Here is a 55,365-nt window from a genome sequence, read left to right on the forward strand (position 1 = left end):
CCCATACGCGAAGCTCCCATCGGCTCAGCGGCCACACCACCACCCAACCCTCCTCCATCGAGGAGGAGGGCTTTCATTGATCAGCCGGTCGGCGCCTCTTCGAAAATAACCCCACTCAGAATTTGCCTTACGGCCGCTTCCGTGTTCCCGTTACGTTCATGTCCGCCGACGCCTCAGCCCAGGACCGCCATTCGGCCATGCTGGCCGAACTCGCGGCCATGAGCCTGACGCTGGCGCGCGACCTGCAGACCCGCGCCCTGGAGGCGGAGACCCCCGAGGAGGCGGCGAAGCTCGCCGCCGCCTTCCACCGCGTCTCCCGCGGCCTGCGCCAGACCCTGGCGCTGGAGCTGAAGGTCATCCGCTACCGGGACGAGGCCGCCCGCGAGGCGGGCGCCGCCCCGCCGCAAGGCCTGCCCGACCAGCCCGCCGGTCCGACCGCGCCCGATCCCGCGGTCGCCCGCCGGCTCGCCGCCGTGCGCCGCCGGATCCGGGACGCCTGGTCCGAGCACGAGGCCGCCGACTGGCTCCCCGACGACGCAGAGGACGCGCCGAAGCGCCCCCCGCGGCCGCCGCTGTCCGACCCGCTCTGGGGCAGGCTCGACGCCTTCCTCGACGCGGCCGCGCAGCGCCCCGACCTGCTCGACGCCGACTTCGACATCCTGGTCATCGAGGCCTGCGACGCCATCGGCCTCGACGCCGGCCTCCTCTACGACATCCGCGACCCCGCCACCCCCGAGCCGGCCCCCGCCGACTCCTCCTGACCACCCCGTTCCCCCACACAACGATCGTCATGGCCGGGCTTGTCCCGGCCATCCATGAACACCGCGCGCCGCCGCATGACTCCCCGCCCGGGGATCATGGATCCCCGGGACAAGCCCGGGGATGACGGGTCCAGGCGGCGTCCGCAGGCGCGCTGGCGCGCGGAATGGAACCACGGAATACACGGATCACACGGAAGGCGGGCCCCACCCGAGGCCGCGCCCGCTTCACCCTGCGCGCCTCCGCCGCGCGATTTCACGCCCCCCCACGCCACCCGTCCCGCACGTTCAGCGCCGCGCCCGTCCGTGTGATCCGTGTAATCCGTGGTTCCTTCCCTTCCTTCCCTTCCTTCCTTCCTTCCTTCCTTCCTTCCTTCCCCTGCCGGCCCCGCGCCGGGCAGGGCGCCGTTCCCCCTCCAAGCGCCCGCAGAATTTCTCCGGCGCGCAATCCACGCGATGTGCGCTTACGCTGTAACCTCAAGGGCAGCGGAGCACGGTCATGGCGGACAGGGCGGCCATCGTCATCGGAGCCGGCGACGCGCTGGGCGGCGCCATCGCCCGCCGCTTCGCCCGCGAGGCCTATGCGGCGGTGATCGCGCGCCGCCACGCCGACCAGCTGGAGGACCTCGCCGCCGCCATCCGCGACGCGGGCGGCGAGGCGCACCCGTTCGGGCTCGACGCCCGCCAGGAGGACCAGGTCACGGCCCTGTTCGACCGGGTGGAGGCCGAGATCGCCCCCGTCGAGGTCTGCGTCTTCAACATCGGCGCGAACGTCCGCTTCCCGATCGCCGAGACGACCGCGCGGGTCTACTTCAAGGTCTGGGAGATGGCCGCCTTCGCGGGCTTCCTGGCCGGGCGCGAGGCTGCCCGCCGGATGACGCCGCGCGGGAAGGGCACCATCCTCTTCACCGGAGCCACCGCGTCCGTCCGCGGCCGCGAGGGCTTCGCCGCCTTCTCCGGCGCCAAGCACGCGCTCCGCGCGCTGGCCCAGAGCATGGCCCGCGAGCTCGGCCCCAAGGGCATCCACGTCGCCCACACCATCATCGACGGGGCCATCGACACCGCCTGGATCGCCGAGAATTTCCCCGAGCGCTATGCCCTGAAGGACCAGGACGGCATTCTGAACCCCGACCACATCGCCGAGGCCTACTGGATGCTGCACGCCCAGCCGCGCGACGCCTGGACCCACGAGCTGGACCTGCGACCCTGGACGGAGTCCTTCTGATGCCCAAGACCCCAAGTCCGAAGAAGCTCGAGTTCCTGTTCGATTTCGGCAGCCCGGCCAGCTACCTGGCCTACAAGGCGCTGCCCGGCCTCGTGGCCCGGACGGGGGCGGAGGTGGAATACGTCCCGGTCCTGCTGGGCGGCGTCTTCAAGGCCACCGGCAACGCCTCGCCCGCCACCATCCCGGCCAAGGGCGCCTGGATGAACGCCGACCTGGCCCGCTGGGCGAAGCGCCACGGCGCGGTGTTCAACCGCAACCCGCACTTCCCGATCAACACCCTGCACCTGATGCGCGGCGCCGCCGGCCTGCAGGGCGACCCGCGCTTCCCCGCCTATGTGGAGGCGGTGTTCGACGCCATGTGGGCCGAGCCCCGCAATCTCGGCGACCCCGCCGAGATGGGCCCGGTCCTGGCCCGCGCCGGGGTGTCGGGCGACGAGTTCCTGGCCTTCCAGCAGGACGAGGCGGTGAAGGCCCGGCTCAAGGACGCCACCGAGGCCGCCGTCGCCCGCGGCATGTTCGGCGCGCCCACCTTCTTCGTGGGCGGCGAGATGTTCTTCGGCCAGGACCGCCTCGACTTCGTGGAGGAGGCGCTGCGCGCCTGATGCACCCCGAGCACGCCCGCCTGCTGGCCGACCTGGAGCGGCTCGCCCCGCCTGTGGAGCGCCGCCCGCCGCCGGGATACCTGGGGCAGGGGAGCCATCCCCTGCTCGGCGTGTCCGTGCCCGCCAGGCGCGATCTGGCGAAGGCCTGGGCCGGAGCGCGCAAGGCCGCGCCGCCCGCCGAGGTGCTCGCCGTGGTCGAGAGCCTGTTCGCCGGCGCGTCCTACGACGAGAAGACGCTCGCCCCGCTCATCCTCGCCGCCCACCGGCCGGCCCGGCTGGCGGTGCGGCCGGCCGACGTCCGCCGGTGGCTCGGCGGGCTCGTCGGCTGGGCCGAGGTCGACCACCTCTGCCAGAGCCTCTTCCCCGCCGACCAGCTGCTGGCCGACTGGCCCGCCTGGGGCGGCCTGATCGCGGGCCTCGCCGCCGACCCGGCGATCAGCCGCCGCCGCGCCGCGCTGGTCCTCCTCACCGGCCCGGTGAAGGCCTCGGCCGACCCCCGCCTGCGCGACCTCGCCTTCGCCAACCTGGAAGCCCTGCAGGGCGAGCGCGACGTCCTGATCACCAAGGCCGTGTCGTGGCTCCTGCGCTCGCTTGTGGCGCGCCATCCGGCCGCCGTGGCCGCCTATATCGAGGCCCACGGCGCGGCGCTGCCGGCCATCGCGCTGCGCGAGGCCCGCGCCAAGCTCGCCACCGGCCGCAAGGCCGCCAGGACGCCGGCTTGATGGAGGGCAGGGCGCTTCCTATCTGAACGACGTTAAGTGAGGCATGGCCTTGCGCGAACGGCCCGGCTTTGTCCGGTCAAGCTAACCTGTGGATAGCGATGAGGCCGAGTGTCGCGCACGGATGTTGCTCCGCTTGCGCGGGCTGGGAAACGGTCCACATAAAACAGTAACAGGCCGCCGCGGTCACGGCGGACGGGTCGTCCGACTCAGGCGCATCGTCTGAGTGACCACGATCCGGCGAGCCTAGCCCGGCGCCAATCGGGCAGGCCAGGAGTTGAAGCATCATGTCCGAGATTAAGATTCTCCCGATCCTGCCGCTGCGGGACATCGTGGTCTTCCCGCACCAGCCGGTCCCGCTCTTCGTGGGTCGGGAAAAGTCCGTGCGCGCGCTCGAGGAGGCGATGCGCAACGAGGGCAAGCAGATCCTGCTCGCCACCCAGAAGGACAAGGACGACGACGATCCCTCGCCCGAGGCGATCTATGACGTCGGCGTGGTCGCCACCGTCCTGCAGCTCCTGAAGCTGCCCGACGGCACCGTGAAGGTGCTGGTGGAAGGCCGCGCGCGGGCGGGCGTCGCCAAGTTCACCGACCAGGCCGACTACTACGAGGCCGAGGTGGCCTATGTCGCCGAGGACGGCGCGGGCACGGCCGAGGCCGAGGCGCTGAGCCGCGCGGTCGTCGAGCAGTTCGAGAACTATGTGAAGCTGAACAAGAAGGTGCCGCCCGAGGCGCTGGCTGCGATCCCGCAGATCGAGAACCCGGGCGAGCTGGCGGACCGCATCGCCTCGCACCTGTCGGTCAAGATCAGCGAGAAGCAGCAGCTGCTCGAGGTCTTCAACGTCGTGAAGCGTCTGGAGAAGGTCTACGCCCTGATGGAGGGCGAGATCTCCGTGATGCAGACGGAGAAGAAGATCCGTAACCGCGTGAAGCGTCAGATGGAGAAGACGCAGCGCGAGTACTATCTGAACGAGCAGATGAAGGCGATCCAGCGGGAGCTGGGCGAACAGGACGACCAGCGCGACGAGCTCATGGAGCTCGAGAAGCGCATCAAGAAGACCAAGCTCAGCAAGGAAGCTCGCCAGAAGGCCGATGCGGAGCTGAAGAAGCTGCGCAACATGAGCCCGATGTCGGCCGAGAGCACCGTCGTGCGCAACTACCTCGACTGGCTGCTGTCGATCCCCTGGGGCAAGGCCAAGCAGAAGCCCATCGACCTGCAGAAGGCCGAGGACATCCTCAACGAGGACCACTACGGCCTCGACAAGGTCAAGGAACGGATCCTGGAGTACCTGGCGGTGCAGAGCCGCGTGGGCACCCTGAAGGGCCCGATCCTGTGCCTCGTGGGTCCCCCCGGCGTCGGCAAGACCTCGCTGGGCAAGTCGATCTCCAAGGCCACCGGCCGTGAGTTCGTCCGGGTGTCCCTGGGCGGCGTGCGCGACGAGGCCGAGATCCGCGGCCACCGGCGGACCTACATCGGCTCGATGCCCGGCAAGATCATCCAGTCGATGAAGAAGGCCAAGTCGACCAACGCCTTCTTCCTCCTCGACGAGATCGACAAGATGGGCTCGGACTGGCGCGGCGACCCGTCGTCGGCCCTGCTCGAGGTGCTGGACCCGGCGCAGAACTCCACCTTCGCCGACCACTACCTGGAGGTGGACTACGACCTGTCGCCGGTGATGTTCGTCACCACCGCCAACAGCCTGAACATGCCCCAGCCGCTGCTGGACCGCATGGAGATCATCCGCATCCCCGGCTACACCGAGGACGAGAAGGTGGAGATCGCCAAGCGCCACGTCCTGCCGAAGCTGACCAAGGACCACGGCCTGAAGCCGGAAGAGTTCGTGGTGCCCGAGAAGGCCATCCGCGACCTGATCCGCTACTACACCCGTGAGGCCGGCGTCCGCTCGCTCGAGCGGGAGCTGGGCAACCTGGCCCGCAAGACGGTTCGTGACCTGGTCCGCGAGAAGGTGCTGTCGATCACCATCGACGACGAGCGGCTGGCCAAGTACGCCGGCGTCCGCAAGTACCGCTACGGCGAGACCGACGCGGAGGACCAGGTCGGGATCATCACGGGCCTGGCCTACACCGAGTTCGGCGGCGACATCCTGACCATCGAAGCGGTCAAGATGCCGGGCAAGGGCCGCATGTCCATCACGGGCAACCTGAAGGACGTGATGAAGGAGTCGATCTCGGCCGCGAACAGCTACGTCCGCAGCCGCGCGACCCGCTTCGGCGTCGAGCCGCCGTCGTTCGAGAAGACCGACGTGCACATCCACGTGCCCGACGGGGCCACGCCGAAGGACGGCCCGTCCGCCGGCGCGGCCATGGCCACGGCCATCGTCTCGGTGCTCACCGGCATCCCGATCCGCAAGGAGATCGCCATGACCGGCGAGGTGACCCTGCGCGGCCGGGTGACGGCGATCGGCGGCCTGAAGGAGAAGCTGCTCGCGGCCCTGCGCTCCGGCGTGAAGACCGTCCTGATCCCGACCGAGAACGAGAAGGATCTGGCGGACATCCCGGACAATGTGAAGAACGAGCTCGAGATCATCCCCGTCTCCACCATGGACGAGGTGCTCGCCCACGCGCTGACCCGCCAGCCGACCCCGATCGAGTGGTCGGAAGCCGACGCCCCGCCGGTCTCGGTCGTCGAGGACAGCGACGTCGAGAGCGTGATCACCCACTAGGGCTGATCAAATCTTCTGAAACAGGGCGGCGCGGGAGGAATCCCGCGCCGCCTTCGTTTGACGGCTAAGGTTCCACGGGCCTTTAATCGCCCGGAGGCGCGGAAGGGGGCGACGCCTGCGAGCCCTTCGACCTGCCCAACAAGAATGATGATGGGAGAAGACGCACATGACGAAGGCCGAACTCGTCTCGGCGATCGCCGACAAGGCCGGGTTGAACAAGGCTCAGGCCAAGGAGGCGCTGGACGCCTTCATCGCCTCCGTCTCCACGTCCCTCAAGGCCGGCAAGGAAGTCCGCCTGGTGGGTTTCGGCAGCTTCGTGCCGGTCGAGCGCGCGGCGGGCGCCGCCCGCAATCCCAAGACTGGCGAGACCGTCAAGCGTCCCGCCTCACGCACCTGCCGCTTCCGCGTCGGCGAGAGCCTGAAGGGCGTGCTCAACGGCTGAGCCGGTCCGGCCGGCTCGACAAAGGGCGGTCGCTGGGGGAGCGGCCGCCTTTTTCGTTGCCTGAGCGGCGCATTGGCCGCTATGAGAGCCGCCTCTTCGGGGAGTAGCCGTTCGCTCCAGCGAATTCCGCGTCAACACACTTGCCTCACGGCATGGCGCGGACGGCGGGCCTGCAAGGCCCGGATTGGCGAGACCGACGATGCGCGCGGGGCCTCAAGGGCCGGCCCGGCGCCGCGTCGTCGTGCGTCCGCCGGCCCCGGAGCGTCCAGTTGGAACCCCTTCTCATCTCCACCGGCGTCGTCGCCATCGCCGAGATCGGCGACAAGACCCAGCTCCTCGCCATGGTGCTGGCCGCCCGCTACCGCCGCCCGGTCCCGATCGTCCTGGGCATCCTGGTGGCGACCGTCCTGAACCACGCCCTGGCCGCCGGCCTCGGCGTCCTCGTCGCCCAGTGGCTCGAGGGCCGAATGTTCCAGGCCGCGGTGGGCCTCGCCTTCGTGATCATGGCCGGCTGGGCCCTGATCCCCGACAAGGAGGACGAGGACGCCGCCAGCCACACCCACGGCGGCGTCTTCCTGACCACGCTCGTGGCCTTCTTCCTGGTCGAGATCGGCGACAAGACCCAGATCGCCACCTCGCTCCTGGCGGCGCGCTTCGAGAACCTTACCCTCGTCACCGCCGGCACCACGCTCGGCATGATGCTGGCCAACGTCCCAGCCGTGTACCTCGGCGAGGCGGCCACCAAGGTGGTGCCGCTGAAGGTGGTGCGTATTGTCGCGGCGGTGATCTTCGCCCTCATCGGCCTGTGGGTGCTAGCCTCGGCCTTCCTTCCGCTGGGCTTCCGCGTCTAGGGTCCCGCCGGGCTTGGAGATTCCGATGACGACCACGAACGCCGCCGTCGCCGCCAAGGACGGCGACCGCGCCTTCCTGGGCCACCCGAAGGGCCTGGGGTTCCTCGCGTTCTCCGAAGCGTGGGAGCGGTTCTCCTACTACGGCATGCAGTCGCTGCTGGTCCTCTACATGACCAAGACCCTGCTGCTTTCGCCGCACGTGGAGCAGATCGCGGGCTTCGAAGCCTTCCGGTCCGTCCTGGGGGCCGTCTACCGGCTGCCAGGCGACGCCTCGACCCAACAGGTCGCCTCGACCATCTTCGGCCTCTACACCAGCCTCGTGTACCTAACGCCGATCTTCGGCGGCCTGCTGGCGGACCAGTTGCTGGGCAAGACCCGGACCATCATCGCGGGCGCGCTACTGATGGCCGCGGGCCACTTCCTCATGGCGTTCGACGCCTCGTTCCTGCTGGCGCTGCTCTGCCTGATCCTCGGCACCGGCTGCTTCAAGGGCAACATCGCCGCCCAGGTCGGGGGCCTCTATTCGGAAGGGGACCTGCGGCGGGCCGACGCCTTCCAGATCTTCTACCTGGGCATCAATGCGGGGGTGATCGCCGCCCCGCTGGTTGCCGGCACGCTCGGCGAGACGGTGGGTTGGCACTATGGCTTCGGTGCGGCCGGGGTCGGCATGCTGATCGCCCTGGTGATCTACCTGGCCGGCCGCCGCCATCTGCCGCCCGACCCTCCGCTTCGGGCGAAGGCGTCGTCCGCCCGCCCCAGGATGCGCCCCCACGACTGGCGCACCCTGGCGGTGCTGGTCGCCCTGCTGCCGGTGCTCACCGCATCGGTCCTCTGCAACCAGCAGATCTTCAACGCCTACCTCGTCTGGGCCGACACGGGCGTTGACCTGACCTTCTTCGGGTCGAAGGTGCCGACCACCTGGCTGATCACCCTCGACAGCGTGGTCTCGGTCTCCTTCCTCTTCCTCATGGTGGTCTTCTGGCGGGTCTGGGCCAAGCGGTTCAGGGAACCTGACGAGATCGGCAAGCTGACCATCGGCGCCTTCGTCTCCGTGCTCGGCGTCCTCTGCCTGGCGGCCGGCGCAGCCCTGGCCGCGGCCACCGGGACCAAGGTCAGCATCTGGTGGTGCGTGGCCTTCCACGTGCTGAACAGCATCGCCTTCGCCAACATGCTGCCCGTCTCGCTGGCGCTCTATGCGCGCGCGGCCCCCGTGGCGCTCGGCGGCTTCGTCATCGGCCTCTACTATCTGCACCTCGTCGCCGGGAACCAGACCGTCGGAATCCTGGGGACGCTGCTGGAGAAGATGCCCGCGGCCCAGTTCTGGCTGATGCACGCCGCAATCGCGGCGGCGGCGGCCGTGGTCTTCCTCGTCGTCGGGCGGTTCTTCGCGACCCTGCTCAGCCATGAGAGCCTCAAGGGGGCCGCGCCGCCGGCCCATGCCTAGGCGAGGGGCCTCCACTTGTCCTATGAGGGGCCGCGCGGGCGGCTAGCTCAGCTGGTTAGAGCACCTCGTTTACACCGAGGGGGTCGGGGGTTCGAATCCCTCGCCGCCCACCATCCCGGAGAGACGCGTGCGGCCATGGGGGATCCTCGGCGCAATGCTGATGGCGGCGGGCGTGGCTGAAGCCGAGCCGGCGCCGCTCGCGGCCTATATGGAGCAGGCCCGGGTCCAGCCCGACGCCACGGTGCGCTACGGCGCCGAGCCGTCGCAGGTGGTGGAGGTCTTCCTCCCGAAGGGGAGGGGCCCGCACCCCGTCGTCGTCCTGCTGCACGGCGGCTGCTACCGCAAGCAGTTCGAGGGCCTGCCGCAGACCAGCGGGATCGCCGCCGACCTCGCCCGGCGCGGCCTGGCGGTCTGGAACGTCGAGTACCGGCGTCTTGGCGAACCGGGCGCCGGCTATCCCGGGACCTTCCAGGACGTGGCCGCCGCCGTGGACCTCATCCGCGTCGAGGCCCCGCGCCATGGCCTCGACCCGAGCCGGGTGGTCACACTCGGCCATTCGGCCGGGGGGCACCTGGCGCTGTGGGCCGCCGCCCGCCACCGGCTGCCGGCGGACAGCCCGCTCCACCGTCCCGATCCCGTCCGGATCCGTGCGGTCGTCAGCCTGGCCGGCATCGGCGACCTGGACGGGCAGGGCGACGTCTTCTCCCGCGCCTGCGGCGCCGACACCTTCCCGCAGGTGCTGGGCGATCCCCGCCGGCTCGCCGACACCTCGCCCTCGGAACTCCTGCCCACCGGCGCGCGCGTCGTGATGGTCCACGGCGCCTATGACCATGTCATGCCGCCGTTCACCGGCCTGGAGTACGCCCGCAAGGCCCGAGCCGCCGGCGACGCCGCGGAGGTGGTGACGCTCCCGGACGCCGGCCACTTCGACGTGGTCGTCCCGACCACCGCCGCCTGGCGCGAGGTCGCCGCGATCGTCGAGCGGGCGGCGAAGGCGGACCCCTAGGCGGTCATCGGCGGGCCGAGCAGGGTGATCCGCCGCCGCTCCGCCGCCTCGGCCAGGGCCGCGATCATCTGCGGCGTCGGCTCGGCGGGTTCCGGGAGCCCGGGGTGCTCCGGTGGGCGGCCCACGTCGCGGGCCAGCCCCTCGAAGTCGCCGCAGGGCGTCATGACCAGCATCCGCGCGCCCTCGGGACTCTCCACCCGGAAGGTGTGCGGCACGCCCTTCGGCGCCACCAGGCTCTCGCCGGGCCCGGCCACCGTCTCGGCCTCGCCCACGCGGAAGCGGATGACACCCTCCAGGACGTGGAAGATCTCGTCCTCGCGATGGTGCACGTGGAGGGGCGGGGAGTCGCCGAACGGCAGGCGGTGCTCGGTCACCGACATGCCGTCGACCGAGGCGGACGACGGGCGGCTCAGGGTGACGTGGCTGTTGATGAACCAGACGGACTCAGGCTTGGCGGTCATGGCGCGCTCCCAGGTGATCGAGCGCTCTCCACTAGAAAGCTGCGCCGCGCAGTTGAAATGGAAGCTTTGTATGGGTCCCATTCGCGGGATGAATTTCGGGGCCTTCGACCTCAACCTCCTGCGCGTGTTCGACGCCCTGATGCGCGAGCGCTCGGTGACGCGCGCCGGCGAGCAGATCGGCCTCTCGCAACCGGCCGTCAGCCAGGCGCTGAACCGCCTGCGCGGGGTCCTGGACGACCAGCTCTTCGTGCGCCGGGGACCCGAGATGCTGCCCACGCCGCGGGCCGACGAGCTCGGGCCGGTGATCCGCAATGCGCTCGCCGAGGTGGAGCGGGCGCTGACCGGCGACCGGCGCTTCGATCCGGCCACCGCCCAGCGCAGCTACACCCTCATCGGGGCCGACTTCGTCTCGCTGCTGGTGATGCCGCCGCTGTTCGCCCGGGTGTCGCAGGCCGCGCCCGGCGTGCGCATCCGGCTGGTGGACACCGCCCGGGGCGACGTCGAGCGCCTGCTGCAGGAGGACGCCATCGACCTCGCCATCGAGCCGGCGCTGGCCGTGCCGGAGTGGGTCTCGCGCGAGCGGCTGTTCGACTCGCCCTTCCTGGTGATCGCCGCGCGAGAGAACCCGGAGCTCGCGGCCGCGGGCGTCGCGCCCGACGAGGCGATCCCGCTCGACCTCTTCTGCCGCCTGCCGCACGCGATCCGCACCGTCGACGGCACCCTCTCGGGCTGGCTGGACGAGGCGCTGGCTCAGGCGGGGCGGGAGCGCCGCGTGGTGCTGGGCCTGCCGCATTTCGCGGGCGTGGCGCTCGCGGTCGCCCAGAGCGGCCTCATCGCCGCCCTGCCGGCGCAGTTCGCCCGGGCGGCCGCCGAGCCGCTGGGCCTGGCCATCTATCGCGCGCCGGTGGCCGCCGGCGTTCCGGAGATCTCCATGTATTGGCACGGCCGCCACGACCGGAATCCGGCGCACCAGTGGCTGCGCGGCCTGGTCCGCGACGTCGTGGCCGGCTTCTGATGCTCTACCGACCCCTGGGCCGCACCGGCCTCACGGTCTCCGAGATCGGCTACGGCTGCGCCAGCTGGTGGGGCAAGCCGGCCTTTCCGGAGGCCATGGCCGTGGGGCTGGTGCACGCCGCCATCGACCTCGGCGTCACCTTCCTCGACACCGGCGCCAGCTATTCGGCGGGCGAGGCCGAGCCCAGGCTCGGGCGGGCGCTGAAGGGCCGCGACGTCTCCGGCCTGGTGGTGGCCACCAAGGCCGGCACCTTCCACGCCGGCGGAGGACGGATCGGCCGCGACTTCTCGCCCGCGGCGGTCACGGCGAGCGCCGAGCGTTCGCTGCGCAACCTCGGCCTCGACGTCCTGCCACTGCTCCAGCTCCACGGGCCCGCCGCGTCCGAGCTCACCGACGACCTGCTCGCGGCGCTCGACGACCTGAAGGCGAAGGGCCTGGTGCGGGCGCTGGGCGTCAACAGCTTCGACCCCGCCGTGATCGAGCACGTCGTGGGCCTGCCGCAGTTCGACGCGGTGATGGTCGACTACAATGTGCTGCGCCCGGAGCGCGAGCCGCTGATCTCCCGGGCGGCCGCTGCCGGGAAAGGCGTGCTGGCCGGCATGGCCCTGGCCATGGGCCACACCGGCCTGAAGGTGGCGAAGATCCGGGGGGCCCAGGACCTCTGGTACGCCGCCCGGGGCCTGGTGCGGCACCGTGAGGAGGTGAGGCGGGGCGCCCGGTTCGGCTTCCTGCACCGCCAGCCCGGCATGACCGGCTCGCAGGCCGCGCTCGCCTATGTGCTGGCCAACCCCGATGTCTCCTGCGCCGTCATCGGAACGACCCGGCCGGCGCACCTGCACGAGAACGCCGCCGCCTCGGGCATGGCGCTGCCGCCGGCGCTGATGGCGCGGATCCGGGCGGCTCAGGAGGTCTAGGGCCTACTGGTAGGCGACGGTGACGTCGTACTGGCCCTTGTAGACGCCGCTCTTGGCGTCGCTGGCCACGGGGAGGGAGCCGCTGACGCCCACCTTGGCGGTCGACGGCTGGCCGGCCGGGCCCGCGAAGGCCCCCACGGTCTGGCTGGGGACGATCTTCAGCCGGATCTCCTCCGTCCCGCCGTGGCGGGTGAGGACGACGGTTTCGGGGGCGGAAACCGCGAAAGCCTCGCCGCCGAGCCCGGTGAGCGTATAGCTGCCGGCCTGGGCCTTCGCCGTCTTGGCGCCCTTCGCGGGACGGGACACGGCCGGCACCGCAAGGTCGGCGTCGTGCCGCACCTGGGCCGGGTCGATCACCGTCACCGAGCCCTGGGTGGGCACGGCGACCCGCGACTGCGCGCCGGCGCTGCCGGCCGCGAAGGCGGCGGCCGCAACGGTCATGATCAGGATCGTTCGCATCGACGTCATCCCCGCCAGCCTAGGCGTTTCACGTTAACGGGACAATGACGCCGCGACGTGGCCTGACGTCACGGCGCCCTTTCGCTCCGAGCGGACGGGAGTCATGCTGCCGGCAAGAACAACGATAACCTGGGAGGAGATTAGGATGGCGGAGGCTGCCCTGCTGGACCAGGCGCTCCAGGAAGCGCACCTGCCGGCCCTGATCGCGGCCCTGGCGCAGGTCACCGGCGACCCCGACTGGCTGCGCCCAGAATGGACGCCCGCCTACGTCCCGCTGTCCCGCAACGACATCGGAGTCTCCGAAGCCGAGCAGGCGAAGATCCGCGAGAAGGCCAAGGCGGCGATCCAGGCCCTGCTGGCCGGCGGCGAGGTGAAGGCGGCGCCGCCCGAGCCGGCCCTCCTGCGGCGGCTGATGGACTTCGTGGCCGGCGCGCCGATCCCCGAAGGCTACGCCGACTTCCTCGCCGACGAGCTGGCGATTTCCGGCAAGAGCACCAAGGACCCGCAGTTCGAGCAGCCGCGCCTGAAGGAGGCCGCCCGCCGCCTGAACGTGCTGGTGATCGGGGCCGGCATGTCGGGCCTGCTGACCGGCATCCGCCTGGCGCAGGCCGGCGTGCCCTTCCAGATCGTCGACAAGAACCCCGACGTCGGCGGCACCTGGTTCGAGAACACCTATCCGGGCTGCCGGGTGGACAACGCGAACCACATGTACAGCTACTCCTTCGAGCCCAACCACTTGTGGCCGCAGCACTTCTCGACCCAGCCGGTCCTTCTGAGCTACTTCCGCGGCATCGCCGAGAAGTACGACCTGCGGAAGCACATCCGCTTCGAGACCCTGGTCGAGAGCCTGACCTGGGACGAGGGCAAGGCGGTCTGGCGCGCCGTGTTGAAGGGCGCGGACGGGCGGACCGAGACCATCGAGGCCAAGGCCGTGGTCAGCGCCGTGGGCCAGCTCAACCGTCCCCGCTATCCGGACATCGAGGGCCTCGAGACCTTCGAGGGGCCCGCCTTCCACTCCGCGGAATGGCGCCACGACGTGGACCTGGCCGGCAAGCGGGTGGCGGTGATCGGCACCGGCGCCTCGGCCTACCAGTTCGTGCCGGAGATCGCGCCGAAGGTGGCGCAGCTGAAGGTGTTCCAGCGCACGCCGCCGTGGGGCCTGCCGGTGCCGCACTACCACGAGGACGTGGGCGAGGGCATGAAGTGGCTCCTCGAGCACGTGCCCTTCTACGACAAGTGGTACCGCTTCTACCTGTTCTGGACGACCACCGAGGGCTTCCTGCCGATGGTGAAGTCTGACCCGAGCTGGAACGGCGGACCCGGCGCGGTCGGGCCGGAGAACGCCATGCTGCGCGAGATGGCCGCCCAGGCGATCGCCGCCCAGGTCGCCGACCGGCCGGACCTCGCCGAGAAGGTGATCCCGCAGTACCCGGTGGGCGGCAAGCGCGCCGTGCTCGACAACGGGGTGTGGCTGGCGGCGCTGAAGCGCCCCAACGTCGAGCTGATCACCGACCGGATCGAGAAGGTGACGCCGAAGGGCGTGGTCACCGCCGACGGGACAGAACACGCGGCCGACGTGCTGATCTACGGCACGGGCTTCCAGGCCTCGAACTTCCTGTCGTTCCTGAAGGTGAAGGGCCGGGGCGGCCGCGAACTGCACGAGGCCTGGGGCGGCGACGCCCGGGCCTACCTGGGCATCACCACCCCCGGCTTCCCCAACTTCTTCATGATCTACGGCCCGAACACCAACATCGTCGTCAACGGCTCGATCATCTTCTTCTCGGAGTGCGCCGTCCGCTACATCGTGGGCTGCCTGCGGCTGCTGGCCGAGACCGGCGCCCGGGCCATCGAGGTCCGGAAGGACGTGCACGACGCCTTCAACGCCCGGGTCGATGAGGCCAACCAGGGCTGGGCCTGGGGCTCGCCGCACGTGTCCAGCTGGTACAAGAACAAGTTCGGCCGGGTGAGCCAGAACTGGCCGTTCGGCCTCATCGACTACTGGCGCGCGACGCTGGCGCCGAACCCCGAGGACTACACCCTGGAGAAGCAGCCGGAGGCGGTGGCCTGACCGCCGGGGCGTCCGCTCCTATCCTCCTGGCGGCCAGCGTCGCGCTGGCCGGCTGCAGCACGGTGCTCCATCCGCACCAGCCGGCCGCCGTCCTCCACTGCGAGAACGGCGAGACGGTGGAGGCCTCCTACGCCGACGACATCGCCATCGTCCGCTACAAGAACCGCAAGCACGTCATGCGCAGCGCAATCTCCGGCAGCGGGGCGCGCTACGTGGGCGACGGCATGCAGTGGTGGACCAGGGGATTCGAGGAAGGGACCATCGCGCCGATCCGGCCCGGCGAGGACGTCGCCAGCGCGGAGCCGGTCACCTGCCGCGCAGGCCCGCCGCCGTAACGGGGGCTGGGCCGCCGCCGCATCGGGAGGATCTATCTGGAGCCCTGAGGGGTATCGCCCTTCCCGAGGGGAAGTGGCGCGAGTGACGGGACTCGAACCCGCGACCTCCGGCGTGACAGGCCGGCGCTCTAACCAACTGAGCTACACCCGCGTGGGCCGTTGGGCCGTGCGAAGGCGCGTCTGATAGGTGCGGACCGGAATCGTGTCAACGGCAGAGTGTCGCCCGGCACAATTTGGGCCCCGCAGCGCCGTTCCGCCGCAGGCTTTCGGCGGTGCGAAAGCCCCGTTTGAAACCGCCCCATGGGTGGTCTAGAAGGGCGCGCGACTCCCCCGAGGACTCCATGAACGCGTTCCTTCTGCAGTACCTGCCCATCGTGATCTTCCTGGGGATCGCGGCGGGCCTGGGCCTGGTCTTCATCCTGGGCGCCTACGTCCTGGCGCCGAAGGCCCCGGACCCCGAGAAGCTGTCCTCCTACGAGTGCGGCTTCAACGCCTTCGACGATGCGCGGATGAAGTTCGACGTCCGGTTCTACCTGGTCTCGATCCTCTTCATCATCTTCGACCTTGAAGTGGCCTTCCTGTTCCCGTGGGCGGTGACGCTGATGAAGCTCCCGACCGACGTGGCGCAGTTCGCCTTCTGGTCGATGATGACCTTCCTTGGCGTGCTGACGGTGGGCTTCATCTACGAATGGAAGAAGGGGGCCCTGGAATGGGAGTGATCGTTCCCGCCGGTGAGGCCGGCCGCACGACGGTCGAGGGCTACGACCCGAAGAAGCACGACCCGTTCTTCGACGGCGTGTCCCAGAACCTGGCCGACAAGGGCTTCGTCACCGCCGGTCTCGACGACCTGATCACCTGGGCGCGCACCGGCTCGCTCATGTGGATGACCTTCGGCCTGGCGTGCTGCGCGGTCGAGATGATGCAGGCGTCGATGCCGCGCTACGACCTGGAGCGCTACGGCTTCGCGCCGCGCGCCAGCCCGCGCCAGTCGGACGTGATGATCGTCGCGGGCACGCTCTGCAACAAGATGGCTCCGGCGCTGCGCAAGGTCTACGACCAGATGCCGGAGCCCCGCTACGTCATCTCCATGGGCTCGTGCGCCAACGGCGGCGGCTACTACTACTTCAGCTATTCCGTGGTCCGCGGCTGCGACCGCGTCGTGCCGGTTGACGTCTATGTGCCCGGCTGCCCGCCGACCGCCGAGGCGCTGGTCTACGGGGTGCTGCAGCTGCAGAAGAAGATCCGCCGCACCGGGACCATCGTCCGATGAGCTGGCCGATGACGAGAGACGCGCTCGAGGCGCTGGGCCAGGAGATCGTCGCCAACGGGGCAGGGGCCTTCACCGGCTACGAGGTGGCCTTCGGCGACCTGAGCCTGACCGCCCAGCTGCCGCAGATCGTGGCGGCGCTCACCTACCTGCGCGACGCCCAGGGCTTCCACCAGCTGATCGACATCTGCGGCGTGGACTATCCGGAGCGCGAGCGGCGCTTCGACGTGGTCTATCACCTGCTGTCGATGACCCGGAACCGCCGGATCCGGATCAAGGTGCAGACCGACGAGGACACCGCGGTTCCGTCGGCGACGCCGGTCTTCCCGAACGCCGACTGGTACGAGCGGGAAGCCTTCGACATGTACGGCATCTTCTTCGAGGGGCATCCGGACCTGCGCCGGATCCTCACCGACTACGGCTTCCACGGCCATCCGCTGCGGAAGGACTTCCCGATGACCGGCTACGTCGAGGTCCGCTACGACGACGAGCTGAAGCGGGTGGTCTACGAGCCGGTGAAGGCCGTGGAATGGCGCAACTGGGACTTCCTCTCGCCGTGGGAAGGCATGGAGCGCGGCTACGCCCCGTTGCCCGGCGACGAAAAGAGCGAGCCGAAAGCATGACCGGCCAGAACGCGCCCGCGGAGGCGAACCACGCCGAGGTCGGCCACACGCCCGAGACCCCGGTCCGCAAGTTCAACATCAACTTCGGCCCGCAGCACCCGGCGGCGCACGGCGTGCTGCGCCTGGTGCTGGAGCTGGACGGCGAGGTCGTGGAGCGGGTCGATCCGCACATCGGCCTCCTGCACCGCGGCACCGAGAAGCTGATGGAGGCCAGGCCCTACGCCCAGACGATCCCCTACTTCGATCGCCTGGACTATGTGGCCCCCATGAACCAGGAGCACGCCTACTGCGTCGCGCTCGAGCGGTTCATGGACGTCGAAGTCCCGATCCGCGGGCAGCTGATCCGCGTGCTCTATTCCGAGATCGGCCGGATCCTGAACCACCTGCTCAACGTCACCACCCAGGCGATGGACGTGGGCGCGCTCACGCCGCCCCTGTGGGGCTTCGAAGAGCGCGAGAAGCTGATGGTGTTCTACGAGCGCGCGTCCGGCGCGCGCCTGCACGCCAACTACTTCCGGGTCGGCGGCGTCCGCCAGGACCTGCCGCCGGAGCTGGTGCAGGACATCTCCGACTGGTGCGACGCCTTCCCGGGCGTGCTCGACGACATCGAAGGCCTGATCACCGACAACCGCATCTTCAAGCAGCGCAACGTCGACATCGGCGTGGTGACCAAGGAAGAGGCCATCGCCTGGGGCTTCTCCGGCGTCATGGTGCGCGGCTCGGGCATCGCCTGGGACCTGCGCCGCTCGCAGCCCTACGAGTGCTACAACGACCTCGAGTTCGACATCCCGCTCGGCGTCAACGGCGACTGCTACGACCGCTACCTCTGCCGGATGCAGGAGATGCGGGAGTCCACGAAGATCATGAAGCAGTGCTGCGAGCGCCTGCTGAAGACCTCCGGGCCGGTGATCTCCGAGGATAACAAGATCGCGCCGCCGAAGCGGGGCGAGATGAAGCGCTCGATGGAAGCGCTGATCCACCACTTCAAGCTGTTCACCGAGGGCTACCGTCCGCCGCCCGGCGAGATCTACGCCGCGGTCGAGGCGCCGAAGGGCGAGTTCGGCGTCTACCTGGTCTCCGACGGCACCAACCGGCCGTACCGCTGCAAGATCCGCGCGCCGGGCTATCCGCACCTGCAGGCGATGGACTGGATGAACCGCGGCCACATGCTGGCCGACGTGTCCGCCATCCTGGGCTCGCTCGACATCGTGTTCGGGGAGATCGACCGGTGACCGCGGGCGCGCAACTCAGCCCCGTCGACCTGGCCCAGGGTCAGCTCGACGCCTACAACGCCCAGGACCTGGACGCCCACTGCGCCTTCTTCGCCGACGACGTGGTGGTGGCCGACCTGAACGGCGACGTCACGATCCGCGGCATGGACGCCTACCGCGCCAAGTACACGCAGGTGTTCGCCGACTTCCCGAAGAACCGGGCCGAACTCGCCAACCGCATCGTGGTCGGCGACACGGTGATCGACCACGAGCGCGTCTATCGCGACGGGGTCACCGAGGCTTTCCAGGTCATCGCCATCTACACCATCGCCGGCGGCAAGATCGCCCGCGTGGATTTCCGTAAGTGAGGCCCGCGTGAGCGTCCGTCGCCTTTCGCCCAACCAGCCCGAGAGCTTCGCCTTCAAGCCCGAGGTGCTGAAGGAAGCTCAGCGCTGGATGGCCAACTATCCGGCCGGCAAGCAGCAGTCGGCGGTGATCCCGATCCTGTGGCTGGTCCAGAAGCAGGAAGGCTGGGTGTCCGAGCCCGCCATTCGCGCCGTGGCCGAGCTGCTCGGCATGCCGGTCATCCGGGTGCTCGAGATCGCCACCTTCTACACCATGTTCATGCTGGAGCCGGTCGGCACCCACGCGCTCGTGCAGGTCTGCGGCACCACGCCCTGCATGGTCCGCGGCGCGGGCGAGCTGATGGACGTGTGCAAGCGCCGGATCGGCCCGCACGACCACCGCTCGGCCGACGGCAAGTTCTACTGGCAGGAAGTGGAGTGCATGGGCGCCTGCTCGAACGCGCCCATGGCGGCCATCAACGACTACTACTACGAGGATCTCGACGCGGCTTCCTTCGAGAAGCTGCTCGACCAGTTCGCGGCCGGCGAGACCCCGGCCCCCGGCTCGGCGATCGGCCGCCAGGGCGCGTCACCGGAGGGCGGCCCGCTGACGCTCACCGACGCCAGCCTCTACGACGGCAGCCGCGCCAAGAAGATCAAGATCCCCAACCTGCCCAGCAAGTCCTCGAAGGAGACCGCCTGATGCCCGGCCTGCTTCAGGACAAGGACCGCATCTTCACCAACCTCTACGGCCTCCACGACTGGGGCCTGGACGGGGCGAAGAAGCGCGGCTGCTGGAACGGCACGGCCGACATCATCGCCCAGACGCCGGAGTGGATCTGCGACCAGATCAAGGCCTCGGGCCTGCGCGGCCGGGGCGGGGCGGGGTTCCCCACTGGGCTGAAGTGGACCTTCATGCCCAAGCAGGAGAGCGAGCGGCCGCACTACCTGGTGGTCAACGCCGACGAGTCGGAGCCCGGCGCCTGCAAGGACCGCGAGATCCTGCGCAACGACCCGCATCTCCTGATCGAGGGCTGCCTGATCGCCTGCCGCGCGATCCGCGCGCACACCGCCTACATCTACATCCGCGGCGAATACGTCTTCGAGCGCGAGCGCCTGACGGCCGCGATCAAGCAGGCCTATGACGCCAAGCTGATCGGCCCGGGCAACATCCACGGTTGGGACTGCGACGTGCGCGTCACCCACGGCGGCGGCGCCTACATCTGCGGCGACGAGACCGCCCTGATGGAGAGCCTGGAGGGCAAGAAGGGCCAGCCGCGGCTGAAGCCGCCGTTCCCGGCGGGGGCCGGCATCTACGGCGCGCCCACCACCATCAACAACGTCGAGTCGATCTCGGTCGTCGGCACCATCCTGCGCCGCGGCGCCGAGTGGTTCGCGGGCTTCGGCACCGAGAAGTCCACCGGCACCAAGCTGTTCGCGGGCTCGGGCCACCTCAACAAGCCCTGCGTCGTCGAGGATGCCGTCGGCATCCCGCTGCGCCAGCTCATCGAGGAGCACATGGGCGGCGTGCGCGGCGGCTGGGGCAACCTGAAGGCCGTCATCCCGGGCGGCATCTCGGTGCGGATGATCCCGGCCGAGGAGGCCGAGGTCGCGGTGATGACCTACGAGGACCTGCAGGCCCGCGGCTCGGGCCTCGGCACCGGCACCATGATCGTGTTCGACAAGGACGCCGACCTGGTGAAGGCCATCGCCCGGGCGTCCTACTTCTACAAGCACGAGAGCTGCGGCCAGTGCACGCCGTGCCGCGAAGGCACCGGCTGGATGTGGCGGGTGATGGAGCGGATGGTCACCGGCGAGGCCGAGATGAGCGAGATCGACTTGCTCCTCGACGTGGCCAGCCAGGTCGAAGGCCACACCATCTGCGGCCTGGGCGATGCGGCCGCCTGGCCGATCCAGGGCCTCTTCCGCCACTTCCGCCACGAGGTGGAGGAACGGATCAACGCTTACCGCGCGCGCAAGGGCTCCTACGCCGGCGCATCGATCGCGGCGGAGTAATCGAGATGCCTATCGCCAAGGTCGACGGGGTCGAGGTCGAGTTCGAACCCGGCATGAACGTGCTCCAGGTGGCGGAGCTGGCGGGGAAGGAGATCCCCCGCTTCTGCTACCACGAGCGCCTTTCCATCGCCGGCAACTGCCGGATGTGCCTCGTCGAGGTGAAGCCCGGCCCGCCGAAGCCGCAGGCCTCCTGCGCGCTGCCGGCGGCCGAGAACATGGAGATCTTCACCGACACGCCGATGGTGAAGAAGGCCCGCCACGGGGTGATGGAGTTCCTGCTCATCAACCACCCGCTGGACTGCCCGATCTGCGACCAGGGCGGCGAGTGCGACCTGCAGGACCAGGCCATGGGCTATGGCCGCGACGACAGCCGCTATGCGGAGAACAAGCGCGCGGTCGAAGAGAAGTTCATGGGGCCGCTGATCAAGACGGTCATGACCCGCTGCATCCAGTGCACGCGCTGCGTCCGCTTCATCACCGAAGTGGCCGGCGTGCCGGAGATCGGCCTCATCTCCCGCGGCGAAGACGTTGAAATCACGACCTATCTCGACAAGGCCGTGACCTCCGAGCTGTCGGCCAACGTGATCGATCTTTGCCCGGTGGGCGCGCTGACCCACAAGCCGTGGGCCTTCAACTACCGCCCCTGGGAGCTGAAGAAGACCGAGAGCGTCGACGTGATGGACGCCCTGGGCTCGGCGATCCGCGTCGACAGCCGCGGCCCCGCCGTGCTGCGCGTGCTGCCGCGCATCAACGAGGACATCAACGAGGAGTGGATCTCCGACAAGACCCGCTACGTGGTGGACGGCCTCGCCCGCCAGCGGCTCGACCGGCCCTACATCCGCGAGAACGGCCGGCTGCGCGTGGCCACCTGGAGCGAGGCGCTGGACACCGTCGCCGCCCAGCTCAGCGCCGCCAGGCCCGACCGGGTGGGCGTGATCGCCGGCGACCTGCAGGACGCGGAGTCGATGAAGGCCGCGCTCGACCTGTTCCGCGGCCTGGGCGTGCAGTCCACCGACTGCCGGCAGGACGGCATGGCCCTGGGCGAGGGCGCCCGCGAGAGCTGGCTGTTCAACTCCACCCTGGCCGGCATCGAGGAGGCCGACGTGGTCCTGCTGGTCGGGACCAATCCGCGCCTCGAGGCGCCGGTGTTCAACGCCCGCCTGCGCAAGCGCTGGCTGAACGGCGCGCTCCGCGTCGGCGTGGTCGGCGAGCAGGCCGACCTGACCTACAGCTACGACTACCTGGGCGCCGGCCCGCAGACGCTGTCGGGCCTGTCGCGCCAGCGCAGCGACTTCGTCAAGGCGCTGAAGGAAGCCAAGAACCCGGCGATCATCGTCGGCGCCGGCGCGCTCGCCCGCGCCGATGGCGCCGCCGTGCTGAAGGCCGCCGCAGGCGTCGCCAAGAGCTTCGGCATGACCTGGAACGTGCTGCACACGGCCGCGAGCCGCGTGGGCGGCCTCGACCTGGGCTTCGTCCCCGGTCCCGGCGGCCGGACGGCGCGCGAGCTGGTCGCCCCTGGCGGCGCGGACGTGCTGTTCCTGATGGGCGCGGACGAGATCGAGCTGTCCGCCTCCGACGCCTTCGTCGTCTACATGGGCACCCATGGCGACGCCGGCGCGCACAAGGCGGACGTGATCCTGCCGGGCGCCGCCTACACCGAGAAGAACGGCCTCTACGTGAACACCGAGGGCCGCGTGCAGCTCGGCGTCCGCTCGGTCTTCCCGAAGGGCGAGGCCCGCGAGGACTGGGCGATCCTGCGCGCGCTCTCCGAGCGGCTCGGCAAGACCCTGCCGTACGACACCCTCGACCAGCTGCGGGCGAAGCTGTTCGCCGACCACCCGACCTTCGGCCGCATCGACTACGTGGCCGGGCCCGAGGGCGCGAAGGGCCTGGACCTCGGCGCCCTGGGCGGGGCCGGTGACCTGCGCGACGAGCCGTTCGCCAGCCCCATCAAGAGCTTCTATCTGACCAACCCCATCGCCCGCGCCAGCGTGACGATGGCCGAGTGCGCGGCCCTGGCTTCGGGCGCCACGAAGATCGCGGCGGAGTAGCCATGGAACCTGTCGCCACTCAAAGCTTCTGGGCCACGCCGGGCGGCTGGACGGTGCTCGCCGTCGGCCAGATCCTGGCCGTGATGGTCTGGATCCTCCTGTCGCTGGCCTTCCTGCTGCTGGCCGACCGGAAGATCTGGGCGGGCGTGCAGATGCGCAAAGGGCCCAACGTGGTGGGCCCGTTCGGCCTGCTGCAGTCCTTCGCGGACTTCGGCAAGTTCCTGCTGAAGGAGATCGTCATCCCGGCGGGCGCCGACAAGGCGGTCTTCCTGCTGGCCCCGCTGATCTCCTTCACCCTGGCCTTCGCCGCCTGGGCGGTGATCCCGCTGGCGCCCGGCTGGGTGGTGTCCAACGTCAACGTGGGCATCCTCTACCTGTTCGCGATCAGCTCGCTCGGCGTCTACGGCATCATCATGGGCGGCTGGGCGTCGAACTCGAAGTACCCCTTCCTGGGCAGCCTCCGGTCGGCGGCGCAGATGGTCTCCTACGAGGTCTCCATCGGCTTCATCATCGTGGCGGTGATCGTGCTCGCCGGCTCGATGAACCTGCAGCAGATCGTCGCCACCCAGCAGGGCGGCCTCTGGAACTGGTACGTCTTCGGCGGCCCCGGCGGGCTGGAGAAGCTGCCGCTCCTGCTGTTCACCATCCCGCTGGCGGTGATCTTCTTCATCTCCGGCCTGGCCGAGACCAACCGCCCGCCGTTCGACCTGCCGGAAGCGGAGTCGGAGCTCGTGGCGGGCTATCAGGTGGAATACTCGTCCACGCCCTACCTGCTCTTCATGATCGGCGAGTACGCCAACATCGTGCTGATCTGCGCGATGACCACGATCCTGTTCTTCGGGGGGTGGACCGCGCCGTTCCCGACGCCGTTCACGGACGCCTGGCATCCGACGGCGGCGAGCTTCTTCTACTTCATGTGGTTCTTCCTGAAGGTCATTTTCTTCTTCTTCCTCGTGTCGATGGCGAAGGCGATCGTGCCCCGCTACCGCTACGACCAGCTGATGCGGCTGGGGTGGAAGGTGTTCCTGCCGTTCTCGCTGGTCGCGATCTTCGCGATCTCCGGCTGGGCGCTCTTCGTGCTCCGGCCGGCGGCGGGCGCATGAGGACGGTCCTGGCGTCGCTGCTGGCCCTGGGCGTCGCCGCCTGCGCCACGGCCATGCCGACCGGCGGGATCGCCACCTACGACGACCTGAGGCGGGCGCAGGCCGACTGCGCCGCCAAGGGCGGAAAACTGATGCTGAAGCGGGGCGGGGACTCCCAGTACCTGGAAGACTACGCCTGCGAGAGGAACTGAGATGATCAACCGGATCGGACAGGCGGTGAAGGGGGCGGCGCTCCTGGACTTCGCCGGGGCCTTCGGCCTGGCCATGAAGCACATGGTGCGTCCCAAGAAGACCGTGCAGTACCCGCACGAGCGCAACCCGCAGAGCCCGCGGTTCCGCGGCGAGCACGCGCTGCGCCGCTATCCCAACGGCGAAGAGCGCTGCATCGCCTGCAAGCTCTGCGAGGCCGTGTGCCCGGCCCAGGCGATCACCATCGAGGCGGAACCGCGCGCCGACGGCTCGCGCCGGACGACCCGCTACGACATCGACATGGTCAAGTGCATCTACTGCGGCCTGTGCCAGGAGGCCTGCCCGGTGGACGCCATCGTGGAAGGCCCGAACCTGGAGTTCGCCGTCGAGACCCGGGAGGAGCTCTACTACGACAAGGAGCGCCTGCTGGATAACGGCGACCGCTGGGAACGGGAAATCGCGAAGAATCTGGAACTGGACGCGCCCTATCGCTAAGACAGCCGCGCGATTCCGCGGCCGCCTGGCATAGGCGCAGAACTCAGGTATTTGAGGGGAGCTCGAACCCGCCGATGGCCCTCCAGGCGATCGCATTCTACTTGCTGGCGGCGGTGACCGTCCTCGCGGGTTTCTCCGTCGTTTCGGCGCGGAACCCCGTCCACTCCGTGCTGTGGCTGATCCTGGCCTTCTTCTCGGCCGCGGGGCTCTTCGTCCTGATGGGCGCGGAGTTCCTCGCGATGCTGCTGATCGTGGTCTACGTGGGCGCCGTCGCGGTGCTCTTCCTGTTCGTGGTCATGATGCTGGACGTGGACTTCGTGGCGCTCCGCCAGGGCTTTGCGCGCTATCTGCCGCTGGGCCTGGTGATCGCCGGCATCCTGGCCATCGAGATGGTCATGGTCTCCACCACGGTGGCGACCCGCGGCGCGGCCGCGGCCAATTCGGCGCCGAACGCGGCCGGCCGTGACGTGCCCGCCGACGTGACCAACGCCGAGGCGATCGGCCGGGTGCTCTACACCGACTACGTCTACTTCTTCCAGGCGGCGGGCCTGGTGCTGCTGGTGGCCATGATCGGCGCCATCGTCCTGACGCTCCGCCACAAGCCCGGCGTCCGGCGCCAGCTCGTCGCCGACCAGGTGCTGCGCACGCCCAAGACCGGCATGCGCATCGTCAGCCTCAAGCCCGGCGAAGGGGTCGGCGAATGACCATCGGCCTTTCCCACTACCTGGCGGTCGCCGCCATCCTGTTCACGATCGGCGTCTTCGGCATCTTCGTGAACCGGAAGAACATCATCGTCATCCTGATGTCGGTCGAGCTGATCCTGCTCGCGGTGAACATCAACCTGGTGGCCTTCTCGGTCTACCTGCACAACGTGGTGGGGCAGATCTTCGCCATGTTCGTGCTCACCGTGGCCGCGGCGGAAGCCGCCGTGGGCCTGGCCATCCTCGTCACCTTCTTCCGCAACCGCGGCGACATCTCGGTGGATGACGCCTCGATGATGAAGGGCTGAGCGCACCCGCATGTCCGCTGAAACCCTCGTCACCATCATCCTCTTCGGGCCCCTCGTGGGCGCGATCACGGCCGGCCTGTTCGGCCGCCGGATCGGCAATGTGGCCTCCCAGGCCGTCACCACCGGCTTTCTGATGCTCTCGGCGGTCCTGTCCTGGACCGTCTTCAGCCAGTGGACCTGGGGCGGTCTCGAGCCCTTCACCGTCACCTACGCGCCCTTCATCCACGTGGGCGAGTTCGTCTCGAACTGGGCCTTCCGGCTGGACGGCCTGTCGGCGGTGATGCTGGTGGTCGTGACCACCGTCTCCTCGCTCGTGCACCTCTATTCGTGGGGCTACATGGCCGAGGACCCGGACAAGCCGCGGTTCTTCGCCTACCTGTCGCTCTTCACCTTCGCCATGCTGGCGCTGATCAGCGCCGCCGACTTCATGCAGCTGTTCTTCGGCTGGGAAGGCGTGGGCCTGGCGAGCTACCTGCTGATCGGCTTCTGGTTCAAGAAGCCCACCGCCAACGCGGCGTCCATCAAGGCCTTCGTCGTCAACCGGGTGGGCGACTTCGGCTTCGCCCTCGGCATCATGACCGTGTTCTGGGCCTTCGGGACCATCCAGTTCGCCGAGCTGTTCCCGGCCGTCGCGGCCAACGCCGACCGCGCCTGGGAGTTCGCCGGCCAGTCCTGGCGGCTGATGGACCTCGCCTGCGCGCTGCTGTTCGTCGGCGCCATGGGCAAGTCCGCCCAGTTCTTCCTGCACACCTGGCTGCCCGACGCCATGGAGGGCCCGACGCCCGTCTCGGCCCTGATCCACGCGGCCACCATGGTGACCGCAGGGGTCTACATGGTCTGCCTGCTGTCGCCGATGTTCGAGTACGCCCCGGTGGCCAAGAACATCGTGACCGTGGTCGGCGCGGTGACGGCGCTGTTCGCCGCGACCGTCGGCCTGACCCAGAACGACATCAAGCGGGTCATCGCCTACTCGACCTGCTCGCAGCTCGGCTACATGTTCTTCGCCGCGGGGGTCGGCGCTTACCAGGCGGCCATGTTCCACCTGTTCACCCACGCCTTCTTCAAGGCCCTGCTGTTCCTGGGCGCGGGCTCGGTGATCCACGGCATGGCCCACGAGCAGGACATGCGCCGCTACGGCGGGCTCGCGAAGTACCTGCCGGTCACCTATGCGGTGATGACCATCGGCACCATCGCCATCACCGGCCTGGGCATCCCGGGCGTTGAGCTGGGCTTCGCCGGCTTCTACTCCAAGGACGCCATCATCCACGCCGCCTACGAGGCGGGCGGGGCGGGCGAGCCGTTCGGCTACTTCGCCTTCGTGATCGGCGTCTTCGTGGCCGGCCTGACCGCCTTCTACTCCTGGCGCCTGGCCTTCTTCACCTTCAACGGCCACGCCCGCTGGACCAGCGAAGACCTGGAGCACCACTGGCACAACCGCGACCATGCCCATGGCCACGCGGACGACCACGCCACCCACGCCCAGATCGAAACCCACGACGAACCTCTGGCCGGCGACGACCACCACGCCCACGCCGGGCATGGCCACGGCGGCCATGACCACAAGCCGCACGAGAGCCCCTGGACCATGCGCCTGCCGCTGATCCTGCTGGCGATCGGGGCGATCGGCGCGGGCTTCGCCTTCCACCACCAGTTCATCGGCGAGCACAAGGCCGAGTTCTGGCGCGGCGCCATCTACAACGCGCCGGTCCATCACGCTCCGGCCCATGCCGAAGCGACGGGCCCGGCCGCCCACGAGGGGACCGCGGTCGCCGCGGCGCCCGCTGCCGAAGGCGCGGCGAGTCACGCGGCCCAGACCGCCGCCGGCCCGGCGCCGGGGACGGACGCCTCCACGGCGGAAGCGCACCACGCGCCGACCTGGGTGATCTGGGCCCCGCTCGTGGCGTCGGTGCTTGGCCTGCTGGTGGCGGCCTACGTCTACCTGCTGCGGGAAGGGCTGGGCGCACGCCTCGCCGCCCGGGGCGGGCCGCTCTACGTCTTCTTCTACAACAAGTGGTTCTTCGACGAGCTCTACGACGCGACCTTCGTGCGCGGCGCGAGGCTCCTCGGCGACCTGTTCTGGAAGGGCGGCGACCAGAAGATCATCGACGGCCTGGGGCCGGACGGGGTTTCGGCCGTGTCCTACGCCGTGGGCCGCGGCACGGGCCGCCTGCAGACCGGCTACGTCTACCACTACGCCTTCGTGATGCTCCTGGGCGTCGCGGGCCTGCTCACCTACGCCCTCTGGGCCTGGAACGCCTAAGGGGAGGGCGCAGACGACATGACCGGCATCCTCTCCCTCATCACCTACGCCCCGATCGTGGGCGTGGCGGGCATCCTGATCCTGCGCCTGCTGCGCGGGCCGGACGATGCGGCGGTGATCAACGCGTCCAAGTGGATCGCGCTCGTCACCACGCTGGCGACCTTCGCGCTCTCGGTGCTGCTGGTGGTCCAGTTCGACCCGAACGAGGCCGGCTTCCAGTTCCTGGAAGAGGTCCCCTGGTTCGGCGACATCACCTACCGCATGGGCGTGGACGGCATCTCGGTGCTGTTCGTGCTGCTGACGGCCTTCCTGATGCCGCTGTGCATCGCGGCGTCCTGGCGCTCCATCGAGCACCGGATCCCCGAGTACATGATCGCCTTCCTGGTCCTCGAGACCCTGGTGATCGGCGTCTTCTGCGCCCTCGACATCGTGCTGTTCTACATCTTCTTCGAGTTCGGCCTGGTCCCGATGTTCCTGATCATCGGCATCTGGGGCGGCGCGCGGCGGGTCTACGCGGCCTTCAAGTTCTTCCTCTACACCCTGCTGGGCTCCGTCCTGATGCTGGCGGCGATCCTCGCCATGATCGGTATCGCCGGCACCAGCTCCATCCCCGAGCTGATGGCCTACGAGTTCGACGCCGGCCTGCAGACTTGGCTGTGGCTCGCCTTCTTCGCCTCCTTCGCGGTGAAGATGCCCATGTGGCCGGTGCACACCTGGCTTCCGGACGCCCACGTCGAGGCTCCCACCGCGGGCTCGGTGATCCTGGCCGGCATCCTGCTGAAAATGGGCGGCTACGGCTTCATGCGCTTCAGCCTGCCGATGTTCCCGGACGCCTCGGAGATGTTCACGCCGCTGGTTTTCGCGCTGAGCGTGATCGCCGTCGTCTACACCTCGCTGGTGGCCTTCCGGCAGACCGACATCAAGAAGCTGATCGCCTATTCGTCGGTGGCCCACATGGGCTTCGTGACCATGGGCATCTTCTCCGGCAACGCCCAGGGCGAGCAGGGCGCGCTGTTCCAGATGATCAGCCACGGGGTGATCTCGGGCGCGCTCTTCCTCTGCGTCGGCGTGGTCTACGACCGCATGCACACCCGTGAGATCGCCTTCTACGGCGGGCTGGTGAACCGCATGCCCTGGTACGCGGCCGTGTTCATGCTGTTCACCATGGGCAACGTCGGCCTGCCGGGCACCTCGGGCTTCGTCGGCGAGATCCTCACCATGACCGGCGCCTACCGGGCCTCCACCTGGACGGCGATCGTGGCGGCCTCGGGCGTGATCCTGTCGGCCATGTACGCGCTCACCCTCTACCGGCGGGTGATCTTCGGCGAGCTGGTCAATCCCAAGCTCGCCACCATCACCGACCTGGACTGGCGCGAGGTGGCGATCTTCGCGCCCCTGATCGTCGCCACCCTCTACCTGGGCGTCCAGCCCAACTCCGTGTTCAACCTGACCGCGGCCTCCGTGGACCAGCTCGTCTCGGTCTACCAAGCGGCCATCGGGGGCTAAGCCGAAGATGACGTTCTCCGCCGACCTCGGCCTTGCATTCCCTGAGCTGATCCTGGCGGGCGGCGCGCTGCTGCTGCTCGTCTGGGGCGCGTTCGCGCCCAGGATGACCACCGCGGTCAGCGCCGCGGCCGTCGTCACCCTGCTGGGCGCGGCCGTCGCCTCGGCCACCGGCCCGTTCGGCCGCGCCTTCTCCGGCGGCCTGATCTCGGACGAGGCGGCGACCTTCGCCAAGGTGGCGATCTATGTCGCCTCGGCGATCTGCGTCCCGCTCGGCATGCGCTGGTTCGAGCGCCGCGGCGTGAGGAACTTCGAGTTCCCGGTGCTGATCCTGCTGGCCGCGCTCGGCATGGGCATGATGGCCTCGGCCGGCGACCTGATCAGCCTCTATGTCGGCGTCGAGCTGCACTCGCTCGCGCTCTACGTCCTGGCCGCCATGCACCGCGACGACGCCAAGGCGTCCGAAGCGGGCCTGAAGTACTTCGTGCTGGGCGCGCTCTCTTCCGGCCTGCTGCTCTATGGCGCGAGCCTGATCTACGGCTTCGCCGGCTCCACCCTGTTCTCTGACATCGCCGTGGCCGCCCAGGCGGGCGCCAACACCGGCCTGCTGTTCGGCCTGGTGTTCCTGATCTGCGGCCTGGCCTTCAAGGTCTCCGCCGCGCCGTTCCACATGTGGACACCGGATGTCTACGAGGGCGCGCCGACCCCGGTCGTGGCCTTCTTCGCCGCCGCCCCGAAGCTCGCCGCCATGGTGCTGTTCGCCCGCGTGCTCGCCGAGGGCTTCGCCGGCGCCGTGCCGCAGTGGCAGCAGGTGCTGGTGGCGATCGGCCTGATCTCGGTCTTCGTCGGCGCCTTCGCAGGGCTCGCCCAGAAGAACCTCAAGCGCCTGTGGGCCTACTCCTCCATCGCCAACGTCGGCTACGCCATCCTGGGTCTCGCCGCCGGCACGGGCGAGGGCGTGCAGGCCATGCTGATGTTCATGGTCCTCTACATGATCGACGTGACGGGCTTCTTCGCCTGCCTCGCGGCGCTGTCGCGCCAGGGCAAGTCGATGGAGACCATCGAGGACATGGCCGGGCTGATCAAGGAACAGCCGGGCCTGGCGCTGGCCATGACCGCCTTCTCGCTGTCGGCGCTCGGCCTGCCGCCGTTCTCCGGCTTCTGGGCCAAGGTCTATGTGTTCAAGGCCGCGATCGACGCGGGCCTGGGCTGGGCGGCCGTGGCGGGCCTGGTGGGCTCGGTCGTGGCCGCCTTCTACTACCTGCGCCTGATCAAGGTGATGTGGTTCGACGCCGGCGTCGGCGCCACCGACAAGCCGGCCTTCGAGGCCCGGTTCATCGCGGTGGCCCTGGCGGTCTTCTCCTTCCCGGTCGTGCTCGTGGCGCTCACCTGGCTCGACCCCCTCGCGGCCCGGGCGGCGGCGGCGTTCGGTCTGGCCTAGGTGCCCGACCACCCGCCGATCGAAGCCTACGACGAGATCGACTCCACCAACGCGGAGGCCCGTCGCCGGGCCGAGGCCGGGCAGGGCGGGCCCGTGTGGATCACCGCCGCGGTCCAGACCGCCGGCCGCGGGCGCCGCGGGCGGGCCTGGTCCACCCAGCGCGGCAACCTCGCCGCCACCCTGCTGACGACCACCGACCTGCCGCCGGTAGAGGCCGCGCAGGTCTCGTTCGTGGCGGCGCTCGCCGCCTGCGACCTCGCCGACACCTGCCTGGGCGCGGGCGCCGCGCGGCTGAAGTGGCCCAACGACGTCCTGGTGCATGGCCGCAAGGCGGTCGGCATCCTGGTGGAGTCGGGCGCCCGTCCCGACGGGCGGCTGTGGCTGGCCGTGGGGATCGGCGTGAACCTCGCCCACGCCCCGCAGGACGTGGAACGGCCCGCCGCCGCCTTCGCCGACCACATGTCGAGCCCGCCGCCGCAGCCGCTCGACGCCCTGGAGGTGCTGGCCGCCCGATTCGAGGCCTGGCGCAGGCTCTGGGCGACCCAGGGCTTCGCGCCCGTGGCGCGGGGCTGGACGGACCGCGCCCACGGCCTGGGCGAGCGCTGCGAGGCGCGCCTGCCCAGCCGCACGCTTTCCGGCGTCGCCGAGGGCCTGGACCTGGACGGCGCGCTGCGGCTCAGGCTGGACGACGGCTCGCTGGAGCGCATAACGGCAGGCGACGTGTTCTTCGGGGGCTCCTGATGCTGCTGGCGATCGAGCAGGGCAACACCAACACCCTCTTCGCTGTCCACGACGGCGAGCGGTGGACGGCGCAGTGGCGGGCGGCGACGGAATCCAGCCGCACGGCCGACGAATACGCCGTCTGGCTCTCCCAGCTGCTGGCCATGGCCGGCCTGCAGCTCGGCGTGTTCAACGGCTGCATCATCTCCAGCGTGGTGCCGCAGTCGATCTTCAACCTGCGCAACCTGGCCCGCCGCTACCTGCACGTGGAGCCGCTGGTGATCGGCGAGAACGCCGAGCTGGGCATCCCGGTGCGCATCGACAAGCCGTCGGAGGCGGGCGCCGACCGCCTGGTCAACGCCATCGGCGCCCACGTGGTCTATCCGGGGGCGCTGATCGTCATCGACTCCGGCACCGCCACCACCTTCGACGTGATCGCCCCCGACGGCGGCTTCGAGGGCGGGGTCATCGCGCCCGGGATCAACCTCTCGATGGAAGCGTTGCACACCGCGGCGGCCAAACTTCCCAGGGTCGCCATCCAGAAGCCCCAGCGGGTGGTGGGCACGGATACGGTGGGCGCGATGCAATCGGGCGTGTTCTGGGGCTACATCGCCCTGATCGAGGGGCTGATCGCCCGCATCAAGGCCGAGCAGGACCGCCCGCTGACCGTCGTCGCCACCGGCGGCGTGGCCTCGCTGTTCCACGGCGCGACCGGCGCCATCGACCACTTCGACCCTGACCTCACCATCCGCGGCATGCTGGAGATCTGGCGCCGCAACTCGAAAGCATCCTGATGGCGCGTGACGCCCAAGACGAACTCGTCTTCCTGCCGCTCGGCGGGTCGAACGAGATCGGCATGAACTTCAACCTCTACGGCTTCGGGCCGCCGCACGACCGCCGCTGGGTGGTGGTGGACCTGGGCGTGACCTTCGGCGACCAGTCCACGCCCGGCGTCGAGGTGATCCTGCCCGACCCCGAGTATATCGAGGAATATGCCGACCGGATCCTGGGCATCGTCGTCACCCACGCCCACGAGGACCACATCGGGGCGGTGGCCCACCTGTGGCCGCGGCTGAAGGCGCCCGTCTACGCCACGCCCTTCACCGCCTTCGTCCTGCGCGAGAAGCTGCGCGAGGCCGATCTCCTGGACCAGGTGCCGATCACCGAGGTGCCGCTGGGCGGGGTGATCGAGCTGGGTCCGTTCCGCATGGAGCTGATCACGCTCACCCACTCCATCCCCGAGCCGAACGGCATCGCCATCAAGACGCCGCTCGGCACCGTGCTGCACACCGGCGACTGGAAGATCGACCCGCACCCCCTGCTGGGCGCGCCCACCGACCAGGACGCCATCCGCCGGCTCGGCGACGAGGGCGTGCTGGCCATGGTCTGCGATTCCACCAACGTCTTCGTCGATGGCGTGGCCGGCTCGGAGGCCGAGGTCCGCGACGCCCTGATCCCGCTGATCGGCGGACTGAAGGGCAAGGTGGCGGTGGCCTGCTTCGCCTCCAACGTCGCCCGGATGGACAGCGTGATCCGCGCCGCCGAGGCGGCCGGCCGCCGGGTCTGCCTGGTGGGCCGCTCCATGCACCGCATGGCCTCGGCGGCGAAGTCCGTGGGCCTGATGCAGGACGTCCAGGACTTCGTGTCGGAAGGCGAGGCGGGCTACTTCCCCGCCGAGAAGATCCTCTACCTGTGCACCGGCAGCCAGGGCGAGCCGCGCGCCGCCCTTTCCAGGATCGCCGACGGCAGCCACCCGCACGTCAGCTTGGGCGCGGGCGATTCCTGCATCTTCTCCTCGCGGGTGATCCCCGGGAACGAGATCCCGATCCGCAACCTGCAGAACAAGCTCGCCGACCGCGGGGTGCGCCTCTACACCGAGCGCGACCATCCGGGCATCCACGTCTCCGGCCACCCCTGCCGCGACGAACTGGCGGAGATGTACCGCTGGGCCCGGCCGCAGATCGCGGTTCCGACCCACGGCGAGCGCCGCCACCTGCTCGAGCACTGCGCCTTCGCCAAGGACCTGCAGGTGCCGCAGGCGGTCGCGCCGCGGAACGGCGACATGGTGCGCCTGGCCCCCGGCCGCGCCGAGATCATCGACGAGGTGCCGTCGGGCCGGCTCTACGTGGACGCCGGCGTGCTCACGCCCGAGAACGGCGAGGCCCTGCGCGAACGCCGCCACGCCGCCTACAACGGCATGCTGTCGGTCTCGGTCGTGCTCGACCGCAAGGGCAAGATACTGGCGGGGCCCGAGGTGCGGGCGCTGGGCCTGCCCACCGACGAGGACTATCCCCTGGAGGACGTGCTCGACGACCTGTCGGAGGAGGCCGAGAACGCGCTCGACCGTCTCTCGCGTGAGAACCGCGACCTGGACGACGCGGTGGAGACCGCCATGTCGCGGGCGGTGAAGAAGGCCAGCCAGCGAATCTGGGGCCGCCGTCCCGTGGTCGAGACGACGGTGCTTCGCGTCTAGCCGAGGTGGGGCTGCAGCAGACGCACCTGAAGGAAGCCGAGCACCAGGACCGAGTTGGCCACCCAGGCGATGGTCAGCAGGCGCGCCATGATCCCCCAGGGATGGCGCGCCGTCTCGGCGCAGCGCCAGACCGCCACGAGCACCCAGGCGGTGTAGATCGCGAAGAGGCCGATCATCGTCTGCTGCACGGCCGCGTCGCCTTCCATGAGGGCGGCCACGAAGACGGCGATGAGCACCAGGCTGACGAACACGCCATAGCCCCAGAACGCCGTCGCCAGGCTCGCCTGGCCGCGCCAGGCGTCCAGCGGCGTGGCGGCCACCGGCTTCAGGCTGGCGGGATGAGAATTGGCCATGCGACCTCCCAGTTCTTGTCTCCGGCGGTGCGATCGGCCGGATTTTGCTTTGAAAGCTTAGCACGCCAAAGCTGAGCGTGTTTGCGTTAGCGCAACCTGCCGGTTTCCGCCGCGTGATCTCGCGCCGGAGCGGGGGAGGGCGTATATGCCGCCCCATGATCGGAAGACTGAACCACATCGGCGTCGCCACCCCCTCGATCGAGGAGTCCGTGAAGCTCTACCGGGACGTGCTCGGCGCCACGAAGATCGGCGAGAAGTTCCCCATGGAGCAGCAGGGCGTCTGGGTCTGCTTCGTCGACCTGCCCAACAGCCAGATCGAGCTGATCGAGCCGCTGGGCGACGCTTCGCCGCTCAAGGGCTTCCTTGAAAAGAACCCGATGGGCGGGCAACACCACGTCTGCTTCGAGGTCGAGGACATCCTCGCCGCCCGCGACGACATGGCCGCCAAGGGCGCGACCGTGCTCAACAACGGCGAGCCGCGCATCGGAGCGCACGGCACGCCGGTGCTCTTCGTCCATCCGAAGAACATGGGCGGCGTGCTCGTGGAGCTCATGGAGTCACCGAAGGGAGCCCACTGATGGGTCCGTTCACCGCCGTCGCGATCTACATCACCATCTGGTGGACAGTGCTGTTCGCCGTCCTGCCCTGGGGGGTGACCAGCCACGCCCAGGCCGGCATCGACAAGGGGGACGGGGGCGATCCTGGGGCGCCGGTCGATCCCAAACTGAAGAAGAAGTTCCTCACCACCACCTGGATCTCGGCGATCCTGTGGGTCGTTGTGTGGGCCATCATCCACTTCGGCCTGATCACCCTGCCCAACCTGCCGTCCGGCGCGTAAAGCGGGGCGTTGCCAAGCGGAGCCGGCGGGGGCTATCAGGGCCGCTCGCCGTAAGCTCCAGGGACACCCGTCAACCGATGCGCCTCTCGCGTTACTTCATGCCGACCCTGCGCGAGGCGCCGTCCGACGCCCAGATCGTCTCCCACCAGCTGATGCTGCGCGCCGGCCTGATCCGCCAGGAGGCGGCCGGCATCTACGCCTGGCTGCCGCTGGGCCTGAAGGTGCTGAAGAAGATCGAGCAGATCGTGCGCGAGGAGATGGACCGCGCCGGCGCCGTCGAGATCCTGATGCCCACCCTGCAGCTCGCCGACCTGTGGCGCGAGAGCGGGCGCTACGACGACTACGGCGAGGAGATGCTGCGCATCAAGGACCGCCACGAGCGGGACCTGCTGTACGGCCCCACGGCGGAGGAGGTCGTCACCGACATCTTCCGGTCTTATGTGAAATCCTACAAGGACTTGCCGAAGAATCTTTACAACATCCAGTGGAAGTTCCGCGACGAGCGCCGCCCCCGGTTCGGGGTGATGCGCGGCCGCGAGTTCCTGATGAAGGACGCCTATTCGTTCGACATCGACGAGGCGGCGGCGCGGCGCGCCTACAACCGGATGTTCCTGGCCTATCTGAACATCTATGCGCGCCTGGGGCTGAAGGCGATCCCGGTGCGGGCCGACACCGGCCCGATCGGCGGGGACCTGTCCCACGAGTTCATCATCCTGGCCGAGACCGGCGAGAGCCAGGTGTTCGCCCACCGCGACCTCGTCGAGATGGGCGCGCCGGGACCGGACATCGACTGGGACGGCGACCTGCAGCCGCTCGTCGAGCAGCGCACCCGGCTCTACGCCGCCTCGGACGAGATGCACGACCAGGCGCGCTTCGAGGCCGAGGCGCCCGAGGACGACCGGATGACCGCCCGCGGCATCGAGGTGGGCCACATCTTCTACTTCGGCGAGAAGTACTCCAAGCCGATGGGCGCCAAGGTGGCCGGCCCGGACGGCAAGGAGGTCGCCGTGCACATGGGCTCCTACGGCGTCGGCGTCTCGCGCCTGGTGGGCGCGATCATCGAGGCGAGCCACGACGGGTCCGGGATCATCTGGCCCGACGCGGTGGCGCCGTTCGGCGCGGCGGTCGTGAACCTGCGGCCCGGGGAGGCGACCGTGGACGAGGTGGCCGAGCAGGCCTACCGGGCGCTCGCCGACCGCGGCAAGGAGCCGTGCCTCGACGACCGGGACGACAGGCCGGGCGCGAAGTTCGCCTCGCTGGACCTGGTCGGCGTGCCCTGGCAGCTCATCGTCGGCCCCAAGGGCGTCGCCGAGGGCACGGTGGAGGTCAAGCGCCGCGCTACCGGCGAGCGCCAGACCCTGCCGCTGGAGCAGGCCCTGAAGGCGATCTGCGCCGGATGAGCGATCCCGCCGCTCCCATCGGCGGGCGCGCGCCGCCCTTCGGCCTCTGGGAGCGCATGCTCGCCGGCCGCTACCTGCGCGCCAAGCGCAGCCAGGGCGGCGTGGCGCTGATCTCGGTCATCTCCTTCATCGGCATCATGCTGGCCGTCGCGACCCTGATCATCGTGATGAGCGTGATGAACGGCTTCCGCACCGAGCTGCTCGGACGGATCCTGGGTTTCAACGGCCATGTGTTCGTGGCCGGGCCGGTGCTCGACGGCGACGCCCGCGACGCGGCCGTGGCCCGCATCGCCAAGGTGCCGGGCGTGGTGCAGGTGGCCCCGATCATCGAGGCCCAGGCCATCGCCATGGGCCCGACCCAGATCTCCGGCGCCATCGTGCGCGGCATCGCGCCGAAGGACTTGGCGGCCACCAAGATCGTCTCCGGCAACATCGCCCGCGGCTCGATCCGCGGCTTCGGCGAGGGCGAGTTCGGCGGCGACATCATCGTCGTGGGCGAGCGCCTGGCCCAGGCGCTGGGCGTCGCACCGGGCGACGTGCTGACCCTGATCTCCCCCACCGGCGGCGCCACGGCCTTCGGCGGCACCCCGCTGCAGAAGACCTACACGGTCGGCGGCACCTTCAGCGTCGGCATGAGCCAGTACGACCAGGCCTACATCTACATGCCCTTCGCCCAGGCCCAGCTGTTCTTCGGGCGCGAGGGGACGGCCGACGTCATCGAGGTGAAGGTCGCCGACCCGGACAAGGCCACGCAGATGAAGGCGGCGGTAAACCGCGCCGCCGGCCCGCTGGCCATGGTGACCGACTGGACCCAGCGGGACTCGTCCTTCTGGGGCGCGCTGAAGGTCGAGCGCAACGTCATGCGCCTGATCCTCATGCTGCTGGTGGCGATCGCCGCCATGAACATCATCTCGGGCCTCGTCATGCTCGTGAAGAACAAGGGCCGCGACATCGCGATCCTCCGCACCATGGGGGCGGGGCAGGGCTCCATCCTGCGGATCTTCTTCATGTCCGGCGCCTCCATCGGCGTGCTGGGCACGGCGGTGGGCCTGGCGATCGGCATCGTCTTCTGCATCTACATCGGCCCGATCCAGCAGTTCGTCGAGTGGGCGAGCGGCCAGGCGGTGTTCGCCTCCGACGTCTATTTCCTGAACCGCATCCCGGCGAAGGTGGACTGGCGGGAGGTGGCGATCATCACCTTCTGGGCGCTCGCGATGAGCTTCCTGGCGACCCTGCCGCCGGCCTGGCGGGCCTCGCGCCTCGATCCGGTGGAGGCGCTCCGCTATGAGTGAGCCCGTCCTCTCCATCCGCGGCCTGGAGCGCACCTACGTCACCGCCGCGGGGCCGCTCACGGTGCTGCGCGGCGTCGACCTCGACCTGCGCCCCGGCGAGATCGTCGGCCTGATCGGGCCGTCCGGCTCGGGCAAGTCGTCCCTGCTGCACGCCGCGGGCCTGCTCGAGCATCCGGACGGCGGCCGCATCTCGGTGCTCGGCCAGGACTGCACGGACCTGTCGGACCGCCAGCGCACTCGGGTGCGGCTGGCCACCATCGGCTTCGTCTACCAGTTCCACCACCTGCTGCCGGAGTTCTCGGCCCTCGACAACGTGGCGCTGCCGCTGATGATCGCCGGCAAGGGCCGCAAGGCCGCCCAGGATCGCGCCCGCACCCTGCTGACCGAGCTCGGCCTGAAGGAGCGCGCGCACCACCAGCCGGCCCAACTCTCCGGCGGGGAACAGCAGCGGGTGGCCATCGCCCGGGCGCTGGCCAACGCGCCGCGCCTGCTGCTGGCGGACGAGCCCACCGGCAACCTCGATCCGACCACCTCGGGCGCGGTGTTCGAGAACCTCTATGCGCTCGCCCGCAGCGAGGGCGTGGCGGCTCTGGTCGCCACCCACAACCTCGAGCTCGCCCGGCACATGGACCGCGTTTTCGCGCTCAAGGACGGCCACCTGGAAGAGCAGCCGCGGGGCTAGGCCCGCGGCGGCGCCGCCCCTAACGCTTCCGCCGCCAGGCCTCGCCCGCGGCCGACGTGCTCCGCGTCGGGACTTCCGTATGTCCCGCAGGCTTGACGATGAGAACAAAACCGGAATAAGAACGAAAACGGAACGCAATCGGTCGTCCACAGGACACCCACAGCAGGAACGTCGCACATGGTTCGTCTGGCTCGGGAATCACTGGCTTTTGCCTCGGTGGCCAGCTTTGTCTGGATGATGTGCTCGGTGGCGGCCCACGTGGGGTGACGACGCCATGAGCCGGATGGCGGAGGCGGCGGGGTTGAGCGGCGAGGGGGCTTCTGGCGCGGACGGCTTCGTCCACCTGCGGGTCCGGTCCGCCTACTCCCTGCTCGAAGGCGCCATCAAGGCCGACAAGATCGGCGCCCTGGCCCAGGGCCAGCACATGCCGGCCGTGGCGCTCACCGATCGGGCCAACCTGTTCGGGGCGCTGGAGTTCTCCGTCGCCACCAAGGGCGCGGGCGTGCAGCCGATCGTCGGCTGCGCCCTGCCGGTTTCGGGGATCGGCGAGAAGCCGCCTGAGCGCTGGGCCAAGACACCCACCATCGTCCTGCTGGCCCAGAGCGAGCGGGGCTATCTCAACCTCTGCGAGCTCTCGTCCATCGCCTTCCTGGAGAGCGACGGGACCGAGGACCCGCACGTGCCCTGGAGCCGGGTGGTCGAGCACGCCGAGGGGCTGATCCTACTCTCCGGCGGTCCGGACGGGCCGGTGGACCACCTGTTCGCGGCCGGCAAGGTGAAGGAGGGGCGCGCGGCGCTCTCCGAGATGCACCGGGTGTTCGGCCACCGCTTCTATGTGGAGCTGCAGCGCCACGGCCTGGCGTCCGAGGCGGCGGCCGAGGGGGAGCTGGTCGCCTTCGCCTATGACGAGGACGTGCCGCTCGTCGCCACCAACGACTGCTACTTCGCCAAGCAGGCCATGTACCAGGCGCACGACGCCCTGCTGTGCATCGCCGACGGCAGCTTCATCGGGCAGGACGAGCGCCGGCGGGTCACCGCCGAGCACTGGTTCAAACCGGCGGCCGACATGCGGGCCCTGTTCGCGGACCTGCCGGAGGCCTGCGACAACACTCTCGACATCGCCCGTCGCTGCGCCTTCATGGTGCACAAGCGCGACCCGCTGCTGCCGCGCTTCCCGACGGAAGGCGGCCGTTCGGAGGCCGACGAGCTGGCCCACCAGGCGCGCGAGGGGCTGAAGCTGCGGATGGCCCGCGGTCAGGCCAATTCCGCGCCGGCGGAGGAGTACGAGGCGAGGCTCGAGCGGGAGATCGGGGTCATCACCCAGATGGGTTTCCCCGGTTACTTCCTGATCGTGTCGGACTTCATCAAGTGGGCGAAGGCGCACGAAATCCCGGTGGGGCCGGGACGGGGCTCCGGGGCCGGCTCCCTGGTCGCCTATGCGCTGACCATCACCAACCTCGACCCGCTGCAGTACGGCCTGCTGTTCGAGCGCTTCCTCAATCCGGAGCGGGTGTCCATGCCCGACTTCGACATCGACTTCTGCCAGGAGCGGCGGGAGGAGGTGATCAGCTACGTCCAGCAGCGCTACGGCCGCGACCGGGTGGCCCAGATCATCACCTTCGGCACCCTGCAGGCGCGCGCCGTGCTGCGCGACGTGGGCCGGGTGCTGCAGCTGCCGCTTGGCCAGGTGGACCGGCTGGCCAAGATGGTGCCGGCCAACCCCGCCAACCCGGTGACGCTCGCCCAGGCCATCGACATCGAGCCGCGCCTACGCCAGGCGCGCGACGAGGACGAGGGCGTGGCCCGCCTGCTGGACACCGCCCTGCAGCTGGAAGGCCTCTACCGCAACGCCTCGACCCACGCCGCCGGCGTGGTGATCGGCGACCGGCCGCTCACCGAGCTCACCCCGCTCTACCGCGATCCGCGCTCCGAGCTGCCGGCCACCCAGTTCAACATGAAGTGGGTGGAGAGCGCCGGCCTGGTGAAGTTCGACTTCCTCGGCCTGAAGACCCTCACCGTCATCGACCGGGCGCTGAAGTACCTGGAGAAGCGCGGGGCCTCGGTCGACATGGCCGCCCTGCCGCTGGATGACCCCAAGACCTACGAGCTGATGAGCAACGCCCAGACGGTGGGGGTCTTCCAGCTCGAAGGGCAGGGGATGCGCGACACGCTGCGCCAGCTGCGCCCCAACTCGATCGAGGACGTCACCGCTATCGGCGCCCTCTACCGCCCGGGCCCGATGGACAACATCCCGGCCTTCGTGGACTGCAAGTTCGGCCGCAAGCCGATCGACACCCTGCACCCGACGCTCGCGCCGGTGCTGAACGAGACCTACGGGATCATCGTCTACCAGGAACAGGTGATGCAGATCGCCCAGATCCTGGCGGGCTACAGCCTGGGCGAAGCCGACCTTCTGCGCCGCGCCATGGGCAAGAAGAAGAAGGAGGAGATGGACGCCCAGCGGGCCAGGTTCGTCTCCGGCGCGGAGAAGAACGGCATCCCGCCGGCCCAGTCCGGCGCCATCTTCGACCTCGTGGACAAGTTCGCCGGCTACGGCTTCAACAAGTCCCACGCGGCGGCCTACGCCTTCATCAGCTACCAGACCGCCTGGCTCAAGGCGAACGCACCGGTCGAGTTCTTCGCCGCGTCCATGAGCCTCGACATCGCCAACACCGACAAGCTCAGCGTCTTCTACCAGGACGCCAAGCGGTTCGGGGTGAAGATCCGGCCGCCGGACATCAACCGCTCGGCCGCCGACTTCGAGGTGGAGGACGGCGAGGTGCTCTACGCCCTGGGCGCCATCCGCAACGTCGGCCTGCAGGCCATGGAGCATGTGGTGGAGGTCCGCCGCGAGGGCGGGCCGTTCCGCGACATCTTCGATTTCGTGGAGCGGGTCGATCCCAAGCAGGTCAACAAGCGCACGTTCGAGACCCTGGCCCGTGCCGGCGCCTTCGACGCCATCCACCCAAACCGGGCCCAGCTCGTCGAGGCGGCCGATCTGCTGCTCGGCTTCGCCCAGAGCGTCGCGGCCCAGCGCGCCTCGGAGCAGGCCGCCCTGTTCGGCGACAGCAACGACCAGCTGGCCGAGGCCCAGAAGCGCAAGATGCCGAGGCGCGAGCCCTGGACGCCGACCGAGCGGCTGGACGAGGAGCTGGCGGCGATCGGCTTCTACCTCTCCGGCCACCCCCTGGAGGACATGGTCGAGGCCCTGCGCCGCAAGCGCACCGACCTCTACACCGACGCCATCGCCAAGGCGCTGGCCGGCGCCGAGGCGCTGCGCATGGCCGGCATCGTCCGGCGCAAGCTGGAGAAGCCCGGTCGCACGGGAGAGAAGTTCGCCTTCGTGACCCTCTCCGACCCCACCGGCGAGTACGAGGTGCTGTTCCCGCCCGAGACCCTGCGCCGCTGCCGCGACTTCCTGGAGCCGGGCAAGGCGGTGTCGATCCGGGTCCGCGCCAAGGCCAGCGAGGGGGAGGTGCGCTTCTTCGGCGACGACGCCATGCCGGTGGAGAAGGCGATCGAGAACGCCGTGGCGGGCCTGCGCGTCCACGTGGCGCCCCGCAGCGCCGAGATCGAGGCGCTCAAGAAGCGCCTGGAGGGCGTCACCGACCCCCGCGGCGGCGAGATCCTGCTCGTGGCGGGCCTCGGCGCGGGTCGCGAGGTGGAGATGAAGCTGCCCGGCCGCTTCACCCTGAACGGCGCCGTCCGCGGCGCCCTGAAGACCGCGCCCGGCGTGGTCTTCGTCGAGGATCTCTGAGGCGGGAGCCATGAAGCTCGCGCTCGCCGCCGCCCTGGCCATGGTCGCCGGACCCGTCGCGGCCCAGGACTACGGGACCTTCGCCCCCAAGGGCGCGAAGCCCCCGCTGTCGAGCCCCGGCTACCCCGCCTACAAGCCGCCGTCGCTCACCAAGCCGCCCTCGTACGGCGTACCGCCGCCCGCCACCGCCGCGCCGTCGACGAAGCCCAAGCCCTTCGATCCCGACCCGCCCAAGCCGCCGACGTTCAGGCCGTACGAGCCCTACAAGCCGCCCGGCCTGTTCGGGCCGGACGGCAGGCCGAAGCGGAAGTAGGGCGCAGCCCCGCCGGCCCGACCGGCCACTTGATTTTCCGGCGCTTTCCCCCTACATGCGCCGCTCCAATCCACACGCAGGCGTTCGGCCTGGCCGGGGAGACATCCCGACCACGTCCGTTCCGGTCCTCTTCGGAGGGTTTGCCTGCGGCGGTTCAACCGGAAGAAAGACGAGACACAGACTATGGCTCTGCCTGAATTCTCTATGCGCCAGCTGCTCGAAGCGGGCGCCCACTTCGGTCACCAGACGCACCGCTGGAACCCGAAGATGGAGCGCTACATCTTCGGCAGCCGGTCCAACATCCACATCATCGACCTCTCGCAGTCGATCCCGCTGCTCCACCAGGCTCTGGTGAAGGTGCGCGAAGTCGCCGCGTCCGGCGGCCGGATCCTGTTCGTCGGCACCAAGCGCCAGGCCTCCGAGCCGATCGCCACGGCCGCCCGCCGCTGCGCCCAGTACTACGTGAACCACCGCTGGCTGGGCGGCACGCTCACCAACTGGCGCACCGTGTCCGGCTCCATCGCCCGCCTGCGCGAGCTGGAAAGCGTCCTGGAAGGCGAGAGCGGCCGCACCAAGAAGGAGCTGCTGCAGCTCACCCGTGAGCGCGACAAGCTCGAGCTGAGCCTCGGCGGCATCAAGGACATGGGCGGCATCCCGGACCTGATGTTCGTGATCGACACCAACAAGGAAGCGATCGCGATCCAGGAAGCCCGCAAGCTGAACATCCCGGTGATCGCCATCCTCGACACCAACTGCAATCCGGATGGCATCACCTATCCGATCCCGGGCAACGACGACGCGGCCCGCGCCATTCAGCTCTACTGCGACCTGATGGCCGACGCGATCCTCGACGGCCTGGCCGCCGGCCAGGCGGCCTCGGGCGTCGACCTGGGCGCCTCGGAGGCTCCGATGGAGCCGGCGCTGGCCCGCAGCCTGACGCCGGAAGCCCCGGCCGAGCCCGAGGTGAGCGCTCCGGAAGCGGCGGCCCTGGAAGCGGAGATGACCGGCGCGGAAGCCCCGGCGGAAGCCGAGGCCTCGCCGGAAGCCGCCTCCGAGCAGCCGAACCAATAGAGACCGGCTGGGCGCGCTTTCTGCGCCCGACCGACACAAGACCTTGATGGCGGGCCCCTAACAGGGGTCCGTCGACACCCAGAGCTTTGAAGGAGCTGACCATGGCGGAAATCACCGCTGCGCTGGTCAAGGACCTGCGCGAGAAGTCCGGCGCGGGCATGATGGACTGCAAGAAGGCCCTGCAGGAGAACAACGGCGACATGGAAGCCGCGGCCGACTGGCTGCGCACCAAGGGCCTCTCCAAGGCCGCCAAGAAGTCGGACCGCGCCGCGGCCGAAGGCCTGGTGGCCGGTAAGCTGGCGGCCGACGGCAAGACGGGCGTGCTCATCGAGCTGAACGCCGAGACCGACTTCGTCTCGAAGAACGACAAGTTCCAGACGGCGGCCCGCGAGATCGCCAACGTCGCCCTGTCCGAGGAAGGCGTCGACGCCATCTCCGCGGCCAAGACGTCGTCCGGCGAGACGGTCAGCGACATGGTGACCAACCTGATCGCGACCATCGGCGAGAACATGCGCCTGCGCCGCTCGGCCCGCCTGAGCGTCGACCAGGGCGCCGTGGCCCTCTACCTGCACAACGTGCAGGGCGAAGGCGTCGGCCGCATGGGTGTGCTGGTGGCCATGGAAGGCGCCGGCGACGCCGCCAAGCTGCAGGACGTGGGCCGCAAGATCGCCATGCACGTGGCGGCCACGGCTCCGCTGTCGCTCTCGCCCGCCGACCTCGATCCCGCGGTCGTCGAGAAGGAGCGCGAGATCCAGACCCAGACGGCGATGGAATCGGGCAAGCCCCGCGAGATCGCCGAGAAGATGGTCGAGGGCCGCATCCGCAAGTGGCAGGAGGAAGTCGTCCTCCTGAAGCAACCCTTCGTGATGAACCCGGACCAGACGATCGAGCAGCTGGTGGCCGAGACCGCCAAGGAGCTCGGCTCGCCGGTGGCCGTGAAGGCCTTCGTCCGCTTCGCGCTCGGCGAGGGCGTGGAGAAGACGCAAGGCCCGGACTTCGCCGCCGAAGTGGCGTCGATGACCGGCCAGGCCTAACAGCCGTCTGACGAAAACAAGGGCGCGGCCGCGTCGACGCGGTTCGCGCCCTTGGTATATCTACTCCCCGCCACAGTTCTGGATCGCCCATGCCCGACGCCCCGCCGCGCTACAAACGTGTCCTGCTCAAGGTGTCCGGCGAGGCCCTGATGGGCGACCAGTCGTTCGGCATCGACACCGGCGTCCTGGACCGTACCGCGGAAGACATCGCCGAGGTGGTGAAGTCGGGGGTCGAGCTGTGCCTGGTGATCGGCGGCGGCAACATCTTCCGCGGCGTCTCCCTGGCCGGCCGTGGCATGGAACGGGCCCAGGCCGACTACATGGGCATGCTGGCCACGGTGATGAACGCGCTGGCCATGCAGGGGGCGCTCGAGAAGATCGGCGTCTACACCCGCGTGCAGTCCGCCATCCCCATGGAGGCGGTCTGCGAGCCCTACATCCGCCGGCGCGCGCTGCGCCACCTGGAGAAGGGCCGTGTGGTGATCTTCGCCGCCGGCGTCGGGGCGCCGTTCTTCACCACCGACACGGGCGCGGCCCTGCGCTCGGCGGAGATGGGCTGCGACGCCCTCTTCAAGGGCACCAGCGTGGACGGCGTCTACACCGCCGACCCCAAGAAGGACCCCAAGGCCGAGCGCTACGAGACGCTGAGCTACCAGGAGGTCCTGGCCAAGGACCTGCGCGTCATGGACGCCTCGGCGACCAGCATGATGCGCGACAACCAGATCCCGATCGTGGTCTTCTCGATCCGGGAACGTGGCAATTTCCTGAAGGTGCTGAAGGGCGAGGGAGTCTATACGACCATCGCCTGAGCCCTTTGATCTGAAGAGCGTTCGAGAGACGGGAGACACGTCCATGGCCACTACGGAAAAGCCGGTGCTGTCGAAGTACAGGGATCGCATGGACAAGGCGGTCGCCGCCCTGAAGGAGGAGTTCGCCTCGCTGCGGACCGGCCGGGCGTCGGCGAGCCTGCTCGACCAGGTGCATGTGGACGCCTACGGCTCGTCCATGCCGCTGAACCAGGTGGCCGCCGTGAGCGTGCCCGAGGCGCGGATGATCTCCGTGAACGTCTGGGACCGCGCGATGGTGGTCTCGGTGGAGAAGGCGATCCGCTCGGCGGGGCTCGGCCTCAACCCGGTCGTCGACGGCCAGAACCTGCGCATTCCCATCCCGCCGCTCACCGAGGAGCGCCGCAAGGAGCTCGCCAAGGTGGCCGGCAAGTACGCCGAGCAGCAGCGCATCGCCGTGCGCAACATCCGCCGGGACGCCAACGACGACCTGAAGAAGGCCGAGAAGGACGGGGCCATCAACCAGGACGAGCACAAGCGTATGGAGGGCGAGGTCCAGAAGCTCACCGACGAGGCCATCAAGCGCATCGACGAGGCCTTGAAGACCAAAGAACAAGAGATCATGCACGTCTGAGACACGTGCGAGCCCGCCCCGCGCCCAGGATCAACCGTATGGCCGCCCAGAAGAAGACCCCGTCGACGGGCGCGCCTGGAGAAGGCGAGGGGACGGCCACGCCCCTGCATGTGGCCGTGGTCATGGACGGCAACGGCCGCTGGGCCAAGCAGCGGGGCCTGCCCCGATCGCTCGGGCACCGGGCGGGGGTGGACGCGCTGAAGCGCACGGTCTCCGCGGCCGCCGAGCTCAACGTCCGCTGGCTCACCGTCTTCGGCTTCTCCACGGAGAACTGGAGCCGGCCGGCCGCCGAGGTGGCCGAGCTGATGGCCCTGCCGAAGCGATATTTCGAGAGCGACATCGCCAGGCTCGAGCGGGAGGGCGTGCGGGTCCGCGTGATCGGCCGGCGCGAGGGCCTGTCGGACGAACTGGTGAAGATCATCGAGGGCGCCCAGGCGCGCACCGCCCACAACGACCGCTTCTTCCTCAACATCGCCTTCAACTACGGCGGCCAGGCCGACATCGCCGACGCGGCGCGCCGCTTCGCCGAGGAGGTCGCCGCCGGCCGGGCCAAGCCTTCGGACCTCAACGAGCAGCTGTTCGCCCGCCAGCTCGCCACGGCGGATTCGCCGCCGCCCGACGTGATCATCCGGCCCTCCGGAGAGCAGCGCCTCTCCAATTTCCTGCTCTGGGAGGCGGCCTATGCGGAGCTGGTCTTCCAGGACGTGCTCTGGCCGGACTATGGCGCCGAGCACCTGAAGGCCGCCCTGCAGACGTTCGCCGCCCGTGACCGGCGCTATGGGGCCGTGGTGGCCGATGACGTCCTTGCCGCCGGCTAGACGCTTCGACTGGTCGAACCTGGGCCTGCGGGTCGCCTCGGCCGTGGTCCTGGTGCCCGGCGCGCTGTTCGCCACCTGGATGGGGGGGTGGATCTTCCTCGTCCTGATCGCCGTGGCGGTCGCCCTGCTCTCCATCGAGTGGGGCGGGATGAGCGCGCCCTACGCGCCGGTGCGCGTCTCGCTCGCCGTGACCGTCGCGGTTCTGTCGGCGGTGTTCCTGGGCCACCAGGGGAACTACGTCCTGGCCTGGGGCGCGGTGCTGGTGGGCGCGGCCGCCGCGGCGCTCGTCGCCCGCGGCGTGGCCGAGCGCCCGGCCGACGCCGCCTTCGGCGTCTTCTACATCGCGCCGGCCTGCATCTGCCTCGTCTGGCTGCGCGACGCCGACCACACCATGTCGGTGCAGGGCCATTGGTGGACCCTGATGCTGTTCGCGGTCACCTGGGCGGCCGACATCGGCGCCTTCGCCGTCGGCAGCACGCTCAAGGGCCCGAAGCTCTGGCCCAGGTTCTCGCCCAACAAGACCTGGTCCGGCTTTGTGGGCGGCCTCGGCGCGGCCATGGCCACGGGCACCCTGATGTCGGCGCTGTCGGTCTTCCAGCTCAACCTCGCCGCGGCCGCGCTCATCGGCGTGCTGGTGGGCTTCGCCACCATGGCCGGCGATCTCTGGGAGTCGGCCATCAAGCGCCGGTTCGGGGTGAAGGATTCCGGCGACCTGATCCCGGGCCACGGCGGGCTGCTGGATCGGGTCGACGGGCTGATGTTCGCCGTGGTCGTGATGTCGGCCGCGCGTCTCGTGAACCACTGGGGGTGGGGACATTGAGCCTGCCGCGTAAGGTCAGCGTCCTGGGCTCGACCGGCTCGATCGGGGTCTCGACCCTCGACCTCTTCGACAAGGCCAAGGTGGAGGTGGAGATCACCGCCCTCGCGGCCGGCCGGAACGCCGAGCGTCTGGCCGAACAGGCGCGGCGCTGGCGCCCGAAGCTGGCGGTGATCGAGGACGAGAGCAAGCTCCCGGAGCTGCGCGAGCGGCTGGCCGGGAGCGGGATCGAGACCGCCGCGGGCTCTGCCGCCGTGGCCGACGCCGCCGCCGCGGACGCCCAGTGGGTGATGTCGGCCATCGTGGGCTTCGCGGGCCTCGAGCCGACGCTGGCCGCCGCGCGGGCCGGCGCGGTCGTGGCGCTCGCCAACAAGGAGAGCCTGATCTGCGCGGGGCCGGCCCTGCTGCGGACGGCGCGGCTGGCCGGCGGGGTGATCATCCCCGTCGATTCCGAGCACTCCGCCATCTTCCAGGTTCTCGACCCGGAGAACGCCCAGCACGTCGCACGCCTGATCCTCACCGCGTCCGGCGGCCCGTTCCGCGGCTGGTCGCGGGAGCAGATGGCCCACGCCACGCCGGAACAGGCGCTCGCCCACCCGAACTGGAACATGGGCGCCAAGATTTCGGTCGATTCAGCGACCATGATGAACAAGGGCCTCGAGGTGATCGAGGCCGCCTACCTGTTCTCCATGCCCGCGGAGCGCGTCGAGGTCTTGATCCACCCGCAGTCGATCGTCCACAGCCTGGTGGAGTACGCCGACGGCTCCACGCTGGCCCAGCTTGGACCACCCGACATGCGCGCGCCGATCGCCTGCGCCTACGCCTGGCCCGACCGCCTGCCGTGGCCCGCCGAGCGGCTCGACCTGGCCAAGGCCGGCCAGCTCACCTTCGAGGAGCCGGACCTGGAGCGCTTCCCGGCGCTTCGGATCGCCAAGGAGGCGCTGGCCGCAGGCGGCCGCGCGCCGGCCGTGATGAACGCCGCCGACGAGGTGGCCGTGGCCGCCTTCCTTGACCGAAAAATCGGCTTTCTCGATATTGCCGGCGTCGTCTCGGAGACCCTTGAGCGCATGGCGCGAACGGATCTCGGATCGCGCTCGGGCGATGCGCTGGAAGACGCCCGCGCCACCGACGCGGCGGCGCGCCGCGTTGCCGGCGACGTGGTGAGCGGTCTTATGGCCCAGGCCTGATGGAGTCCCGATGATCGGCTTCCTGCAAACCGCCCTGATGTACGTCGTCCCGTTCCTGATCGTGCTGGGCGTCGTCGTCACGGTCCACGAGCTCGGCCACTTCCTGGCCGCCAAGTGGCTCGGCACCAAGATCGACCAGTTCGCCATCGGCTTCGGCCGGCCGCTCGCCTCCTGGCGCGACAAATCGGGCGTGCAGTGGCGGATCGGCTGGCTGCCGCTGGGCGGCTACGTCCGCTTCGCCGGCGATGACAACGCCGCGAGCGTGCCGGACACCGACGACCTGGACGCCATGCGGCGGGACCTGGTGGCGCGGGAAGGGGAGGCGGCGCTCAACCGCTACTTCCACTTCAAGCCGCTGTGGCAGCGCGCGGTGATCACCGCCGCGGGCCCGATCGCCAACTTCCTGCTGGCCATCGCGATCTTCGCCGGGCTGCTCATGGCGTTGGGCGAGCCGATCCAGTCGGCGCGCGTCGCCAGGGTGGAGCCCGGCGCGCCGGCCGAGCGCGCGGGCCTGCGTCCCGGAGACGTGCTGCTCGCCGGCGAAGGCAAGACGATCCGCACCCCCGCCGACGTCAAGCAGCTCATCATCCTCAGGAGCGGCCTGGCCACCGACTTCACCGTCGACCGCGGCGGCCGGGTGATCCACCTGCAGGTCACGCCGGAGCGGGGCGACGTCGCCGACGGCCTGGGCCGCACCCAGAAGCTGGGCCGCATCGGGGTGGCGTTCGACAATTCCGCCGTCACCTTCGAGCGCTACGGCCCCCTGGAGGCCGTCGCCGGGGGCGTGGAGCGCACCAGGGACGTGGTGGTCACCACCGTCTTCTACATCGGCCGGATGATCAGCGGCCGCGAAACCGCCGACCAGCTCTCCGGTCCGCTCGGCATGGCGCAGATCTCGGGCGATCTCACCAAGCAGAACGTGAAGTTCTCGCCCGACGCCTCGGCGCTGGTCCGCAACGCTCTCCTGACCCTGCTCGTGCTGGTGGCGAACATCTCGGTCGGCATCGGCTTCCTGAACCTCCTGCCGATCCCTGTGCTCGACGGGGGACACCTGCTCTTCTATGGCTACGAGGCGATCGCCCGGCGCCCACTTGCTGCCAAGGTTCAGGCGGCAGGGTACAGGGTGGGCCTTGCACTGGTGCTAGGATTGATGTTGTTCGCGACTTGGAACGATCTGCAGCGCCTGCGTGTGTTCAATCTCTTCGGCGGGCTATTCTCCTAGCCTCCCGATTTTTCCCAGACGGCTGATTCGATGCACAAACACCGCGCCCGTGGCGCTGCGCTAGCCTCCGGCCTTGCCCTGTTGCTGGGCTCGACCGCCCTGGTCGCTCCGGGTCTGGCGCTCGCACAGGATCCGCCGCCGCCGGCCCCCGGGCCCGCGCCAGCGGCCGCACCGGCGGAAGCCTCCGGAGTCGTCCAGCGGATCATCGTCCGCGGGAACGAGCGGATCGAGCAGTCGACCGTCGTCTCCTACCTGCCGATCCAGCCCGGCGAGCCGGTGAACCCCGAGCGCCTCGACCTGGCGCTGAAGGCGCTCTTCCAGACCGACCTGTTCTCGGACGTGAAGATCGACTTCCAGGCCGGCGACCTGATCATCACCGTCGTCGAGAACCCGATCATCAACCGGGTGATCTTCGAGGGGAATTCGGGCCTCAAGGAAGACAAGCTGCGCGACGAGGTGAGCGTGCGGCCGCGCGGCATCTTCACCCGCGCCAAGGTCCAGGCCGACGTCCAGCGGATCGTCGAGCTCTACCGGCGCTCGGGCCGGATCTCGGCCAACGTCACGCCCCAGATCGTCGAGCTTCCGCAGAAGCGCGTCGACCTGATCTTCAAGATCGACGAGGGCCCCAAGAGCGGCGTCCTGCGGGTCAACTTCCTGGGCAACCGGGAGTTCTCGGACAACGACCTGCGCGACGTCGTCGTGACCGAGCAGTCCCGCTGGTACAAGTTCTTCTCGAACAACGCCAACTACGACCCCGATCGGCTCGAGTACGACAAGGAGCAGCTGCGCAAGCACTACCGCAACCGCGGCTTCTACGATTTCCGGGTCGCCTCGGCCGTGGCCGAACTGGCGCCCGACAAGAACGGCTTTGCCGTCACCTACACCCTCGAGGAGGGCCGCGAGTACAAGTTCGGCAAGATCAGCGTCGAGACCGAGCTGCAGAAGCTCGACAAGGACGTCCTGACCGCGCTCGTCCCGCTGCGCACCGGCCAGCTCTACGAGGACGAGGCCATCGAGCAGGCCACCGATGCGCTGACGTTCGCGGCCGGCGCGGCGGGCTTCGCCTTCGTGGACGTCCGCCCGCGCTACACGCCCAACCGCGAGACCGGCGTGGTGGACGTGATCTTCCAGGTCAACGAGGGCCCGCGCGTCTACGTCGACCGCATCGACATCGTCGGCAACACCGCGACGCTCGACTACGTCATCCGGCGCGAGATGAACGTCTCCGAGGGCGACGCCTACAACCGCGCCCTGGTGGACCGGTCGCGCAACCAGATCCGGGCGCTCGGCTTCTTCAAGGAAGTCGAGATCACCGAAGTGCCGGGCTCCGCGCCCGACCGCACCGGCCTGCGCGTGCAGGTGGAAGAGCAGCCCACCGGCGAGCTGTCGTTCAGCGCCGGCTACTCCTCGGTGGACCAGCTGGTCATCGACCTGGGCGTCACCCAGCGCAACTTCCGCGGCCGGGGCCAGAACGTGCGGGCGCGGGTGTCCCTGGGTTCCCTGCGCCAGCAGGCGGACTTCTCGTTCACCGAGCCGCGCTTCCTCGGCCGCGACCTCGCCGCCGGCCTGGACGTCTACTACTACAAGTACGACCTCACCGAGTACTCGGCCTACAAGACCGAGAGCCTCGGCTCGGGCGTGCGCCTGAACTTCCCGCTCAGCATCAATTCGCGCGGTTCGCTGGGCTACACGGTCCGTCAGGACGACGTGTCGATCGACGATGATCTCTGCCTGCAGGGCTTCATCTCGTCGGTGATCTGCGACCAGCGCGGCTCGTTCCTGACCTCCCTGGTCAGCTACGGCTACCGTCTCGACCGCCGGAACGACTACCTGAACCCGACCCGCGGCTTCTACGTGGCGGCGAACCAGGACCTCGCGGGCGTCGGCGGCGACGTGAACTACCTGCGCACCGAGGTGGACGGCGGCTGGTACTACGGCTTCACCCGCGACTTCATCCTCAGCGTCACCGGATCGGCCGGCTACGTCGACGGCTGGAACGGCGACGTGGTGCGGATCAACGACCGGTTCTTCAAGGGCGGCACCAACTTCCGCGGCTTCGAGACCGCTGGCGTCGGTCCGCGCGACACCTCGATCGGCCGGCAGGACGCGCTGGGCGGCAAGGCCTACGCCATCGGCGCCGTGGAGCTGACCGTTCCGACCTTCCTGCCGGAGCAGTACGGCATCAAGGCCGCGGTGTTCACGGAGTTCGGCACGGTCGGCCTGCTGGACGCCGAGGACAAGCTCTGCCCCCGCGACGGCGGCACGGCGTGCCCGGCCGGAACCGAGAATCCGTTCGTGCGGGACGATCTGTCGCTGCGGGCCTCCGCCGGTCTCAGCATCTTCTGGCGCTCGCCCATGGGGCCGATCCGCTTCGACTTCAGCCAGATTTTGGCCAAAGAAGACTACGACAAGACCGAAACCTTCCGGTTCTCCACCTCAACCAGGTTCTAAGAACATCATGACTTCCAAGATTCTCGCCGCGACCGCCTGCGCCGCCGTGGCCCTGAGCGCGGGCTCCGCGTTCGCCCAGCAGGCCGCGGCCCCGGCCGCCCCGGCGGTGACGCACGGCCCGGCCGCGCCCGGCGTCTGCATCCTGTCGGTGCAGGGCGCCATCGCCGGCTCCACGGTGGGCAAGTACGTCGACACGCGCATGCAGCAGATCGTCCAGCAGGTGAACGCCGAGCTGAACGGCGAGCGCACGACCATCGAGAACGAGGGCAAGACCCTCGAGGGCCAGCGCGCCACCCTCGATCGCACGACCCTGGAGCAGCGCGCCTCGGCCCTGCAGGTCCGCGCCAACGCCCTGCAGCGCAAGGCCCAGCAGCGCGAGCGCGAAGTCGCCGCGACCGAGCAGAAGGCCGTCGGCCGCGTGGGCCAAGAGATGGAGCCGCTGATCCGTCAGGTCTACCAGCAGCGCCAGTGCTCGGTGCTGCTGAACCGCGACGCCGTGGTCATCGCCAACCCGGCCATGGACATCACGCCCGGCGTGATCACGGCGCTGAACGCCAAGATCACCCAGTTCGCCTTCGACCGCGAACGTCTGGACCAACAACCCGCGGCTGCGCAGACTGGCGCGACTCGCGCTCCGGCCGCCACGCCGGCGCCCGCCACCCGTCGCTAAGCCGACCGGCCGAGAAGGCGCGGGTCGCGCCCGTTCCCAGGACGTCATGCCCGACCCGCGCTTCTTCGAGGACCTTGGCCCAGTGGCTCTGGGAGAGCTCGCCGCCCTGACGGGCGCGGAGCTCTCCGACCCGGGCGCGGCCGATCGTTCCATCCGGGGCGTGGCGATCCTGAGCCAGGCCCGCGCCGACACCATCACCTTCCTCTCCGACCGGCGCCACGTGGCGGCCCTGGCCGAGGCCCGGCCGGGCGCCTGCTTCATACCGCCGAAGCAGGCCGAGGCCGTCCCGAAGGGCTGCGTGGGCCTGCTGACGCCGTCGCCGCAGTCGGCCTATGCGCTCGCGGCACAGCGGCTCCACCGCCCGCGCCGCAATCCCGGCCACGAGGCCGTCTCCGCCGACGCCCGCCTGGAGGAGGGCGTCGTGCTCGGCCCCGGCGTGGTGGTCGGGCCCGGCGCGCAGATCGGTCGCGGCACGGTGATCGGGCCCAACACCGTCATCGGTCCGGGCGTCGCCATCGGCCGCGACTGCGAGATCGCCGCCAACGTCACGATCGGCTTTGCCCTCATCGGCGACCGGGTGCGCATCCTGGCCGGCGCGGTGATCGGCGAGCCGGGATTCGGCGCGACGGTAGGCCCCAGGGGGCTGATGGACATCCCGCAGCTGGGCCGGGTGATCCTGCAGGACGGGGTGACGATCGGCGCCAACACCTGCGTCGACCGCGGCGCCTTCGACGACACCGTGATCGGCGAGAACACCAAGATCGACAATCTGGTGCAGATCGCCCACAACGTCCGCGTCGGGCGCAACTGTGTGATGGCGGCGCACACCGGCATCTCCGGCAGCGTCATCATCGGCGACGGCGCCCAGTTCGGCGGCCGCGCCGGTGTGGCCGACCATGTGAGCATCGGCGACGGCGCGCGCGTGGGCGCGGCGGCCGGCGTCATGAAGGACATTCCCGCGGGTGAGACCTGGGGCGGCATGCCGGCCCGGCCGATCCGCAAGTGGATGCGTGAGACTGCCTGGCTCGCCAAGATGGCGGCCCGCAAGGAAGGACCCGAGAATGAGCCGTAAGGCCCCGGTCAACGACGGAACCGGCGAGATCGACATCACCGAGATCCTGTCCCGCATCCCCCACCGCTACCCCTTCCTGCTCATCGACAGGGCCGAGGAGTACCGGGCGAACGAGTCGATCGTCGGGATCAAGTGCGTGACCGTGAACGAGCCCTTCTTCCAGGGCCACTTCCCGGGCTATCCGGTCATGCCCGGCGTCCTGCTGATCGAGGCCATGGCCCAGACCGGCGCGGTGCTGATGTCGAAGTCGCTGGAGGTGGACACCACCGGCAAGGCGATCTTCTTCATGTCGGCCGACAACTGCCGCTTCCGCTCGCCGGTCCGTCCGGGCGACGTGGTCCGGATGCCGGTTCGGGTGGTCCGCCACCGCGGCGACGTGTTCAAGTTCGCCGGCCAGGCGCTGGTGGGCGACAAGGTCGCCGCCGAGTGCGAGTTCGCCGCCATGGTGGTCAACACCCAGTGAGCGTCCAGATCCATCCCACCGCCCTGGTCGCCAAGGGCGCCGAGCTGGCCGATGGCGTGTCCGTGGGCCCGTTCTGCGTCATCGGCGAGAAGGTGCGGCTCGGCCGCGGCACGAAGCTGCACAGCCACGTCGTCGTCGAGGGCTCCACGGAGCTCGGCGAGAACAACCAGGTCTATCCCTTCGCCGTGCTCGGCGGGCCGCCGCAACACACGGCTTACAAGGGCGAGGACACCCGCCTGGTGATCGGGGACAACAACCTGATCCGCGAACACGCCACCATGAACCTCGGCACCGTCAACGGCGGCGGGGTCACCCGGGTGGGGTCGGACGGCCTCTACATGATCGAGAGCCACGTCGGACACGACTGCGTGGTGGGCGACCACGTGATCCTCACCAAACAGGCGACGCTCGGCGGCCACTGCCAGATCGGCGACTTCGTGATCGTCGGCGGGCTGGCGGCGGTTCACCAGTTCACCCGGGTGGGCCGCCACGCCATGATCGGCGGCCTCGCGGCCGTCGTGAAGGACGTGATCCCCTACGGCTCGGTGTGGGGCAACCACGCCCACCTCGAGGGGCTCAACCTCGTGGGCCTGAAGCGCCGGGGTTTCAGCCGCGAGAGCATCAACACGCTGCGGGCCGCCTACCGCCTGCTGTTCGCCGACGAGGGCACCTTCCAGGAGCGCCTGGACGACACCATCGAGACCTATTCGTCCTCGCCCGAGGTGATGGAGATCATCGACTTCATCCGCGCCGACGCCACCCGGCCGCTCTGCCTGCCCGAACGCGAGGTCTGATGAGGAAGCTCGGCCTGATCGCCG

At 69.6% G+C, this 55,365-nt stretch carries 57 protein-coding genes and 2 tRNA genes (1 of these 59 only partly in view); 55 read left to right on the top strand and 4 right to left on the bottom strand.

The genetic code is table 11. From position 1 onward, the window contains the following. The first annotated feature begins 158 nt into the window (after positions 1-158). The 10 genes from VM685_RS00140 (at position 159) to VM685_RS00185 (ending at position 9,731) form a co-directional block, all read left to right on the top strand. On the top strand, positions 159-761 hold the full coding sequence (locus VM685_RS00140) for a hypothetical protein (protein WP_325458074.1): 603 nt from the start codon (positions 159-161) through the stop codon (positions 759-761). Between the two features lie 496 nt (positions 762-1,257). After that, complete coding sequence (locus VM685_RS00145; protein ID WP_325458075.1) at positions 1,258-1,983, top strand: SDR family oxidoreductase; 726 nt, start codon at positions 1,258-1,260, stop codon at positions 1,981-1,983. Next, positions 1,983-2,585: a 2-hydroxychromene-2-carboxylate isomerase gene (locus VM685_RS00150; protein WP_325458076.1), complete on the top strand. Its 603-nt coding sequence runs from the start codon at positions 1,983-1,985 to the stop codon at positions 2,583-2,585. Before VM685_RS00145 ends, VM685_RS00150 begins: the two co-directional genes overlap by 1 nt. Then, positions 2,585-3,307 carry a DNA alkylation repair protein gene (locus tag VM685_RS00155; protein ID WP_325458077.1) on the top strand — a complete coding sequence of 241 codons (723 nt, stop codon included), beginning with the start codon at positions 2,585-2,587 and terminating at the stop codon, positions 3,305-3,307. Before VM685_RS00150 ends, VM685_RS00155 begins: the two co-directional genes overlap by 1 nt. 284 nt (positions 3,308-3,591) lie before the next feature. After that, positions 3,592-5,988, top strand: coding sequence for an endopeptidase La (lon, locus tag VM685_RS00160; RefSeq protein WP_325458078.1), 2,397 nt, complete (start codon positions 3,592-3,594; stop codon positions 5,986-5,988). 166 nt (positions 5,989-6,154) lie between these two features. Next, on the top strand, positions 6,155-6,430 hold the full coding sequence (locus VM685_RS00165) for an HU family DNA-binding protein (protein ID WP_325458079.1): 276 nt from the start codon (positions 6,155-6,157) through the stop codon (positions 6,428-6,430). A 269-nt stretch (positions 6,431-6,699) separates the two neighbouring features. Then, the gene (locus tag VM685_RS00170; RefSeq protein WP_325458080.1) at positions 6,700-7,281 is read left to right on the top strand and encodes a TMEM165/GDT1 family protein; all 582 of its coding nucleotides are present in this window, start codon (positions 6,700-6,702) and stop codon (positions 7,279-7,281) included. A 25-nt stretch (positions 7,282-7,306) separates the two neighbouring features. Further along, a complete protein-coding gene (locus VM685_RS00175; protein WP_325458081.1) occupies positions 7,307-8,725 on the top strand; it encodes a peptide MFS transporter in 1,419 nt (472 codons plus the stop codon). A gap of 36 nt (positions 8,726-8,761) precedes the next feature. Next, positions 8,762-8,838, top strand: a tRNA-Val gene (locus tag VM685_RS00180). A gap of 14 nt (positions 8,839-8,852) precedes the next feature. Then, positions 8,853-9,731: an alpha/beta hydrolase gene (locus tag VM685_RS00185; protein WP_325458082.1), complete on the top strand. Its 879-nt coding sequence runs from the start codon at positions 8,853-8,855 to the stop codon at positions 9,729-9,731. Here VM685_RS00185 and VM685_RS00190 read toward each other — a convergent pair. After that, positions 9,728-10,273: a cupin domain-containing protein gene (locus tag VM685_RS00190; RefSeq protein WP_325458083.1), complete on the bottom strand. Its 546-nt coding sequence runs from the start codon at positions 10,271-10,273 to the stop codon at positions 9,728-9,730. The genes VM685_RS00185 and VM685_RS00190 overlap by 4 nt on opposite strands. Here VM685_RS00190 and VM685_RS00195 point away from each other — a divergent pair. Then, the gene (locus VM685_RS00195; RefSeq protein ID WP_325458084.1) at positions 10,263-11,207 is read left to right on the top strand and encodes a LysR family transcriptional regulator; all 945 of its coding nucleotides are present in this window, start codon (positions 10,263-10,265) and stop codon (positions 11,205-11,207) included. The genes VM685_RS00190 and VM685_RS00195 overlap by 11 nt on opposite strands. Continuing rightward, on the top strand, positions 11,207-12,121 hold the full coding sequence (locus tag VM685_RS00200; RefSeq protein ID WP_325458085.1) for an aldo/keto reductase: 915 nt from the start codon (positions 11,207-11,209) through the stop codon (positions 12,119-12,121). The genes VM685_RS00195 and VM685_RS00200 overlap by 1 nt, the downstream gene beginning before the upstream one ends. 3 nt (positions 12,122-12,124) lie before the next feature. Here the strand turns inward: VM685_RS00200 and VM685_RS00205 are convergent, their stop codons facing one another. Then, the gene (locus VM685_RS00205; protein WP_325458086.1) at positions 12,125-12,580 is read right to left on the bottom strand and encodes a DUF4402 domain-containing protein; all 456 of its coding nucleotides are present in this window, start codon (positions 12,578-12,580) and stop codon (positions 12,125-12,127) included. A 145-nt stretch (positions 12,581-12,725) separates the two neighbouring features. On the opposite strand from VM685_RS00205, the gene VM685_RS00210 reads away from it, so the two are divergent. Next, a complete protein-coding gene (locus VM685_RS00210; protein ID WP_325458087.1) occupies positions 12,726-14,648 on the top strand; it encodes an NAD(P)/FAD-dependent oxidoreductase in 1,923 nt (640 codons plus the stop codon). 62 nt (positions 14,649-14,710) lie between these two features. Then, positions 14,711-14,983: an MliC family protein gene (locus VM685_RS00215; protein ID WP_325458088.1), complete on the top strand. Its 273-nt coding sequence runs from the start codon at positions 14,711-14,713 to the stop codon at positions 14,981-14,983. Between the two features lie 74 nt (positions 14,984-15,057). Here VM685_RS00215 and VM685_RS00220 read toward each other — a convergent pair. Then, a tRNA-Asp gene (locus VM685_RS00220) sits at positions 15,058-15,134 on the bottom strand. Between the two features lie 190 nt (positions 15,135-15,324). On the opposite strand from VM685_RS00220, the gene VM685_RS00225 reads away from it, so the two are divergent. The 19 genes from VM685_RS00225 (at position 15,325) to VM685_RS00315 (ending at position 33,688) form a co-directional block, all read left to right on the top strand. Further along, positions 15,325-15,702, top strand: a complete 378-nt coding sequence (locus VM685_RS00225) for an NADH-quinone oxidoreductase subunit A (protein ID WP_325458089.1) — start codon at positions 15,325-15,327, stop codon at positions 15,700-15,702. Next, on the top strand, positions 15,672-16,253 hold the full coding sequence (locus tag VM685_RS00230; protein WP_325458090.1) for an NADH-quinone oxidoreductase subunit B family protein: 582 nt from the start codon (positions 15,672-15,674) through the stop codon (positions 16,251-16,253). The genes VM685_RS00225 and VM685_RS00230 overlap by 31 nt, the downstream gene beginning before the upstream one ends. Positions 16,254-16,261: 8 nt before the next feature. Continuing rightward, complete coding sequence (locus VM685_RS00235; RefSeq protein WP_414693328.1) at positions 16,262-16,873, top strand: NADH-quinone oxidoreductase subunit C; 612 nt, start codon at positions 16,262-16,264, stop codon at positions 16,871-16,873. Beyond that, positions 16,870-18,105 carry an NADH-quinone oxidoreductase subunit D gene (locus tag VM685_RS00240; protein ID WP_325458092.1) on the top strand — a complete coding sequence of 412 codons (1,236 nt, stop codon included), beginning with the start codon at positions 16,870-16,872 and terminating at the stop codon, positions 18,103-18,105. The genes VM685_RS00235 and VM685_RS00240 overlap by 4 nt, the downstream gene beginning before the upstream one ends. Continuing rightward, on the top strand, positions 18,102-18,452 hold the full coding sequence (locus tag VM685_RS00245; RefSeq protein WP_325458093.1) for a nuclear transport factor 2 family protein: 351 nt from the start codon (positions 18,102-18,104) through the stop codon (positions 18,450-18,452). Before VM685_RS00240 ends, VM685_RS00245 begins: the two co-directional genes overlap by 4 nt. A 7-nt stretch (positions 18,453-18,459) precedes the next feature. After that, positions 18,460-19,131, top strand: coding sequence for an NADH-quinone oxidoreductase subunit NuoE (gene nuoE, locus VM685_RS00250; protein ID WP_325458094.1), 672 nt, complete (start codon positions 18,460-18,462; stop codon positions 19,129-19,131). After that, entirely contained in the window at positions 19,131-20,444 is a 1,314-nt protein-coding gene (nuoF, locus tag VM685_RS00255) for an NADH-quinone oxidoreductase subunit NuoF (protein ID WP_325458095.1), read from the top strand. The genes nuoE and nuoF overlap by 1 nt, the downstream gene beginning before the upstream one ends. Before the next feature lie 5 nt (positions 20,445-20,449). Beyond that, a complete protein-coding gene (nuoG, locus tag VM685_RS00260; RefSeq protein WP_325458096.1) occupies positions 20,450-22,495 on the top strand; it encodes an NADH-quinone oxidoreductase subunit NuoG in 2,046 nt (681 codons plus the stop codon). A gap of 2 nt (positions 22,496-22,497) precedes the next feature. Further along, positions 22,498-23,598, top strand: coding sequence for an NADH-quinone oxidoreductase subunit NuoH (nuoH, locus tag VM685_RS00265; protein WP_325458097.1), 1,101 nt, complete (start codon positions 22,498-22,500; stop codon positions 23,596-23,598). Then, complete coding sequence (locus VM685_RS00270) at positions 23,595-23,789, top strand: hypothetical protein (RefSeq protein WP_325458098.1); 195 nt, start codon at positions 23,595-23,597, stop codon at positions 23,787-23,789. The genes nuoH and VM685_RS00270 overlap by 4 nt, the downstream gene beginning before the upstream one ends. Before the next feature lies 1 nt (position 23,790). Further along, positions 23,791-24,282 carry an NADH-quinone oxidoreductase subunit NuoI gene (gene nuoI, locus VM685_RS00275; protein WP_325458099.1) on the top strand — a complete coding sequence of 164 codons (492 nt, stop codon included), beginning with the start codon at positions 23,791-23,793 and terminating at the stop codon, positions 24,280-24,282. Positions 24,283-24,356: 74 nt separating this feature from the next. Further along, positions 24,357-24,986 (top strand): NADH-quinone oxidoreductase subunit J, encoded by a 630-nt coding sequence (locus tag VM685_RS00280; RefSeq protein WP_325458100.1) that lies wholly within the window; start codon positions 24,357-24,359, stop codon positions 24,984-24,986. Continuing rightward, complete coding sequence (gene nuoK, locus VM685_RS00285) at positions 24,983-25,291, top strand: NADH-quinone oxidoreductase subunit NuoK (protein ID WP_325458101.1); 309 nt, start codon at positions 24,983-24,985, stop codon at positions 25,289-25,291. Before VM685_RS00280 ends, nuoK begins: the two co-directional genes overlap by 4 nt. A gap of 10 nt (positions 25,292-25,301) precedes the next feature. Then, positions 25,302-27,551 carry an NADH-quinone oxidoreductase subunit L gene (gene nuoL / locus VM685_RS00290; RefSeq protein WP_325458102.1) on the top strand — a complete coding sequence of 750 codons (2,250 nt, stop codon included), beginning with the start codon at positions 25,302-25,304 and terminating at the stop codon, positions 27,549-27,551. 18 nt (positions 27,552-27,569) lie between these two features. Further along, the gene (locus VM685_RS00295) at positions 27,570-29,057 is read left to right on the top strand and encodes an NADH-quinone oxidoreductase subunit M (RefSeq protein WP_325458103.1); all 1,488 of its coding nucleotides are present in this window, start codon (positions 27,570-27,572) and stop codon (positions 29,055-29,057) included. A 7-nt stretch (positions 29,058-29,064) separates the two neighbouring features. Next, the gene (gene nuoN, locus VM685_RS00300; RefSeq protein ID WP_325458104.1) at positions 29,065-30,495 is read left to right on the top strand and encodes an NADH-quinone oxidoreductase subunit NuoN; all 1,431 of its coding nucleotides are present in this window, start codon (positions 29,065-29,067) and stop codon (positions 30,493-30,495) included. Then, a complete protein-coding gene (locus tag VM685_RS00305; RefSeq protein ID WP_325458105.1) occupies positions 30,496-31,236 on the top strand; it encodes a biotin--[acetyl-CoA-carboxylase] ligase in 741 nt (246 codons plus the stop codon). Next, complete coding sequence (locus VM685_RS00310; protein WP_325458138.1) at positions 31,233-32,009, top strand: type III pantothenate kinase; 777 nt, start codon at positions 31,233-31,235, stop codon at positions 32,007-32,009. The genes VM685_RS00305 and VM685_RS00310 overlap by 4 nt, the downstream gene beginning before the upstream one ends. Then, positions 32,009-33,688: a ribonuclease J gene (locus VM685_RS00315; protein ID WP_325458106.1), complete on the top strand. Its 1,680-nt coding sequence runs from the start codon at positions 32,009-32,011 to the stop codon at positions 33,686-33,688. The genes VM685_RS00310 and VM685_RS00315 overlap by 1 nt, the downstream gene beginning before the upstream one ends. Here the strand turns inward: VM685_RS00315 and VM685_RS00320 are convergent. After that, positions 33,685-34,041 (bottom strand): hypothetical protein, encoded by a 357-nt coding sequence (locus tag VM685_RS00320; RefSeq protein WP_325458107.1) that lies wholly within the window; start codon positions 34,039-34,041, stop codon positions 33,685-33,687. The two genes, VM685_RS00315 and VM685_RS00320, sit on opposite strands and share 4 nt — an antisense overlap. A gap of 155 nt (positions 34,042-34,196) precedes the next feature. Between VM685_RS00320 and mce the strand changes: the two genes are divergently transcribed. From mce to lpxI, 22 genes are all read left to right on the top strand, one after another. Then, a complete protein-coding gene (gene mce / locus VM685_RS00325) occupies positions 34,197-34,619 on the top strand; it encodes a methylmalonyl-CoA epimerase (RefSeq protein ID WP_325458108.1) in 423 nt (140 codons plus the stop codon). Then, entirely contained in the window at positions 34,619-34,879 is a 261-nt protein-coding gene (locus VM685_RS00330) for a DUF1467 family protein (protein ID WP_325458109.1), read from the top strand. The genes mce and VM685_RS00330 overlap by 1 nt, the downstream gene beginning before the upstream one ends. A 77-nt stretch (positions 34,880-34,956) precedes the next feature. Next, on the top strand, positions 34,957-36,279 hold the full coding sequence (proS, locus tag VM685_RS00335; protein ID WP_325458110.1) for a proline--tRNA ligase: 1,323 nt from the start codon (positions 34,957-34,959) through the stop codon (positions 36,277-36,279). Next, entirely contained in the window at positions 36,276-37,571 is a 1,296-nt protein-coding gene (locus VM685_RS00340; protein WP_325458111.1) for a lipoprotein-releasing ABC transporter permease subunit, read from the top strand. Before proS ends, VM685_RS00340 begins: the two co-directional genes overlap by 4 nt. Next, on the top strand, positions 37,564-38,253 hold the full coding sequence (locus tag VM685_RS00345) for an ABC transporter ATP-binding protein (protein WP_325458112.1): 690 nt from the start codon (positions 37,564-37,566) through the stop codon (positions 38,251-38,253). Before VM685_RS00340 ends, VM685_RS00345 begins: the two co-directional genes overlap by 8 nt. Positions 38,254-38,430: 177 nt before the next feature. After that, positions 38,431-38,520 carry a cell division inhibitor SidA gene (gene sidA / locus VM685_RS00350; RefSeq protein WP_325458113.1) on the top strand — a complete coding sequence of 30 codons (90 nt, stop codon included), beginning with the start codon at positions 38,431-38,433 and terminating at the stop codon, positions 38,518-38,520. Positions 38,521-38,536: 16 nt separating this feature from the next. Next, positions 38,537-42,010, top strand: coding sequence for a DNA polymerase III subunit alpha (dnaE, locus tag VM685_RS00355; RefSeq protein ID WP_325458139.1), 3,474 nt, complete (start codon positions 38,537-38,539; stop codon positions 42,008-42,010). A 10-nt stretch (positions 42,011-42,020) separates the two neighbouring features. Then, positions 42,021-42,323 carry a hypothetical protein gene (locus VM685_RS00360; protein ID WP_325458114.1) on the top strand — a complete coding sequence of 101 codons (303 nt, stop codon included), beginning with the start codon at positions 42,021-42,023 and terminating at the stop codon, positions 42,321-42,323. 183 nt (positions 42,324-42,506) lie between these two features. Next, positions 42,507-43,394: a 30S ribosomal protein S2 gene (gene rpsB / locus VM685_RS00365; RefSeq protein ID WP_325458115.1), complete on the top strand. Its 888-nt coding sequence runs from the start codon at positions 42,507-42,509 to the stop codon at positions 43,392-43,394. Between the two features lie 101 nt (positions 43,395-43,495). Beyond that, positions 43,496-44,428 (top strand): translation elongation factor Ts, encoded by a 933-nt coding sequence (gene tsf / locus VM685_RS00370; RefSeq protein WP_325458116.1) that lies wholly within the window; start codon positions 43,496-43,498, stop codon positions 44,426-44,428. Between the two features lie 89 nt (positions 44,429-44,517). Continuing rightward, a complete protein-coding gene (gene pyrH / locus VM685_RS00375) occupies positions 44,518-45,237 on the top strand; it encodes a UMP kinase (RefSeq protein WP_325458117.1) in 720 nt (239 codons plus the stop codon). A 43-nt stretch (positions 45,238-45,280) separates the two neighbouring features. Next, positions 45,281-45,847, top strand: coding sequence for a ribosome recycling factor (gene frr / locus VM685_RS00380; RefSeq protein ID WP_325458118.1), 567 nt, complete (start codon positions 45,281-45,283; stop codon positions 45,845-45,847). 38 nt (positions 45,848-45,885) lie between these two features. After that, positions 45,886-46,665 (top strand): polyprenyl diphosphate synthase, encoded by a 780-nt coding sequence (uppS, locus tag VM685_RS00385; RefSeq protein ID WP_325458119.1) that lies wholly within the window; start codon positions 45,886-45,888, stop codon positions 46,663-46,665. Then, positions 46,643-47,485: a phosphatidate cytidylyltransferase gene (locus VM685_RS00390; protein ID WP_325458120.1), complete on the top strand. Its 843-nt coding sequence runs from the start codon at positions 46,643-46,645 to the stop codon at positions 47,483-47,485. The genes uppS and VM685_RS00390 overlap by 23 nt, the downstream gene beginning before the upstream one ends. Further along, entirely contained in the window at positions 47,473-48,669 is a 1,197-nt protein-coding gene (locus VM685_RS00395) for a 1-deoxy-D-xylulose-5-phosphate reductoisomerase (protein ID WP_325458121.1), read from the top strand. Before VM685_RS00390 ends, VM685_RS00395 begins: the two co-directional genes overlap by 13 nt. Positions 48,670-48,679: 10 nt before the next feature. Then, positions 48,680-49,891, top strand: a complete 1,212-nt coding sequence (locus VM685_RS00400) for an RIP metalloprotease (protein WP_325458122.1) — start codon at positions 48,680-48,682, stop codon at positions 49,889-49,891. Between the two features lie 30 nt (positions 49,892-49,921). Then, entirely contained in the window at positions 49,922-52,342 is a 2,421-nt protein-coding gene (bamA, locus tag VM685_RS00405) for an outer membrane protein assembly factor BamA (RefSeq protein ID WP_325458123.1), read from the top strand. 7 nt (positions 52,343-52,349) lie between these two features. Further along, on the top strand, positions 52,350-53,012 hold the full coding sequence (locus VM685_RS00410; RefSeq protein WP_325458124.1) for an OmpH family outer membrane protein: 663 nt from the start codon (positions 52,350-52,352) through the stop codon (positions 53,010-53,012). A 46-nt stretch (positions 53,013-53,058) separates the two neighbouring features. Then, entirely contained in the window at positions 53,059-54,084 is a 1,026-nt protein-coding gene (gene lpxD, locus VM685_RS00415; protein ID WP_325458125.1) for a UDP-3-O-(3-hydroxymyristoyl)glucosamine N-acyltransferase, read from the top strand. Next, positions 54,074-54,547 carry a 3-hydroxyacyl-ACP dehydratase FabZ gene (fabZ, locus tag VM685_RS00420; RefSeq protein ID WP_325458126.1) on the top strand — a complete coding sequence of 158 codons (474 nt, stop codon included), beginning with the start codon at positions 54,074-54,076 and terminating at the stop codon, positions 54,545-54,547. Before lpxD ends, fabZ begins: the two co-directional genes overlap by 11 nt. After that, positions 54,544-55,341, top strand: coding sequence for an acyl-ACP--UDP-N-acetylglucosamine O-acyltransferase (lpxA, locus tag VM685_RS00425; RefSeq protein WP_325458127.1), 798 nt, complete (start codon positions 54,544-54,546; stop codon positions 55,339-55,341). The genes fabZ and lpxA overlap by 4 nt, the downstream gene beginning before the upstream one ends. Beyond that, positions 55,341-55,365 carry the 5' portion of a UDP-2,3-diacylglucosamine diphosphatase gene (lpxI, locus tag VM685_RS00430; RefSeq protein ID WP_325458128.1) on the top strand. 815 nt of this gene lie beyond the right edge of the window, so the window shows 25 of its 840 coding nt (coding positions 1-25); it begins with the start codon at positions 55,341-55,343; its stop codon lies off the right edge, out of view. Before lpxA ends, lpxI begins: the two co-directional genes overlap by 1 nt.

This window comes from Phenylobacterium sp. (assembly GCF_035539035.1).
Classification (GTDB): Bacteria; Pseudomonadota; Alphaproteobacteria; order Caulobacterales; family Caulobacteraceae; genus Phenylobacterium.

Excerpts from the sequence above, each read along its gene's own strand:
- VM685_RS00140 (WP_325458074.1), top strand. The coding sequence starts at position 159 with ATGTCCGCCGACGCCTCAGCCCAGGACCGCCATTCGGCCATGCTGGCC.
- VM685_RS00145 (WP_325458075.1), top strand. The coding sequence starts at position 1,258 with ATGGCGGACAGGGCGGCCATCGTCATCGGAGCCGGCGACGCGCTGGGC.
- VM685_RS00150 (WP_325458076.1), top strand. The coding sequence starts at position 1,983 with ATGCCCAAGACCCCAAGTCCGAAGAAGCTCGAGTTCCTGTTCGATTTC.
- VM685_RS00155 (WP_325458077.1), top strand. The coding sequence starts at position 2,585 with ATGCACCCCGAGCACGCCCGCCTGCTGGCCGACCTGGAGCGGCTCGCC.
- lon (WP_325458078.1), top strand. The coding sequence starts at position 3,592 with ATGTCCGAGATTAAGATTCTCCCGATCCTGCCGCTGCGGGACATCGTG.
- VM685_RS00165 (WP_325458079.1), top strand. The coding sequence starts at position 6,155 with ATGACGAAGGCCGAACTCGTCTCGGCGATCGCCGACAAGGCCGGGTTG.
- VM685_RS00175 (WP_325458081.1), top strand. The coding sequence starts at position 7,307 with ATGACGACCACGAACGCCGCCGTCGCCGCCAAGGACGGCGACCGCGCC.
- VM685_RS00195 (WP_325458084.1), top strand. The coding sequence starts at position 10,263 with ATGGGTCCCATTCGCGGGATGAATTTCGGGGCCTTCGACCTCAACCTC.
- VM685_RS00190 (WP_325458083.1), bottom strand. The coding sequence starts at position 10,273 with ATGGGACCCATACAAAGCTTCCATTTCAACTGCGCGGCGCAGCTTTCT.
- VM685_RS00200 (WP_325458085.1), top strand. The coding sequence starts at position 11,207 with ATGCTCTACCGACCCCTGGGCCGCACCGGCCTCACGGTCTCCGAGATC.
- VM685_RS00205 (WP_325458086.1), bottom strand. The coding sequence starts at position 12,580 with ATGCGAACGATCCTGATCATGACCGTTGCGGCCGCCGCCTTCGCGGCC.
- VM685_RS00210 (WP_325458087.1), top strand. The coding sequence starts at position 12,726 with ATGGCGGAGGCTGCCCTGCTGGACCAGGCGCTCCAGGAAGCGCACCTG.
- VM685_RS00225 (WP_325458089.1), top strand. The coding sequence starts at position 15,325 with ATGAACGCGTTCCTTCTGCAGTACCTGCCCATCGTGATCTTCCTGGGG.
- VM685_RS00230 (WP_325458090.1), top strand. The coding sequence starts at position 15,672 with ATGGAAGAAGGGGGCCCTGGAATGGGAGTGATCGTTCCCGCCGGTGAG.
- VM685_RS00235 (WP_414693328.1), top strand. The coding sequence starts at position 16,262 with ATGACGAGAGACGCGCTCGAGGCGCTGGGCCAGGAGATCGTCGCCAAC.
- VM685_RS00240 (WP_325458092.1), top strand. The coding sequence starts at position 16,870 with ATGACCGGCCAGAACGCGCCCGCGGAGGCGAACCACGCCGAGGTCGGC.
- nuoF (WP_325458095.1), top strand. The coding sequence starts at position 19,131 with ATGCCCGGCCTGCTTCAGGACAAGGACCGCATCTTCACCAACCTCTAC.
- nuoG (WP_325458096.1), top strand. The coding sequence starts at position 20,450 with ATGCCTATCGCCAAGGTCGACGGGGTCGAGGTCGAGTTCGAACCCGGC.
- nuoH (WP_325458097.1), top strand. The coding sequence starts at position 22,498 with ATGGAACCTGTCGCCACTCAAAGCTTCTGGGCCACGCCGGGCGGCTGG.
- VM685_RS00270 (WP_325458098.1), top strand. The coding sequence starts at position 23,595 with ATGAGGACGGTCCTGGCGTCGCTGCTGGCCCTGGGCGTCGCCGCCTGC.
- nuoI (WP_325458099.1), top strand. The coding sequence starts at position 23,791 with ATGATCAACCGGATCGGACAGGCGGTGAAGGGGGCGGCGCTCCTGGAC.
- VM685_RS00280 (WP_325458100.1), top strand. The coding sequence starts at position 24,357 with ATGGCCCTCCAGGCGATCGCATTCTACTTGCTGGCGGCGGTGACCGTC.
- nuoK (WP_325458101.1), top strand. The coding sequence starts at position 24,983 with ATGACCATCGGCCTTTCCCACTACCTGGCGGTCGCCGCCATCCTGTTC.
- nuoL (WP_325458102.1), top strand. The coding sequence starts at position 25,302 with ATGTCCGCTGAAACCCTCGTCACCATCATCCTCTTCGGGCCCCTCGTG.
- VM685_RS00295 (WP_325458103.1), top strand. The coding sequence starts at position 27,570 with ATGACCGGCATCCTCTCCCTCATCACCTACGCCCCGATCGTGGGCGTG.
- nuoN (WP_325458104.1), top strand. The coding sequence starts at position 29,065 with ATGACGTTCTCCGCCGACCTCGGCCTTGCATTCCCTGAGCTGATCCTG.
- VM685_RS00315 (WP_325458106.1), top strand. The coding sequence starts at position 32,009 with ATGGCGCGTGACGCCCAAGACGAACTCGTCTTCCTGCCGCTCGGCGGG.
- VM685_RS00320 (WP_325458107.1), bottom strand. The coding sequence starts at position 34,041 with ATGGCCAATTCTCATCCCGCCAGCCTGAAGCCGGTGGCCGCCACGCCG.
- mce (WP_325458108.1), top strand. The coding sequence starts at position 34,197 with ATGATCGGAAGACTGAACCACATCGGCGTCGCCACCCCCTCGATCGAG.
- VM685_RS00330 (WP_325458109.1), top strand. The coding sequence starts at position 34,619 with ATGGGTCCGTTCACCGCCGTCGCGATCTACATCACCATCTGGTGGACA.
- proS (WP_325458110.1), top strand. The coding sequence starts at position 34,957 with ATGCGCCTCTCGCGTTACTTCATGCCGACCCTGCGCGAGGCGCCGTCC.
- VM685_RS00340 (WP_325458111.1), top strand. The coding sequence starts at position 36,276 with ATGAGCGATCCCGCCGCTCCCATCGGCGGGCGCGCGCCGCCCTTCGGC.
- VM685_RS00345 (WP_325458112.1), top strand. The coding sequence starts at position 37,564 with ATGAGTGAGCCCGTCCTCTCCATCCGCGGCCTGGAGCGCACCTACGTC.
- sidA (WP_325458113.1), top strand. The coding sequence starts at position 38,431 with ATGGTTCGTCTGGCTCGGGAATCACTGGCTTTTGCCTCGGTGGCCAGC.
- dnaE (WP_325458139.1), top strand. The coding sequence starts at position 38,537 with ATGGCGGAGGCGGCGGGGTTGAGCGGCGAGGGGGCTTCTGGCGCGGAC.
- VM685_RS00360 (WP_325458114.1), top strand. The coding sequence starts at position 42,021 with ATGAAGCTCGCGCTCGCCGCCGCCCTGGCCATGGTCGCCGGACCCGTC.
- rpsB (WP_325458115.1), top strand. The coding sequence starts at position 42,507 with ATGGCTCTGCCTGAATTCTCTATGCGCCAGCTGCTCGAAGCGGGCGCC.
- tsf (WP_325458116.1), top strand. The coding sequence starts at position 43,496 with ATGGCGGAAATCACCGCTGCGCTGGTCAAGGACCTGCGCGAGAAGTCC.
- pyrH (WP_325458117.1), top strand. The coding sequence starts at position 44,518 with ATGCCCGACGCCCCGCCGCGCTACAAACGTGTCCTGCTCAAGGTGTCC.
- frr (WP_325458118.1), top strand. The coding sequence starts at position 45,281 with ATGGCCACTACGGAAAAGCCGGTGCTGTCGAAGTACAGGGATCGCATG.
- uppS (WP_325458119.1), top strand. The coding sequence starts at position 45,886 with ATGGCCGCCCAGAAGAAGACCCCGTCGACGGGCGCGCCTGGAGAAGGC.
- VM685_RS00390 (WP_325458120.1), top strand. The coding sequence starts at position 46,643 with ATGACGTCCTTGCCGCCGGCTAGACGCTTCGACTGGTCGAACCTGGGC.
- VM685_RS00400 (WP_325458122.1), top strand. The coding sequence starts at position 48,680 with ATGATCGGCTTCCTGCAAACCGCCCTGATGTACGTCGTCCCGTTCCTG.
- bamA (WP_325458123.1), top strand. The coding sequence starts at position 49,922 with ATGCACAAACACCGCGCCCGTGGCGCTGCGCTAGCCTCCGGCCTTGCC.
- VM685_RS00410 (WP_325458124.1), top strand. The coding sequence starts at position 52,350 with ATGACTTCCAAGATTCTCGCCGCGACCGCCTGCGCCGCCGTGGCCCTG.
- lpxD (WP_325458125.1), top strand. The coding sequence starts at position 53,059 with ATGCCCGACCCGCGCTTCTTCGAGGACCTTGGCCCAGTGGCTCTGGGA.
- fabZ (WP_325458126.1), top strand. The coding sequence starts at position 54,074 with ATGAGCCGTAAGGCCCCGGTCAACGACGGAACCGGCGAGATCGACATC.